Source organism: Anabaena sp. CCY 0017, assembly GCF_963920885.1.
In the GTDB taxonomy this organism is placed as follows: Bacteria; Cyanobacteriota; Cyanobacteriia; order Cyanobacteriales; family Nostocaceae; genus Nodularia.
Genome location: NZ_CAWUDG010000005.1, coordinates 115,344 through 173,014, shown reverse-complemented (window position 1 = coordinate 173,014; position 57,671 = coordinate 115,344). Strand labels below are relative to the sequence as shown.

Here is a 57,671-nt window from a genome sequence, read left to right as displayed (position 1 = left end):
CGCCACAAATTACTGCAACTAGAAACTCATTTGCATCAAAGAGTTATAGGACAACATGAAGCCGTAGCCGCAGTATCCGCCGCTATTCGTCGCGCCCGTGCGGGAATGAAAGATCCCGGTCGTCCCATTGGTTCATTCTTGTTTATGGGACCCACAGGGGTAGGTAAAACCGAATTAGCCCGTGCATTAGCGCAGTTTCTCTTTGATTCTGATGATGCTTTGATCCGTTTGGATATGTCCGAGTATATGGAAAAACACTCGGTTTCTCGTTTAGTGGGTGCGCCTCCGGGATATGTGGGTTATGAAGAAGGGGGTCAACTTTCCCAAGCTGTGCGCCGTCACCCCTATTCGGTGGTGCTATTCGATGAGGTGGAAAAGGCACACCCAGATGTGTTTAATATTTTATTGCAGGTGTTGGATGATGGTAGAATTACTGACTCACAGGGCAGAGCCGTAGACTTCCGTAACACCGTCATAGTCATGACTAGCAACATCGGCAGCGAATATATATTAGACGTTTCTGGCGATGATACCAAGTACGATATGATGCAGACCAGGGTAACAGATTCCCTGCGATCGCACTTCCGCCCCGAATTTCTCAACCGGGTAGATGATATCATTATCTTCCATGCCCTCAGCCGTACCGAGATGCGCCACATCATCCGCATCCAACTGAAGCGGGTAGAAAAACTGCTGCGAGACCAAAAAATCTCCTTTGAAATCTCCGCCGCCGCCTGTGATTACTTAGTAGAATCTGGCTATGATCCAGTTTACGGCGCACGTCCGCTAAAACGGGCAATTCAGCGAGAAGTAGAAAACCCTCTGGCTACCAAGTTATTAGAAAATACATTTATCCCTGGAGACACGATTTTCATCGAAAAAGAAGACCAGGGTTTAACGTTCAGTAAAACCATGCCGGTGAAAGTCACCATCTCACCATCCACCGTCAAACTTTTAGAGTAAAAACGCTCGTAGTGGGGGCTTTAGCCCTCCCTATCAGAAACTTACTTAACGTCATCATATTTATTGGTATCGTCTTCAGGAAATTTCTTGATTTCCAGCAACACGTTCGCCAAAGTTTTTCATCTAGCCATTGATGACTTTATTTGGTATAATTTACTTTATCAGGATATAAATACTGAATAAATCAAATAATATCGGCAATTCCCACAGAATTTATTAAGGCATCATAGCCGTGTTGAATAATTTCATATTGGGTTTTCATCATTGCTATCCTCCGCTTGTATTACTTCTGCTAGCCATTGCAAGGGGATTTTTAATTTTTAGGTTAATTAATTGAGAATTCCTTGTGGCTTTTTTGAAGAATCTATCATCCGAATAGACTACAGACTAGGAAAAACCAATCATTAAATTTAATTAGATTAATAATTAACTTATGACGAGCCTTGATTTTACTGTAGCTATACCTACTTATAACGGAGAAAAGCGTTTATCTCAAGTCCTTGAACGATTGCGAATACAAACAGATATAGAACAAATCAACTGGGAAATTCTAATTGTTGATAATAATAGCACAGATAGTACAGCAAAGCTAATTGAACAATACCAACAAAACTGGCAACACCCATTTTCATTAAGGTATGTATTTGAAGCCCAACAAGGATTAGCTTTTGCTAGAAATAAAGCAATAGCAGAGGCAAAAGGTGAATTAGTAGGTTTTGTTGATGATGATAACTTACTTGCATCAAACTGGTTAATTTCAGCATATAAATTTGGACGAGAACATAAAAAAGCCGGTGCTTACGCCAGTCAAATTCATGGCTTATTTGAAGTGGAACCTCCAGAAGAAATAAAACCAATTCTTTTTTACCTTGCAATTAATGAAAGAGGCTCACAACCTCTAATGTATGAACCTCAAAAAAAGGGATTTCCCCCTGGTGCAGGTTTAGTAGTTCGTCGTCAAGCATGGCAAGATAATGTCCCCGAAAAACTTTTCTTTAGTGGCAGAATTGGTTCATCAATGCTAGGTAGTGAAGATGCGGAAGCTTTATGTTATATCCACAAAGCTGGTTGGGAAATTTGGTATAATCCGGGAATGCAAATGGAACATTTGATCTCAGCATCACGATTAGAAAGAAATTACTTAATTTCTCTGATGCAATCCATTGGTTTACCTCGTTATTATTTCCGAATGTTGCTATTACCAATTTGGCAAAGACCTTTGGCATTAGTTGCTTATTTTATTAATGATCTGCGTAAGTTTGTATTATATTATATTCGTTACCATAATTTGTTAACTAGTGATATTATTACCGCTTGCGAAATGGCACGACTGAAAGCAACTATTCTCAGTCCTTTTTATTTAGGAAATTTAAGAATTAAAAGATTTTTTCAAATGTTATAAATAAATTAATAATTAAAACTATGGCGTTAATTTCTGTGATTATACCCGTATACAATGGCGAAAAAACCATCAAAGAAACTATAGAATCTGTTTTAAAACAAACATATATTAACTTAGAAGTTATCGTTATTAATTCTGATTCAACTGATTCAACTCTAGAAATAATTTCTAATATACAAGACGAACGCATCAAAACATTTACCTACTCTCAAGCAAATGGATCGGTCAATCGTAATCGAGGTTTTTCTCATGCTTGTGGAGAATTTATCAGCTTTTTAGATGCAGATGATCTGTGGACAAATGATAAGTTAGAATTACAGATGAAGATGCTAAATAAATATCCACAAACTGCTGTAGCTTATAGCTGGACAGATTACATTGATTATGATAGCAAATTTTTAAAACCAGGTAAACGTGTCAAAATCATAGGAGATGCCTATACTGAGCTTTTACTAACTAACTTTTTAGAAAATGGTTCTAATCCTTTAATTCGTAGAAAGGCTTTAGAGACAATTGGTGGTTTTGATGAATCACTTGCAGCTGCCCAAGATTGGGATATGTGGTTACGTTTGGCGGCTAGTTATGAATTTGTAGTAGTGCCAAAAGCTCAAATACTATATCGTATGTCCGTCAATTCCATGTCAGTAAATGTATTGAGACAAGAAGCTGCATCATTAGAAGTAATAGAACGTGGTTTTTCTCACCATAAAGCTGAATCTGTACAGCATTTTAAAAAAGACAGCCTTTCTCTTCTCTACAAATATTTAACCTTTAAATCTCTGGAAGTACCTCCAGAAAAATTGTCTCGTTGGACATCTGCCCGATTTTTTTGGAATTTCATTAAATATGATACATCTGTACTAACCCAAAGGAGACTCGTGTTGATAGCAGTATTGAAAATTGCCTTCCCTAAGTTATGCTATTACCTCAGTCAGTTTTGGAAAGGCAAAAGTTATAGTCCCAATAAAATTTGATGTAGGGTAATCCGAATCATTTTTTGGGGCAAACAATCCTGAAAATGTAGGCAATTAGATGAGTTAAACCTATAAAATCTAACTGATAGGATATTTCCAGTTTTTCTTTGTAGCTGGAATTCAAGATGGAGCTTGTGAATTCATCATTATTGCAGCAACTTATAACAAAAATCACGAATCATGTTAGAACAAGGCACTATCAGTATTCATACTGAGAATATTTTCCCGATCATCAAGAAGTCTCTGTACTCAGACCATCAAATATTCCTCCGGGAACTGGTATCTAACGCTGTAGATGCCATCCAAAAGCTGAATATGGTATCCCGCGCCGGAGAATTTGCGGGAGACATCGGTGAACCAGAAATCCAACTGGCTATCGACAAAGATAAAAAAACCCTTTCCATTAGCGATAACGGCATTGGGATGACAGCAGAGGAAGTGAAGAAATATATCAATCAGGTAGCTTTCTCTAGTGCTGAAGAATTTATTCACAAGTATGAAGGCAAATCAGACCAACCGATTATCGGTCACTTTGGTTTGGGTTTCTACTCCTCCTTCATGGTGGCGCAAAACGTAGAAATTGATACTCTCTCATACAAAGAAGGGGCGCAAGCTGTTCACTGGACTTGTGATGGTTCTCCTGCGTTCACCTTAGAAGAATCACCCCGCACAACTCGCGGTACTACTATTACTCTGACTCTCCAAGGAGAAGAAGAGGAATTTTTAGAAGATGCACGAATTAAGAATCTTGTCAAGACTTATTGCGACTTCATGCCAGTGCCAATTAAATTGGACGGTGAAGTATTAAATAGGCAAAAAGCACCCTGGCGGGAGTCTGCTAATAATCTGAGTGAAGAAGATTATTTAGAGTTTTACCGCTATTTGTACCCATTTCAGGAAGAACCATTGTTATGGGTACATTTAAATACTGATTACCCCTTTATCATCAACGGGATTTTGTATTTTCCCAAAATGCGCCCCGATGTGGATGTGACTAAAGGGCAAATTAAACTATTTTGCAATCAAGTTTTTGTCAGCGACAACTGTGAAGAGATTGTCCCACAATTCCTCATGCCGATGCGGGGTGTAATTGATAGCACTGATATTCCCTTGAACGTGTCTCGCAGTGCATTGCAAGGCGATCGCACTGTGCGGAAAATCGGCGATTATATAGCTAAGAAAGTAGGCGATCGCCTTAAAGAACTATACCGCGACAACCGGGAACAATATATCAGTGCTTGGAAAGACCTCAGCACATTTGTGAAATTTGGTGTACTCAACGATGAGAAATTCAAAAAACAAATCCAAGATATTATCGTCTTCCGCACCACAGCCAATCTAGGTCAAAAAGCCGAAACCCCAGCCGTAGAGGTACAGTCATCAGAAAGCGATGTCTGGCAAGATGTCGCCTCAAACTCATCGAGTCTTCCATACACAACCCTGAAAGAATACTTAGAACGCAACAAAGAACGCAACGAAAATCGAGTATTCTACAGCACCGATGAAGCCACCCAAGCCACCTACATAGGACTACACAAAAACCAAGGCTTGGAAGTCCTGTTTATGGACTCCTTCATCGATACCCACTTTATCAACTTCCTCGAACGGGAATACCCCGATGTCAAATTTACGCGCGTAGATTCAGACCTAGATAACACCCTCCTAGAACAAGACAAAACCGGGGAAATAGTTGACCCCACAACCAACAAAACCAAAAGTGAGGTAATCAAAGAATTATTTGAGAAATCTCTCAACAAACCCAAACTCAACATCCGTACCGAAGCCTTGAAATCAGACGATCCCCAAGGTACACCACCAGCGATGGTACTATTACCAGAAATTATGCGTCGCCTGCGGGAAATGAACGCCATGATGCAGCAGCAGAATGCCGACTTCCCCGAAGAACACATATTATTGGTAAATACGGCTCATCCCCTGATTCAAAACCTAGCCAACCTCAACCAAGGTAGTATTATTCAGGAAGACGGACAGACATCTACAAATCCATTGGTGAACATGATTTGTCAACACGTTTATGATTTAGCCCTGATGTCTCAAAAAGGATTTGACGCTGAAGGCATGAAATCCTTCGTCGAACGCTCCAATAATGTGCTGACTAAGCTGACAGAACAAGCCAGCAAGTAAAAATAGCCAAATCTGCTTTTGACCTCACTCAGCCTTTGACTTGCGCGAAATTCCCCCCTCTCCTTACCAAGGAGAGGGGTTGGGGGTGAGGTTCTGTATTTTATTATTGAAAATTAAATATCCGTTATTTGGAACCCCTGGATGCGGACTAAAATGGAAAGGTTGTATTGAAATAAAAAATTGGAGATAGTTATTATGTCTCGTCGCTGCGAACTAACTGGTAAAAAAGCAAATAACGCCTTCGCCGTTTCTCACTCTCACCGTCGTACCAAACGCCTTCAACACGCCAACCTGCAAAACAAGCGTGTTTGGTGGGCTGCTGGAAATCGCTGGGTCAGAATGAAACTTTCCACCAAAGCCATCAAATCTCTAGAAACCAAAGGGTTAGAAGCAATGGCTAAAGAAGCTGGAATTAATCTGAATCATTACTAAGCTTTTAACTTGTCGTGGACTGACACAGCTAAAACAGTGCATTAGACGTAGGTTGGGTTAAGCGCAGCACAACCCAACGCTGCCAATGGTGTTGGGTTTGGTTACGTCAACCCAACCTACAATCTAAGATTTAAAACAAGGTATCGACTACCAGATTTATTTTTTCAGTATTTACCATACATACCTCCCCATGAGGGGGGGTTTTTTAATTGCTTCATATTAATTTATCTTTACTTGATATATTTTTTTATCCAAGTGGGTAGTATAAGATTACTCCCCTAACCATATCTGTATACTTGACTTCTGTTGCAAAACCTTTTTACCGGATGTGAGTGAAATTACATAATTCTGAAGTTAATAACTCATGAATTAAATATCTGAGTAAAATCAGTATTTTCCTTCAAATGTCAAAAATTTATCAATGCTATAACTTAAAAAAGCCTTTATAAAACCTTGATGATCCATTAATTGAGGAGTTAGTCAAATATACCAACAAATTCTCCATGAAACTTCCCAAAATGCCTGCAAATTCATTATTTAGGCATAATTTACCACTAAAAAACAAATTAACCGTAAACATCGCTTGACAGGAAAGCAGCCATGTCTAGAAAACGCCGTCTAGTCAAGATAATAAATATAAATTTCCACCGAATTAGCAGTAATTTTATCTCTGCAATTAAAAAGAAACTTGTTTGGCTACTGCGAACTTTGTTTGTCACCAAAAGACGACCAAGTTCTGCAAATGCTGGTTTTGTGTTGCCTACAGTGGCAATGGTATCAATAGTGGTTGTTCTCATGACCACTGCAATTATGTATCGGTCATTTGACCGCGCTCAAAATGCCAGTAATGTTCGTGTGAATGAAGCGGCTTTGAGTGCTGCAACTCCCGCAATTGATAGAGGTCGGGCAAAATTAAATAAGCTCTTTCAAGACAGACGCTTACCACGGGCTACACCAACTGATCAAGCCTTATACGATGTTTTGACAGGAGTAAGTACTTTACCCGAATATACTTTTGGTGACGAAATACCACTAAAACTGACATATACAAATAATGATGGTGTCGCAGATGAATTAGAAACCGCCTGGAGATTTCCTGTTGATACCGATAATAACGGCAAATTTGATAGTTTCACCCTGTATGGGGTTTATTTTAAAACTCCTCCAGTCAGTAGTGGTAATAAATATAGCCGTGCCAGAACTCCTTTAGAAGCCAGAACCCCACCAATGGTACAGGGTACTGTGGATTCTGATTGTGGTGCTAACACCAGTGCTGTTTTAGTAGGTAATACGGGTTGGGTTAAGCAAAACAATGAGTTAAAGAAATCGTTTTTTGTTTATACAGCCACAGTTCCCATTACATCTGACCCAACTACAGATAATACTATTCCTGCTGCTGATAGAGGTAACTACGAGCCGTACAAAGGTAATAAAAGTTTTGCGGCGGTAGAGTATCAACAAGACCGATTACAAATACCACCAAATAACTACGCCGTTGTTTATGAAGATGATATAGCACTGACTCCTGGTCCCCCTTTTAATTTAAATGGGGCAATTTTTACTAATAGCAACTTCCTGACTTCTAACGAAAATGGTGGTCCCATAAGATTGCATCAAGTTAGTAGTAAGGATTCTTGTTTTTACGAAGCTAAAAATGCCAAAATCACAGTTGGTGGTAATTTAGCAGTTGGTGGATTTACGTCTGCAAGCCATTCAAATGGGAAACCTAGAATTGATTTATTCAATGGTAAGACTGGTAACGTTGGTAATAAAACCTGGGAACCGTCAGTTACTAATAGTCCCAGAGACACAGCTTATAATAATCTAGCCTATGAAAATCGAATTCAAAGGTTAGTAGCTGCTCAAACTGACCCTGCTGTAGATCCAAATAGTGATCCATCTGAAGTTAAAGACGGTATTGAGAAGAGAGAAATAGATTTAAACATCACTTTTACACCAACAGAACGTGAGAACGCTCGTCGGCAACAACTGACAATTTATTTTAAGCGGCGCACTCGTCGTGTACCTTACACCGAAGTGACCTTTACTAATGCTATTAATGGGAATGACCCATCTCCTAGCCCACTTATTGAAGGTACTGGTGACACATTACGTCCTAATAATAGGTGGATTTATCCCACTGGTACAAATGGCAAAGATGGTGCTAATTTCACTGGACTAACACTCAAGATAGCTAGTGCGTCTCTAGAACCAAAGGCTTCAGACCCGAAAGAAGTAAAAGAACAAGGTGGGAAAGAAGCAGAATTAGGTGACAGAGTTCTAGTAGGTAACAACTTACCTGAACTTTGGTGGGATAACGATAACGGGCGATTTGTTGGGTCAGGTGTTGAAGATACTCAAGACATTGATGGCGTTACATGGGACTTACCAGCTGATGCTGAAACCCGCACCCGACGTTCTTTTGTACAAACATTGGCTGATGTTGGTTCTACAGAAAGAGATGGACAATGGGAATTGGATGCAGCTAAAGTCCCAGCCGACCCCACAGAACCTGTTGGTGGCTTGCGAGTAGTTACTGGTGCAGGGATTTATTTAAATACGGGCGGCACTCCTAGTAGTTTCGTTGACACTATCAAACTCATTTGGCCGGATACAAGGCCAATGCCTCAAGCAGGGCTACCACCAGAACTTAAAAATTCAGATGGTACTCCAAAAGTAGATGTAAACGGGAACCCGATTAAGACTATTCGACCATATTGGATGTATTCAGGTATGGTTACAGATCCTAACAAAGACCCCTCATTAATCACATATAAATGGCGTGAAATTGAAGATAACCCCAGCACAGTCCCAGATGAAGCTAACACTCCATATCTGCAAATGCGGGCTACGGCAGTTTATCACTACAAATCTGCTGGATACAATGCCAGAAATCCCAGACCTATAGCTTGTGTAAGTAGTTTTTATGTTCCGACTAATAAATATACGGCTAAAAACCGGCCGGGACTACCTTGGAAAACTGATCCAATAGATCCAGTTAATCCAGAGCCAAATGGTCTATCCAACAACGGTATAGTCTATGCTTCCCCTACAAAAACAGTCAGCGATTATTCGGCAATACTGACTTACCAATCTGAATTAAGATATCCTGACAGTAGACGTTTCATAGATGATGGACTGCTAAAACGAGCATTAGCCAAAACAGCAGCAAATCGTACCTTATCAGAGCAATCTGCTATTGATGCTCAAGTTTGCGCCCTGCAAATTTTAGATAGTAGTATTACCCCCACAAATGCTGTTATCCCTCACGGCGCAATCAGAGAAATAACCTACTTAGATCCCAGAGAAGTTAAGCAAAACAGTATTTCTGGAACTTCTCAAACCTATGATATGCCCATTAGGGATAGACAGCCCTTAGAAATTCGAGCTACAGTCTTAGACTTAGACCAACTCCGCACAACACCCATCGCTGACCAATATTTATTACCCAATAGCGGTCTTATCTATGCAACTCGTGATGATGCTTTGCCAGATGATAGTGCAAATACCATAAACAAAAGTGCTGTAAACGAGTACCCACTTGAGTCTAACCGTAGTCCTGTAGACTATAGACTTGACGCTACTCGTCGTCCTAACGCCATTATGCTAGAAAAAGGTGAGAAACTTGGACGCACAGACACTTACCGAGATGTAGAGAAAGGATTCATTCTAGCTACCAATTTGCCTACATATATTAAAGGCGACTTTAATGTACATACCAAAGAAGAATTCACGCAAACACTAACAGATACTTGGAGTAATTTCTACACTCGCAGCACACTCGATCCCAACTTTGCCTGTCGTAAAAACGACCCCAGATTACCCAATTGTAATACTGGTGATGACTGGCGACCTGCTACTGTGTTAGCCGATGCTGTCACCCTCATTTCTGATAATTTTCAAGAGGGATTCCGTGATCAGGGCGATTACGATTGGAGTGATCAAGCATTCATTCCGTCAGACCCAATAATACAGAACAATTTTTCACGATTAAATAGCTTTGTAACACAAGCTAAATGGCCTGATAACACGGGTAAACCTAGTTACTTTAGCTCTTACCTCAATAACTTTGTTACACCTATTGCTTTAAGGACAATACCCGGTGCATATTTAACAGAAGCTTGTGTGATACCTGTGGGAGAAACTGAAGCCTATTGCAACACACCTGGTAACTGGAGAATTCAAGTAGCAAACTCTTGTAATGACGTAGGAAACAGGAATAACCTTCCTTACTTGCATGGAAATATTATCGATGAACTTGCAAATATAAGCCCTACAGTCAGCAATAAAATAAAAACTGGGTTCTTATTCCAAGAAACCGAGGAATTGAGGCAGAAAGATAGAGCGACTGGAAATGGTAACTGTTTCGCTGGAAACAATGTTGTTCGGAGACTGGCTTTTGTACGTGATAAAGATACCAATAAATTAGTTACACCTCTTCAGGTATTCGCTGTTGATGAGGGTGATAGAGTCAGAAGATTTAATTTCGGGTCAGACAGATCACTTGGGAACGACACTCAGTTGATGCGACCACCGAACGGTATTTCATCGATGCCTTGGTTAAAGTCAACTATAACTAGTGGCAATGTTACAGCGCTTACACCTGTATTACAACTCAGACAACCCTTTGCTACGCCTTCTGATCCAGATAACACTACTACTGTCTCATCAAACCGCGACAGAAACTGGTTACAACCTGCCAAGGACACTACTTTTAACTTAATTGTTGCCGCAGGAGATAGCCCAGCCCGTTCCAACGGCAATGCTTCTGAAGATAACGGTGGTCTGCATAACTTTGTTCGGTTTATGCAACACTGGCATCCCAGTGATCCACGATTTAAAGCTAGGATTAGCGGGGCTTTCATGCAGGTTAAAAAGAGTGCCTATGCTACAGGTCCATTTACTACAGCTTTCACCGATGGGGCTAATAATCAACTCAGATATGCGATAGAAATTAATAATGGTAGAGGTACTGGTTATCTACCTCCGGTCAGACAGTGGGGTTATGATGTAGCACTGCTATCTCAAGCGCCTGACTTATTTGCCCAAAAGCTGGTACTCACACCAAATGATTTACCAGATGAATACTTCCGCGAAGTTGGTCGAGATGACAGATGGGTAGCAACGTTACTGTGTGCTAAAACAGCGACTGGTGATAATGCCCTCCCAGATAACCAACGGCAATGCAATTAGGAAACTGAGAAACTGGTGATAAGTCATGATTAAACGCAAACCACAGCCAAAAACTTTATCTTCCAGTGATTCTGGTTTTACGATTATTGAGTCACTCATAGGCATAGTTGTAGTTGCCATTTTAATGGCAGCTATATCTCCCGTCCTTGTGATGTCAACAGCTATCCGTGTCCAATCTCGACGGGTAGAAAAAGCAACCCAAGCTGCAAATACCTTCATTGATGGTGTCAGAACCGGCTCAATTCCCCCACCTACAGCCAACCAAATTCCACTAGACCCAGCAACCGCAGAAGATCCTAGAGACCTGGCACAAAATTTAATTAGTTCTGTAAACATGGAAGCACCTAGCACTGCAACAGATCCAGATTTATATCTTTTTACAAAGGATGGCAATATTTGCCACCTGAATCCTGAAAGTGAAGAAATTGATCAGCCAGATTGTACCTCAGAAAGCCCATTTGATGAGTTTTACATTCAAGCACGTCAAATTATAGTCAGGGAAAGTCAAGCCAGTGACGGTTATCGTCTAGCAGTGCGGGTTTATCGAGGAGATGTTGATTTTGATAAACCTCTCCTAGCTAATATTCAAGAAGACGTTGCAGGCAATACAAGCACAAAAACGGCATCAGTTGTGACTGAAGGACTGGGTAACAAGCAAGCGCCAGCAGTCGAAAGAACGGCTGATATTGCCAGTATTGGTACTTCATTTGAGGCTTTATGTCAGCGTTTTGGTATAGCACCTGACAACGATGGAAATGGGCAAAGCTGTAATTAGCTAAACATCATTCCAAGTCAAATAAAAAAACTGTTTGTAGTAAGGGTTTTATCCCTTCTGAATATGAAAGGACTAAAGTCCTTACTACGAACTTCTCTTTGGAAGAACTGACAATGTTTAAGTGGTGCATCTTCTAGTAAAAGGACAACACTATGATGGCGAAAACACTCAAATTTATACTTAGGAGCCAAATCAAAAGCTCCAAAATTATTCAAAAGCCTGGTGGTTTTACTCTCATTGAATTGTTAGTAGCTTTGTTGATTGCGTTTTTAATCCTCACACCATTACTAGGTTTCATGGTGAGTGTGCTGAGTACAGACCGACAGGAGCAAGCTAAAGCAAATTCTGAGCAAGAAATCCAAACGGCTCTTAATTATATTTCCCGTGATGTACAGCAGGCCGTGTATATCTATGATGCTGACGGTATTGAAGCTATAAAATCCGAATTGCGTTATCCAAGTGATACAACAAAGTCGCCTGTACTGGTTTTTTGGAAACGTGAATTAGAGAGTGATGTAATACCAGCAGCCGATGGTACAACAGATGATACTTTTGTTTACTCGTTAGTTGCCTACTATTTAATCAAAGAAAATAGTAATACTTGGTCAAATGCTGCTCGCATCGCTAGATGGCAAATTAAAGATGGTGTAAGAGCTGCCAATGGTACTTATATTACTCCTCCCAGTGCAGGTTTTGCTCCCTTTACAGAGTACTTTGACGAGGCTGATAGTTTAAAAATAGGGATGGAAAAATGGAAAAAATCTGGAACTTATGATACTTCTGCTACAGTGCTGATTGACTATGTTGATCAAAGCACTGAAGATCCACGACCAGCAGCAAATTGTCCAACACCTGCAACTACATGGTCAACAATAACACCAGCAAATAACAGGACAGGATTTTATGTATGTGTAGATAGTTTCAATACGACCGCACAAGTATTTATCCGAGGTAATGCACTAGCTCGGATTGAAAACGATGGCAACAGAATCAAATATAATGCTAATAATCAAACTTATTTCCCCACAACAAGCGTAAGAGTTGAAGGCAGGGGATTCTTGTTTAGGTAAATTTGTCAATAGGAGGAGCAAGCAATGGTTGCTGATTACATTATAGAAAAGCTGAATGTAAACTTTAAACAGCTTCGTGTCAGAAATGCAAAAAGCAAGCTACGAGGTGCAACCTCTGGAGACAATCAGCAAAATGCTGGTTTTACTATGCTAGAAGTAATTGTAGTAGCAGTAATCATAGGAATTCTAGCAGCTATAGCGGCTCCCGGATGGCTAGGTTTTGTCAACCGTCAGCGACTAAATAAAGCTAATGATGCTGTTTTAGGCGCACTACAGCAAGCACATCGACAAGCTATCAGAACAAAACGTGATTACAGCGTTAGTTTCCGCACTGATGGTGATACTCCCCAATTTGCAATTTATCAAGGTAAACCACCAATCACACCAAGTAACTGGCGCAACTTAGGTGAGGATGTGGGAATCAAACCGGGAGAAGTATTGCTGAGTAATATAGTATCTGATGCCGCTCCAAAAACAATCACCTTTGATTACATGGGAACTCTACCACTAAATACTGACTTTGGTACACCACCAGATGGTTCAACAGAAGCACCTGGATTAAAAATTGTGGTTGCCGTACCTTCTAATTCTAATATGAAGCGCTGCGTGATTGTGAAAACTCTTTTAGGCTCAATGATCACAGAGAAAGACACTAAATGTAATTAAATTTATCGATTCGTGCTGAAAAAGAGCAGATTAAAACCCGTATAAACACGCTATATAAAACAGAGTCTACATAGGATAATTGAAACATCAAGAGCAGCTTATTAGTTGATAGATACAACTAATAAGCTGCTCAAAAAATTGTCCTAAACTATGCCTAATTATATTTTATATATTAGTAAATTAGGGCAAAAAAACTTATTGAAATTAAACCGATAAGCTATGCCTGATAAAATTGACTTTACCGTTGCTATACCAACCTGCAACGGTGAAAATCGTTTGCCTGAACTAATAGAAAGGTTGCGAAATCAAATTAACACCGAAAGTTTATCTTGGGAAATTATTGTTGTAGATAATAATAGCACAGATAACACGGCTCAAGTTATTCAAGCTTATCAAAAAGATTGGACGTGTCCCTATCCTTTAAAATACTGCTTTGAACCAAAACAGGGAGCAGCCTATGCACGAAAACGGGCAGTTACTGAAGCTAAAGGTAGATTTATAGGCTTTCTAGATGATGATAATTACCCGACATCCACATGGATATCAGCTGCTTATACTTTTGGTGAACAACATCCCCAAGCAGGGGCTTATGGTAGCCAAATTCATCCTGACTGGGAAGTAGAACCACCAGAAAATTTTGCCAGAATTGCCCCATTTTTAGCAATTACAGAACGAGGAAATTTACCTCTGCTATATGAACCTAGCAAAAGATTACTTCCTCCTTCTGCGGGGCTAGTTGTGCGTCGTCAAGCTTGGCTCGAAAGTGTCCCTGATCAACCTATTTTAACTGGTCGAGTAGCAGGTAATATGCTCACTAGCGAAGATTTAGAGATGTTGTCTTATATCCAAAAATTTGGGTGGGAAGTTTGGTATAACCCCGAAATGGAAATTTACCATAAAATACCTAGTTTTCGCTTAACTAAAGAATATTTAATCCCATTTTTACGCGGTATTGGATTTAGCCGTTATGTGACACGAATGGTAAATATTAAACCATTTTATCAACCTATCGTTACTTTAGCTTATATGGGCAATGATTTGAGAAAAATCATTTTACATTTTATTAAATACCGAAATGAATTAACTAATGATTTAGTTGCTAAGTGTGAAATGCAATATTTTATTAGTAGTTTTTTTAGCCCGTTATATCTTTGGAAAAATGGTTACTTAAAAAGTAAATAATCAAATAAATCGCGATTACAGTCTAAATTTCAAAACTCAGAAAAAATATAGCTTTTCTTGGTTGAAGAGGCACTTAAACCTCAACCCCAACCCCCTAGCTGCAAGCGAGGAGGGTAATATGGTGTGCCTTATCTGATGAGGAAACGCTATATTAATTTGCTAAAAACACATTTAATCACATCAAGTTAAATGCAAATTAAATTAAATAATTTCCACCAAAATAACCAAAAATATCCTATAAAGATTTCTCCACGGGTAAATTTATCATCGTTGTTTAAGGCAAAGTTTATCTTAAATAATCACGATACCAGTGGATTCACTCTTTTAGAAGTTTTAGTGGTTATTTTCACAATTGGTATCTTATCAGCGATCGCAGCTCCTAGCTGGTTAGGATTTCTCAATCGACAGAAGGTGAATACTGCACAAAGTCAGGCATTATCACTATTACGTAATGCCCAAAGCAATGCCAAACGAGAAAAACTTAATTGGCAAGTTTGTTTTTGGGATGATGGTAATCAAGTACTAGCTGCTACACAGATTGCACCGTCAAACAACCAATGTCAAGCCACAAATGGACAACCCTTGATTCAAGGTGACTCCACAGCAATTAAATTTACTTCCACTTTCGCTCAAGTTCCTTCTGGTTCTGGGAAGTATCGGGTACAGTTCAAGTATGATGGTTCTGTCAATGGACAATTGGGGAGAATTACCTTTACACCTCGAAATACTAACGTTTCCAAAAGGTGCGTCTTTGTTTCAACCTTAATCGGCGCAATGAGGTCTGAGAAGGATAATGGATGTGGGTCATAGTTGTGAAATCTGACCATAATCGTCAGCGCAGGCAACAGCAGATGAGTTGAGAATTCCAGCTTCGCAAAAAACATCTCTACAAGAGTTAGAGGCTTCCAAATAATAAAATCCCCAATATGTATTTGTAGGGTGGGTTAGGACGGTAGTCCGTAACCCACCATTATCCTTCAATTTAAGGTGGGTTAGCGCAGCGTAACCCGCCCTACAATTTTTAGGTAATTTATTTATTGGTGTTCTCTTAACCGAAAACGCATATTTGAATTCGGTCAGGATTCTGAATGATATGTAGTAGTCTAGTGATATTTCGCTCACTAAAATAGAACTACTCGTGCTGAAATCATCAAATATTGCTAAACAGCACTTAATTATTTTTACTCGTTACCCAGAAGCAGGGAAGACGAAAACCCGACTCATACCCGCTTTGGGTACTGTGGGCGCTGCCAATTTACAACGGCAGATGACAGAACATACAATACTTCAGGTTCAAGAACTGCAAAAAAACACTGCTGTATCTTGGGAAGTGCGGTTTGCCGGTGGTAACTCGCAACTCATGGAAGATTGGCTAGGTGCTAATTTAGTATACCATCCTCAAGGTGAAGGCGATTTAGGGGCGCGAATGGCGCGATCGCTTGCTCATGCCTTTGAATCTGGTGCAGAACAAGTCATAATCATTGGCATAGATTGTCCTGGAATCAATTCTCACATTCTTTCCCAAGCCTTTGCACAGCTACACACTTGTGATCTTACACTTGGCCCAGCCATTGATGGCGGTTATTACTTAATTGGTTTGTGTCGCCTGATCCCTGAATTATTCGTTAATATCGATTGGGGAACATCTCATGTGTTACAACAAACTGTGAATATTGCTGAAAAGCTCAAAATATCACTCGCCTACTTGTCACCTTTAGCCGATGTGGATCTTCCAGAGGATTTACCTGTTTGGGAACAGATGATCAAGCAATAGCAAATGCTACTATAGTGTAATTTACAACAAATTTGTATAGATTTTATACAAAAATATACCTGCCTGATACTGTTCCATAACAGGTAAGTTCATCGAATAAGTTTCATCCAAAAGTTATGGGAACAATATTCAAGTAACTTTAAGTAGGATAATCACTCTGACATACCACAAATTTGAAAAACTATGACTAATCGTGTTGCTTCTGGGAACGCTGCCTTAACACTGAAGGTAGTGGGGATAATTTTAGTTTTGTCCTTTTTACTAGACTTTTTAATTCTACTGTTACCTTTCCAACCGACTGATCGCTCATGGCAAATCAACCTAGCCACAGCATTAGTTGACAGAGGCATTGTGCCTCTAGTTGGGATAGGAATGCTATTTGTCGGTTATTGGATTGATAGTGTTGGTGATGGCGATGGGCAAAGCCCCGCCTACGGCGATCGCCCCAAACCTATAGATATTAGATTTCCCGTCTTGATTCTCTCCAGTATCTTAGGGTTGATTTTCTTGCTAATTTTTCCCTTGCACTTGAATAACGTCCGACAAGCTAGCGCTCAAAACGTCGAGCAAATTCGCCAAGAAGCCTCACAGGCCGAAACTCAACTGCAAAGTCAGTTATCCCAATTCCAAGCCCAAATCAATAACGAGCAAGGAAAGGCTCAACTGGAACAGCTGCGAAATCAAGCCAGAAATCAGTTTACCGAACTGCTGAAAAATGAGCAAACCTACCAACAAGCACTAAATAACCCTCAACTTCCCGCCGCGCAAAAAGAATTACTCAAAAAGTTTAAAGAAAATCCCGCAGAACTAGATACCTTTATCGCCCAGCAAACAGACCCCCAAGCACTCGCAACTCAAAGAATAACCCAAATTCGCCAACGTAAAGAAGAAGCAGAAAAACAAGCTAGAGACAATGCTTGGAAGTCTGGAATCCGCATTGGTATTAGTAGTTTGCTGTTATCCATCGGTTATATGATCATTGGCTGGACAGGTTTACGAAGTATGGGTGCTTTACAAGGTGGTAAACGTAAAGTAGCTGCACGTTAATTCACTCTGAATCAACATCTCTGACCAACAATGTAGAGACGTTCCATGTAACGTCTCTACTGAGCAATTAACAAATTCCTTTAAAAATTGAGAAATGTTTTCAATTTATATTCTGACATATAACGAAGAGCTAGATATTGCGGCTTGTATTGAGTCGGCAATGCTATCGGATGACATTATTGTTGTAGACTCATGCAGTAGCGATCGCACTCTAGAAATAGCCAGTCGTTATCCTGTTCGCACCGTCCAACACGCCTTTGAAAGCCACGGTAAACAACGTACCTGGATGCTAGAATCTATCCCTCCCAAATATGAGTGGGTATACATTCTCGAAGCCGATGAACGCTTGACACCAGAACTATTTGCCGAATGCGTACAAGCCACCAAAAACCCCGACTATATAGGCTACTACGTCGCTGAACGTGTGATGTTCATGAATCATTGGATTCGTTACAGCACCCAATATCCCCGCTATCAAATGCGTCTGTTCCGCCACGGTCAAGTCTGGTTTACAGATTATGGTCATACAGAACGGGAAGTATGTAACGGTGCTACCAGCTTCATTAAAGAAACATATCCGCACTACACTTCTGGCAAGGGTTTAAGCCGTTGGATTGACAAACATAACCGTTATTCTACTGATGAAGCCAAAGAGACTTTGTATCAGATTGAACAAGGTAAAATCAACTGGCAGGATTTATTTCTGGGTAAGACGGAAATTGAACGACGACGGGCTTTAAAAGATTTATCGTTACGTTTACCCGCCAGACCACTTCTGCGCTTTCTATATATGTATTTTATCTTAAGGGGTTGCCTAGACGGACGCGCCGGCATGGCTTGGTGTACATTGCAGGCATTTTACGAATATCTCATTTTGCTCAAAGTTTGGGAAATGAAAAATATGCCTACCCCCAGTTTAGAAATAGGCTTATCTGACGTTAAAGAGAATCCAGCCGCAGCCATTGAGACTATTTCACAAACAGCCCAGAAGTTTGATGCTAGTTAAAATTCTCAGAAAAATTATTTACAACTTCACAACCTGATCAGCATCCTCCTTTAGGTGTAATTTAATAGTTTAAAAATTATCAGCAGCTTTCAATCGAGCGCGGTAAGATGAGTAATATGTGAGGAACTTGCAACAAACGTTTACAAGTCTGACAAAGAAAAGTAACATTCTCAAAGTCAAATCAGCCATGATCTTGGTTGGTAAGTGTCTATATGCAACCCTCTAGAAAAATTCTGTTTTTCTAGAAATAACTGTATATTTTCATAGCATTAGCTCAGATGCTTACAATCTTGGGCAGTTGCTTTAAGTATTGAATACAACAAGCAATGTCTGCGTAATTTGACAAATATACTGGTATGAATACTAATAACAAAAGTTCCAGTAACCTCAAACAGGAGAATAGGGACTTGGGAATTAATCACCTAAAACAGGATTTAAAAAATGACCTGATTGCTGGTTTGTTGGTAGTAATACCCTTAGCAACAACTATTTGGCTAACCATTACTATCGCTAATTGGGTAATCAACTTTCTCACCCAAATTCCCAAACAACTCAATCCCTTTGATGGTCTCCAACCTATACTAGTAAATATACTGAATTTAGCCGTGGGACTGGCCGTGCCACTGTTAAGCATTCTTTTAATCGGGTTGATGGCGCGCAATATTGCAGGGCGTTGGTTATTAGATTTTGGTGAGCGAGTATTGCAGGCAATTCCTTTAGCTGGACAGGTATACAAAACCCTAAAACAGCTTTTAGCCACCCTACTCAAAGATTCCAACGACAAATTTCGCCGGGTGATTTTAGTAGAGTATCCCAGAAAAGGAATATGGGCGATCGCCTTCGTGACCGGTACGATGAGTAACGAAATTCAAGCTCATCTGCCCCGTCCGATGCTCAGTGTTTTCATTCCTAGTACCCCAAACCCCACCACAGGATGGTATGCCATCGTTCCAGAGGATGAGGTCGTAAACCTCTCTATGCCCATAGAAGATGCCTTTAAAGTATTAGTTTCTGGCGGTATCATCGCTCAGAGTACACCTCTACCTCCTCTAGTTTTGTCCCCAGACCGAAATTTAGAAACATCACCCTTAGAAAGCAAGCTGCCAATTATCCCCTTGGAGGAAACTTAAAATCAATCCGGCAAAGTCGCCAGTAAATAGATAGTATGATTATCTGACTTTGCCACAAGGCTCCATTATTCACCTCCAATCATTAGTGCTGAGGCACTCACTTCCATGCAAGAACGAAAACCCCAACAAATTGCTCGTGAATTGGCACTATTAAGTTTGAGCCAGTTGCCAATTAACCCGAAAAAATTGACAGAAGAACATCTGCCTAAATTAGTCCTAGCTACAGTTCGCACTCTCAGATCAGAAGTGCAAGACACTCTAGACAACGCCACTGGAGAACTACAACGCAGTAACGAGCGCCTCTTAACTAGTCAAACTCGTGCTTCAGACCTGAATACGGCCAGAAACCTCCTCAAAGAGGCTATAGACTACACCCAAACAGCCATCAATCAACTTGGAGCCGCAGTAGAGTTCCCAGAGTTGATTCAACTAGCAAATCAAGACAAGGAAGTGGGCAGATATGCCATCCAACTGGTGAAATTAGTCAACGAACATCGAGTTAGCATCGATGAAGAAATTTCCTCTGCCTTAGTAGATTGGCAAGTGACTCGCCTAGCTCAAATAGACCGAGATATTTTGCGAATTGCTGTGGGAGAAATGAGGTTTTTCAATTTACCAGACAGAGTAGCTATTAACGAAGCAGTGGAACTAGCTAAACGTTACAGTGGAGATGAAGGACATCGGTTTATTAATGGCGTTCTGCGCCGAGTTACAGAACAAAAAGCAGTCGTTTAGGATTTCGCATCCTGATTTTCTGATGGTTGTGAGCAGAAGCCAGTTTTTGAGGTGTTTTCCCCCTCTGAAGCAAACTGGCTTTGAGAGGTGAGGTCAAACCCCAGTCAAGAGCTACGGATTCAATTAAACTTTTAACTTATAACTAATAACTCAAACTCACAACTAATACCTATAGCTGCAATGGTTTTTAATTGGTTCCGCCGTAAATATAACGATTCCTCTGATACTCCACCTGAAGAAACTCCTCCAGCACCAGAAACCCAACCAGAGCCAGCCGTAACTCCAACCCCCACAGCAGACACTACGCCAGATTCAACGGCAGATTTATTGGCTTTTGCTAAATCTGCCTATAAGAATATCCAGCAAAAACAACAAACTCCAGAAGTAGAAACTGCTGCTGATGCAGTGGAAGTGGCAGCACCACCAGAAACACCCGAAGCGGTAGAAACTGCTGCTGATGCAGTGAAAGTGGAAACACCATCAGAAACACCCGAAGCGGTAGAAACCGTTGCTGATGCAGTGAAAGTGGAAACACCATCAGAAACACCCGAAGCGGTAGAAACCGTTGCTGCTACGGAAATAGAAACCGAGCCATCTCCGGTAAGTGAAGTCACCCCCACAGCACCAGCAGAGGCAGTTGAGCAGCCAGAGACTACACCTACTGAAGCAGCGCCGAGTAATTTATCATTTTTAGAACGGGCGGCGGCAGAAAGGCAAGCCAAGCAAGAACGGCTAATAGCCAATGCGATTGAAGTCCCAGAACCGGAAGTATTACCACCAGTAGCGACTACAACCGAAACAGCCGAAGACATTGATGGATTAGCTTTTGATGAAGGTTTTGTTTGGTCAGCAGAAGTATTAGCAGCTCAAGGTAGACGACCAGAAGATGTTTCGATTGAGGAAATTACTTGGCTGAAAAAGCTTCGCCAAGGCTTAGGTAAAACCCGTCGTAATATCCTCAACCAACTGAAGGCAATTGTAGGACAGGGACCACTAAATCAAGCGGCTGTGGCAGAAATAGAAGCTGCACTCCTGCAAGCTGATGTGGGTGTAGATGCGACGGATTACATTATTAGTGCGCTTCAGAAAAAACTGTTAGCAGAAGTTACCCCGCCAGAAGAGGCGATCGCCTACCTGAAACAAATCCTGCGGGAGATGTTAGATGCACCACTGCAAAAAGCCGACAGTTCTAGCTTTACCCCAGAAAAAGAAACTTTAAATATTTGGTTAATTACTGGAGTTAACGGTGCTGGTAAAACCACTACTATCGGTAAAATCTCCCACCTCGCCCAAAAATCTGGTTATAAATGCTTAATTGGGGCAGCAGATACCTTCCGGGCTGCGGCTGTGGAACAGGTTAAGGTTTGGGGTCAAAGAAGCGGTGTAGAAGTTATTGCCAATCCGGGAAAGAATACAGATCCTGCCGCCGTAGTCTTTGATGCGATCGCAGCTGCCCAAGCACGAGAAACTGAATTACTCTTAGTAGATACAGCCGGGCGACTGCAAAATAAGAAAAACTTAATGGACGAACTGGCTAAAATTCGCCGGATTATTGACAAAAAAGCCCCTAATGCCAAAATAGAATCCCTATTGGTTTTAGATGCCACTCTCGGTCAAAATGGACTGCGCCAAGCTGAAGTTTTCGCCCAAGCCGCCCAACTCAGTGGGGTAGTTTTAACCAAACTGGATGGTACAGCTAAGGGAGGTGTAGCCTTAGCCGTTGTACAGCAGCTAGGTTTGCCCATTCGCTTTATTGGTGCTGGCGAAGGCATCGAAGATTTGCGTCCCTTTTCCAGCTACGAGTTTATCGAAGCTTTATTGAGTGGCTAACGCCGTCGCAAGGGGGAGTGAAGAGGCAGGGGAGCAGGGAGCAAGGGGGAGCGAAGAGGCGCAGGGGTGCAGGGTGCAGGGAGCAAGGGGGAGTTAGAAATTAGTTTAAACTTCCTGACTTAAAAACCGTTCCTCATCTCCCCTGCACCCTCCCCCCTTCCCCTCTGCCTCTTCTGTAACTTGCATGACGTAGCCATATTTCCCTTATATAGCAAAGTGCTGTTAGTACTTTGCTATACTTTGCACTTATTCTGCTTAACCCCTGCACCCAAGGTAAACAGATACGAAAACTTCACACTTCCAGGAGGAAATTAGAAACCTACACAAAATTATTTTGTTGACAAGGGATTTTTTTGGGTCTAAAGATGTATGATTTGCTAATTAACTTCTGGAAAAATTAAAGGCTTTATAGCTTATGGCAGAATTTGCTGATTTTTACCTAGTAATTTTTGACTAAAAATACATCAATATTTAGCCATAAATGCAATAAGCAAATATAATACTTACTTTCAGCTATGTCTTACGTCTTTTTACTCTTGCTAAAGTAATAAATCTTGTCCGAATATAATTTAGCAATTCTCAAGCAAATTACTTTATTTATAAGTAATCTAAAAGTCTATCTATATCAAGTGCAATAATACCTTTACCTGTGTCTCAACCGCCCTCCCAACCCACTAATAGTAATAGTAGTGCTGCGACAGATGTCACGCCAGTCGTGGCACTCAAGGAACTCGTGGCCAGGCTAAACCGAGAACAGAACAAAATCCAAGATTTACTCAGTTCTTTAGGATTTGCCCTGAGAAGCTTCAATAATTTGAACCAATTTTTGGAGCTGATCCCGCTAATGGCAACCAGAGTCACAGATGCAGATGGTAGTGCTTTGTTTCTGCATAAACCTAACGGTCAAATTAGGTTAGAGCAGCTACACTGGCAAGATAGCCGTCAGCGTAAGAACATCCGCAAAGCCCTAGAAACCGCTAGTAGTCAAATCACGCTGCTGTCTAATGCAGCCCCTTTAGCCACAGCTACAGGAATTCTGGATGATCAAATGCATCGCTACTTGGGGCCAGACGTGCAAATATTTGGCACAGCGATTTTGGTGAAGCATACAGAACGGGGGTGGCTTTATGTCCTCAGCCGTGACCCAGAATATAGCTGGACAGAAACTAGACAAAAGTTAGTCAGACTGGTAGCAGACCAAACGGCTGTAGCCATTGAAAACGATGAATTAGCCGTAGAACTGCGAAAAAAAGAACGTTTAGACCAAGAACTAGAAATTGGTGCAGAAATTCAACGGCGACTTTTACCTCGACAATGCCCGTTTATTCCTGGCGCAACTCTAGCTGCACGCTGTAAACCGGCTAATCGTGTCGGTGGAGATTACTATGATTTTATCCCCACCAATAGCAATCAGGTGCAGCTAAATAGTAAAAATGCTCAGGAAAGCGGGCGTTGGGGTTTAGTGATTGGCGATGTTATGGGTAAAGGTGTTCCCGCCGGACTAATTATGACGATGATGCGGGGAATGCTGCGCGGTGAAGTATTGCATGGTAATTCTCCCTGTGTAATTCTGCAAAATTTGAATCGCGTTATGTATGCGGATTTAGAAAATTCCCATCGCTTTGTCACGCTATTCTACTCAGAATACAATCCCTTTAATCGAGTTTTATCTTATAGTAATGCGGCACACAATCCTCCCTTATGGTGGCACGCCTCCACAAAAACTATTACCCGCTTGGATACTTTAGGAATGCTGATTGGGTTAGATGCCAATAGCCAATACGAAAATGCCCAGGCACAGTTAGAACCTGGGGATACAGTAATCTATTATACAGATGGTTTGACTGATGCGGCGGCTGCTAGTGGCGATCGCTTCGACGAAGAAAACTTTGTTGCTGCCTTTCATGCCGCTTGCAGGTATTACAGTAATCCACAGGAGATCGTAGATTATCTGTTTGACCAAGTTTTGCAATTTATCGGCACTGAGAAACAAAACACCGATGATATGACCTTAGTTGTCCTCAAAATTCAATAGCTACCAATAAGGGACTGACAATTAAAAAAATATTCCATTGCTGAGGTAGGCAGGGGTGCAGGATGCAGGGGGATAAAGAACAAATATGGTCTGATGAAATGGGGCAATTTATTTTCTGGAAACCCCTAAACAACGGTTAGTAGTTCATGCAAAAACGCAGAAAAATTAGCCGTTGAGATATCGGTAATTACGAATTACGTTCGCGCAGCGTTTCCGCAGGAAATATTACGAATTACGAATTACACCGCCATCATTTCCGGTTCTGTTTTAGACAGAGTACCAAAAAAGTCATAGCGGTCTAGGGCTTCCAAGATTCCCCAAGCATAATTTCCTTCGGCAAAGTAAATTTGTGGATAGTCACGCAACTTTTCTAGTTCAGCACTGTAATTACCCACAACCACACCGAGGGTATTTCCAGATAGCATTGATTCATCATTTCCAGATGCACCGGCTACTAAGAATCGTTTAATTGGTAATCCCCACTTCAAAGCACAATAACGAATAGCATCACCTTTAGAAGCCCGGATAGGTAATAAATCAAGATACATATTATGGCTATAAATTCCTTTAACGTGGAGTCTACGCCGTCGCAGATGCCGCATGATTTCCTTAAAGCTTAAGGATTTGTTTTCATCAATAAAGTAGCTGTGTTTAAACTTACCTTGAGATTCTGGCGGTTGCAGCTCGACTCCGGGTAATTCTGCCATTGCTTGCAGTACAGCGTCAGCGTTCCAACGGTAGCTAATGTGTCTTTGCCAGTTGCTATCCGGCACTACCTGCGGGCCATAATAAATTTCACTACCAGCTGAGACAATTAGCAAGTCAGGTCTGGGAAAATGCCATTCTTCCAACATCTCCAAAGAACTGTTGAGGTTGCGCCCAGTAGCAATTCCCACTCCAGTTGAGTGACCTTCGTTACGCAGTCGCTCAATCAGTTTGTGTAAGGCTTCCTGGTCGCCTAATAAGGTATTATCGATTTCGCAAACTAAAAAACGATCTGCGGTTGGTAAGCGGTTTTGATCGGGAATATTCCAATCAGGTAAGTCAGTTGCGAAGGCTTTTGCTAGGGGACTCAGCACAGACTTAACTCTTCGTTGTGGTAACTGCTCTACCTGTTCGAGATAACGTTCTACATGGCTAGACCAAGAGAAATTGGCTCGAACTCGATCTAAGCCATTTTTAGACCAAGTTTCCCATTGTTTCCGGTCTGTAAGTGCTGTTCGCAGACCATCTTGAATTTGTTGAATATCTAGAGGGTCAATCAACATCCCATTTTCGCAAGCCTCCAGAATATCTCGCGGACCACCATCTGAGGTAGCGATAATTGGCACACCGCAGGCTGTAGCTTCAATTAAGGTGAGGCCAAATGGCTCAGTTAATGCCGGATTGATAAAAACGCCCCGGTTTTTGCCTAACAATCGATACAGGTCAGCCACCTCATCGGAACGGTGGTGTTTGGGATAGGCGACGTATCCGTAAAGGTCATAGCGGTCGATTAACTGGAAAATTTCTGTAAGTACGTGGCGTGGCCCTGATTCCATCGTGGTGATGTCATCTCGATTGCCTAAAATTAGGACTAAATTGGCTAAATGACGCAACTCTCGATCTTCACCATAAGCTTTAACCAAAGATGCGACATTTTTCCGAATTGCTGGCCGAGAAAGCGCCATAATCATGGGCTTTTCGGGATTATTGAGAAATCTTTTTAAATCCTCATAAATTGGTGGTTCCTGCCAATTTTCTGACACTGGGTAAAACTCTTTGAGTGCTACTCCAGGAGGAATTACAACCATTCTATTTGGTTGATAGTGGTCGTAAATACCATACTGCTGCGTCACCTCTTGATGGGTACTGGCGATGACTAATGCTGCACTGGCCAGGGTCGCTTCCTCTGCTTCAATTCTGGTACTAATGTGATATGTGCTTTCAATGGTTTCCTTTTTTGTCCCATGCTCTAAAAGCCGTTGTTGTTTCACTCGTCCGAGGGAGTGTCCAGTATGTACAAGTGGTACACCTAACCAACCAGCAACCCGACAACCCACATATCCAGCATCGGCGTAATGGCTATGAATGACATGGGGTAATTTTCCCACTTGGCGCAGGTGCTTGAGTAATTCATCGGCAAAATTATCTAAATGCGGCCAGAGAACTTCTTTGCGGAGATAGCGACGTGGCCCACAGTTAACACGAATAATTTGGGCTTTATCACTCAGAATTTCTATCGGTTGAGCATAATCAGAGCTAACTTTTGGATCATTAACTAAACGAGTTACCAGGTCTACGCGTTCTACTTTTGGGTTTGCTGCTAAGGCTTGAGCCAGTTCTAGAGCATATTTAATTTGTCCACCCGTGTCAGCATCTCGTCCTAATTCTAAATTTTTACCACGAATTAAACCGTGAACACTGACTAGTAGAATATACAATCCTGGGCTATTTGACATTTTGCATTCCTCAATTTTACTGTATTACAGCCCGGAACAGCTTCTCATACATATAGCTGTTAACCGCTACAGATTTAGTAAAAAAAATTATGCTGATGTTTAAATATTATAAAACAGATGTGTCAATTTATCACAATTTTGTCGCATAAATAACTGCAATGTATCAAAAGTCCGAAGTAATATCACCATCTATAGTGTCTCAAGAGTTACATTAATTTTGGTTAAATCTGTGCAGCAAGTGATGATTAATTCAGGAATAATCACTAAAAATTTATTAAGTTTGAGTAATACTTAATTCTCTTCCTCTAGGCACTAATTTTAATTGAGCTACTTTTATGTATCTCATCAAAAATTAAAATACACTAGATTTACTCATGAATATTACTTAATACTTTGAAGAGTAAAGTTGAGGTAACTTTCAGTATTTATAGTGAACAAGCCTAAACTGGATATATGTCATGATTTCATGACAAAGTTGCCTAAGTTTTAAGTAAGTGGGTGCTAAAATTTTCCGCTATATAACAAAATGTAAAATACTCAAAACCCTTGCGTTCGCGGAGCGTGACCGCTTCGGTCTTATGCTTCACTCCGCTACGCTTCGTTCGCAATGACATACCTGGAAATTTTCCCGACTACTTACTTACCTAAATAATTAATGTTCAGGACGAATACAGGGCGGTGATGGACAAAGCCCCCCTTTCCCAGAGCGATCGCAAGTATCAATATGATTGAAATTGTTGATTATTAATATAAAAAAACGCAACATACACCATATAGACATTGAGATGTCAAATCATGATGGCTACATGGGCGTTATCTCATATTTTCAGATGATTTATTGACGCTGCTGAGGCAGTATACTATAGTCTCACCTTGGCTATGGCCGTCAGTAGGCCGGTATTTTCAGTAATTTTTACACCCATTGTCCAAAAAGTCACCAAGAAACCTTAATTACAGGTTTTTTGTCGGCACTGATTCTGATATTAATAAACTAAACAACTGGTAATACTTTCCAGGTTTCCCCACGTGGCGGGACATCGCAGAAAGTAGGCAACATTTTAAATATAAACTTATGGCGCTGATAGTTCAAAAATACGGTGGTACATCTGTTGGTTCGGTAGAACGTATTCAAGCTGTTGCACAGCGTGTTTACAAGACTGTGAAGGCGGGAAACTCTGTAGTCGTAGTGGTTTCGGCGATGGGTAAAACCACCGATGGACTGGTGAAAATAGCTCAGGAAATTTCTCAAAATCCCAACCGCCGGGAAATGGATATGTTGCTTTCTACTGGTGAGCAAGTAACCATTGCTTTAGTCAGTATGGCATTGCAAGAAATCGGACAACAAGCAATTTCCATGACTGGCGCTCAAGTGGGAATTGTTACCGAGGCTGAACATACTCGCGCCCGGATTTTGCATATTGAAACTGAACGCCTTAGTTATCACTTAGCTCAAGATAAAGTGGTTGTAGTTGCTGGATTTCAAGGGATATCTAGCCTGAGAAATATGGAAATTACGACTTTGGGGCGTGGGGGTTCTGATACTTCCGCCGTGGCGATCGCAGCTGCAATTGGGGCTAATTTTTGTGAAATTTATACAGATGTCCCAGGGATATTAACTACAGATCCCCGCTTGGTGGCTGAAGCCCAGTTAATGGATGAAATTACCTGTAATGAAATGCTGGAATTAGCCAGCCTGGGGGCGAAAGTATTACATCCCCGTGCTGTGGAAATTGCCCGTAACTATGGTGTTCCCCTAGTAGTGAAATCTAGTTGGTGTGATGATCCTGGGACTTGGGTAATATCACCGAAACCCCAAGGGCGATCGCTTGTTAACTTAGAAATTGCCCGTCCTGTAGATAATGTCGAATTTGACACCGACCAAGCAAAAGTCGCATTGTTACGCGTACCGGACAAGCCAGGGGTAGCTGCGCGGTTATTTGGGGAAATATCCCGGCAAAATGTCGATGTAGATTTAATTATTCAGTCCATACATGAAGGTAATAGTAATGACATCGCCTTTACTGTCACAGCGCCAATATTAAAACGGGCTGAAGCTGTAGCAGCTGCGATCGCCCCAGCTTTGAGAAATCAATCTCACCCCAACTCAGACGAAGCTGAGGTGATGGTAGAACAGAATATTGCCAAAGTCAGCATCGCGGGTGCTGGAATGATTGGTCGTCCTGGGGTAGCGGCGAAAATGTTCGCCACCTTAGCGGAAGCACAAGTAAATATTCAAATGATTTCTACCAGTGAAGTCAAAGTTAGCTGTGTTGTAGATGCGACAGAATGCGATCGCGCCGTAGCTGCATTACGTCAAGCCTTTGAGATTGAAGCAGACAACGGGACAAAGGGACAAAAACAAATTTCCCAGTCCCCAGTAGGGGCGGGTTTACAGATATCATTCAATATCAACGAGGATATTACTAAACCCGCCCCTACCCCTCCCCCTGTGCGTGGTGTCGCCTTAGATATGAACCAAGCCCGTCTCGCAATTCGTCAAGTCCCAGATCGGCCGGGAATGGCGGCGAAATTGTTTGGACTATTAGCACAGCACAATGTCAGTGTGGACATGATTATTCAATCACAGCGCTGTCGTATTGTTGACGGTGTTCCCAGGCGAGATATTGCTTTTACAGTTTCGCGGATAGATGGGGAAAGTACACAGAAAATGTTAACCCAAGTAGCGGGAGAATTAGGATGGGGTGAAGTTGTGTTAGATAATGCGATCGCTAAGGTCAGTATTGTTGGGGCTGGGATGGTCGGACAACCCGGTATTGCAGCTAAAATGTTTGAGGCTTTAGCAAAACACCAAATCAATATTCAAATGATTGCTACCTCAGAAATCAAAATTAGCTGTGTCGTAGCACAAGAAGAAGGTGTAAAAGCTTTGCAAGTCATTCATACCGCCTTTGGGTTAGCTGGTAGCGAAAAATTTGTCATCCCAGCTTAACTGGTCATTGGTCATGGGGGAATGGCACAATTTTTCCCCCGGTTCCCCACCTCTTCAGTGATTCAGATTACAATTCTTTTAACGAAGATAGGTAATAAAATATTATAAGTGGAATCACTGAGGAATTTATGAATGGTCAAATTTTGGACGCACGTTATCAAATCCTCAAAGTTCTGAATGTAGAGGAGGTGGTACAAACCTATTTAGTTGAAGATGCTACTCTTCCGGGTAGTCAATTGGTAGTCAAGCAGCTACACCCTCCTAGTGATCATCCCCCAGATTTAACAATTCTACGAGAGTTATTTGCAGATGAGGCAAAAAAGTTACAGCAGCTAAGTCAGGAACACGACCAAATCCAAAATTTAGTGACTTATTTTGAAGATAATGCCGAATTTTATCTAGTTCAAGAATACATTATTGGTCATGATTTAATTGCAGAAATTTGTCAGGGAGAACCTCTACCAGAAGCAAAGGTAATTAGTTTTTTATCAGAAATATTAGAAATTTTGGTATTTGTACATGGTCGTGGAGTCATTCACCAGGACATTAAACCAGCAAATATCATTCGTAGAGAGTCAGATCAGAAGTTAGTTTTGGTTGACTTTGGTGGTGTTCAGGAAGTTGTCACTACGATTGTGGGTAATCTTGAATATGTACCAGTGGAACAATTGCGTGGTGAACCCCAGTATAACAGTGATATATATGCTTTAGGAATAGTTGCGATCGCCGCACTGATTGGTTTACCAGCCAATGAAATCTCTCGGTTACAAACTCATAAGAATTTGATGACTGGGGAAATTATTTGGCGCAACAAAAATATAAAAATCAGTCAGGAATTAGCAAAAATTATTGAGAAAATGGTACGCTTTGACTATCGAAAGCGCTATCAATCTGTAAGTGAAGTTTTAAACGATATACAGCAGTTGAAAAGTCATAAATATACTCAGCGCAAACAGCATCAGCAAAAAGTTTGGTTAATTCTAGCCGGTATAGCTGGTTTTATTGGAATTGTCACAGCTACATGGTTTTTTCAATCAATGAAAACTGTAGTTACTGAAATGAATTTTGAGCAATTATATCAAGAGGGAGTAAGAAAATATCAAGCCGGAGAATATCAAGCCGCAGTTGAGAATTTTACGGAAGTAATCGCACTGGATTCACAAAATGATCGTGCTTATAATAAACGAGGTGATGCTTTTTATCAGTTAGGTGATTATCAGCAAGCAAAGGCAGATAGTAGTAAAGCAATTGAATTAAATCCTCAAAATGCCAATGCTTATTATGATAGAGGATTTTCGTTATATGAATTAGGCAAATACAAAGAAGCAATTGCTGATTATACCAAAGCTATTGAATTAAATCCTGGTAATGCCTATGCTTATTATGGGCGGGGTTTAGCCTTGGTAAAGATACAGGAAAATAAAGAGGCTAATGCAGATTTTAGCACAGCTATCAGACTGCAACCTGATTATATTGATGCTTATTTAGAACGGGGTATTCTCCGCCGTCGGCTGAAAATTTACGAAACAGCAATTGAAGATTTTGATGCTATAATTAAGATTAATCCTGATGATGCTAGACCTTATTATCAAAAAGGTTTAATCGCTGCTAGTAATAATCAAAAATATGCCGCCATTAGTGAATATACAGAAGCAATTAATCGCAATCCTAATTACACAGTAGCCTATCTCCGACGAGGGGATATACAGAGTGAATTGGGTTACAAATTAGAAGCTAATGAAGATTATAATACAGTTTTAAAATTAAATCCTCAATGGGGTGCTGGTTATAATCATCGAGGTATTCACCGCTTTTCCTTCGGAGATTACAAAGGCGCAATTGAAGATCATACTAAAGCCATTGAACTCAATTCTCAGGATGCGGCGGCTTTTAATAACCGTGGGAATGCTAATTCTCAAATCTGGTATCTGCAAGCTGCTAATGAAGATTACACTCAGGCAATTGAGATTAATCCTAAGTATGGTTTAGCTTATTATAACAGGGCAGTGAATCGCGCGAAACAGAAAAACAAAAAAGGTGCGATCGCGGATTTTCGACAAGCTATAAGACTCTTCCGAGAAAGTGGAGAAAGAAATAGTCTGAAAGATGCACAAAGCGAACTTAATTTATTACTAAATAGGTGAATATAAGAACCCCACCCCCAACCCCCTCCCCGCAAGCGAGGAGGGGGCTTTAAATTTGCAAATATTTTTAACCTCACCCCGGCTTTAACTTGCGTGAAACTCTCCCCTCTCCTTAATAAGGAGAGGGGTTGGGGGTGAGGTTCTATATTTGATTAAAAGCGTAATTTTATATGAATTAGTGATTTTTGTAACTTTATGGGGAATACTAAAATTAATATTCTTTGTCAAATGAAGGCAAATTTTCACGAATGGACTGGAAAACAATACTTAAAGCCCAACAGACAGATTTTATCGCCAGACTTGAATCAGGTGATTTACTACATTGTGACAAAGAAGGAAAGCATAGTGAGTTAACTGTCATCTCCGGTGAGAGGTTAAAGCAATTACGGAAATTTTGCTGGGATATGGCTGAAAAATATAGACGAACTTCTTCAATTCCTATTCGTGATGTCTTCGTCAACAACATGAAGGGAAAGCTGGGTGAGGAAGTTGTCAAAACCCGGTTAGCTGACTTTGTAACTGAGGTTGACTATGAAAAACGCATTGGTGGAGATGGAAAAGTTGATTTCACCTTAACCTCTGATTCATCTGTTGGTATTCAGGTTAAAGCTCGTCATGGCAAATTTGATCAAATTCAATGGTTTATTAGCCAAGAAGAAATTGAAAAAAATGCCGTTCTGGTTTGTATTTTAATTCAAGAGGAAGTGAGTGAAGCACAGCCTCAATATAATCTTATTTTGGCGGGTTTTTTACCAACTGATATGATTACTGTGACTGGTGATAAACCTTCAGTAAGAATAAATGAATTGCTTTATGCTGGCGGTTTACATGGCTATTTAGATAGTTTAACAGCTTCGGAAGCTGATCAATATATCAAGTTGGCTGAGGAATGCTTTAATAAAGGAGATTATGAAAGTGCGATCGCTTATTGTAATCAAGCGTTAGAACTAAAAGCTAACAATGCTAAAGCTTATAATGCACGGGGTGCTTGTCGTTCTCACCTAGGAGATGAGCAGGGTGCAATTGATGACTATACCCAAGCTATCAACATTGCTCCCAATTATGCTACAGCTTACTGCAATCGGGGTGCTTGTCGTTCTCACCTAGGAAATAAGCAGGGTGCAATTGATGACTATACCCAAGCTATCAACATTAACCCCAATTTTACTTATGCTTACTACAACCGGGGGGTATCTTGCTCTGCATTGGGAAATAAGCAGGGTGCAATTGATGACTATACCCAAGCTATCAACATTGACCCCAATTTTGCTTATGCTTACTGCAACCGGGGGTATACTCGCTATGAATTAGGAGATAAGCAGGGTGCAATTGATGATTATACCCAAGCTATCAACATTGACCCTAACTTTGCCAATGCTTATAACAACCGGGGGTATACTCGCTCTGCATTAGGAGATAAGCAGGGTGCAATTGATGATTATACCCAAGCTATCAACATTGACCCTAATGATAATGCTTACTACGGACGGGCGATGGCTCGCTCTGCATTAGGAGATAAGCAGGGCGCAATTGATGATTATACCCAAGCGGGTACTTGAAGAGAATCTCTGATGAGCGTAATAAGTAGTCGTGCAAAATAAATTTCATATTTAGGAGAGGGAACTCTTAACTCTTAACAGGTAAGGAGTACAGAGATTTTTGTTTTCAATAGCTATGTGCAATTAATTTTGCTGGGGTACTTATTAGCATTACTTTTTAAACAGCTTATTCTAAATCAGGTTCTACACCCAAAGCCCGCAATTGTTCTATCAACCGTTCTTTTTGCCGCCTTTCCTCTTCTGTACGTTCCCTTTCCGCTTCCGTCGGAGTCAAAACCCAATTACCTGTACTATCATACCAACGCAACCAAGGCTGCTGAATATTATTATAACTTCCTTCCCAAACACCCAAACCTAACTCTATTTCTGGAATCCAAAAACGGGAATCAGATAAAATAACTTCCGCATAACGACCGCCATCTAATTTAAACATTTTAAATTCATATTTATAACGGTCAAAAATAGCATAATAAGGAATCCTTAAAATCTTTTCATAAACTTCCCATTTTGTCGGCGGTTTTGCCACATCTCGCAAACCCTCACCTAACTCTTCCTTCTCAGTTCCAGGTGAGAGTAATTCTACAATAATAAACGGACTGATTCCCTCTTGCCAAACCACATAACTCAGCCGTAAATCACCATTTTTATAAAGCGGCGAAACATCCACAGCCACAAACCAATCTGGTCTTTTATACCATGTCGGATGATGGGGGTGATAATAAAGATTCATATCACTAGCCGTAAATATCTTGTCGCTAGGATAACTAGGCGAGTTAAAACTTTCGTCTAACAAACGCGTTTGTAATAAATGAAAATGATCAGGCAAACCAGGTCCCTCTGGATCTTCACTCACGAGATCATACATTGTGGGTAAAACTTCTTCGGGAGAAAGGGGCGGATCAGTTTGATACATTAGAAAACAGTCCTGTCGAAGTCCTCTCTCTATTATGACTTTCTCCGCGTCCTTGGCGGCTTGGCGGTTCGATAAAATTCTTCTACACTGTTGCGAAACCCTAATTAATTGATACACTTGTTCTTCATTAGCCATCAGCCCAGTTAAACAGCGCCTATGGTACACGTTAAGCGCGTGGAACTTACCAACTTCAAATCCTTCGGTGGTACTACCTCAGTCCCTCTCCTACCGGGGTTTACTGTCATTTCTGGGCCGAATGGTTCCGGTAAGTCTAATATTCTCGATGCTTTGCTGTTTTGTTTGGGACTTTCTAGTTCTAAGGGTATGCGGGCGGATAGATTACCGGATTTGGTTAATAATAATCAAACTTCTAGGGGACGGGCTTCGATTGAGGCTAGCGTGACGGTGACTTTTGATTTGTCGGGGGAGGATGTGTCACGCAGAGGCGTAGAGGCGCAAAGAGAAGAGGAGGAGGATGTGTCACGCAGAGGCGCAGAGGCGCAGAGTGAGGAGGGGGAGGAAATTCCCCACTCCCCACTCCCCCGGTTACTGAGCGAAGTCGAAGTAACTCCCCACTCCCCTCTTGAATGGAGTGTAACTCGGCGGTTGCGGGTGACTCATCACGGGAGTTATACGTCGAATTATTATATGAATGGTGTGGCTTGTACTCTGACGGAGTTACATGAGGAGTTGAATAATCTCCGCATTTATCCAGAGGGGTATAATGTTGTGCTGCAAGGGGATGTTACTAGCATTATCTCGATGAATGCTAAGGAACGTCGGGAAATTATTGATGAGTTGGCTGGGGTTTCGGCTTACGATCGCAAGATTATTCAAGCTAAGAAAACTCTGGATGAGGTGAAGGATAAGGAAGATAGTTGTCGGATTATTGAGACGGAATTAACTACTCAGCGCGATCGCCTGTCTCAGGATCGGGCGAAGGCGGAAAAGTATCAAAAACTACGCACGGAATTTTTAGCTAAACAGTCTTGGGAGGCGGTTCTTTCTTGGCGATCGCTTCAAGCACAACAAGAAAAGTTAATTGGCGAAATTCAAGCAGGCGATCGCACTTCTACTGAACTCAATTCTCAACTCACAGCCCTCAATTCCCAAATCTCTCAGAAATCCACTGAATTGGAAGAACTCAATGCCCGTGTCAAGGCTTTGGGTGAAGAGGAACTTTTGGCGGTACAATCAACTCTGGCGACTCAAGAGGCGGAACGCAAACAACTCCAACGCCGACAAACTGAGTTAACTACGGCTATTCAGGAAACTGTGAAGCGTCTGGCGCAAACTCAGCAGGAAGTTAAACAATATCAGCATTCTTTAACGGAATTTGCCCAAACTCAGGTTGTCGAACAGCAATCTATTCTCTCCTGTCAGCAACAACGGGATCAAGCCCAAGAGGTTTTAGATGCTTCTCGCGCCGCAGCAGCAGAAATCGCCACCGCTTCGGAAGCTTGGGTACAACAACAAACGGCTTTCAATCGTCAAATTGAAGCTTTACTGCAAACTCTGGAACCCCAGCGCACTGAACAAGCCCAACTCAGGGAACGCCATCATCAGTTACAGCAGTTAATTACCGAACAAACTCAGTTAATTGCAACTTTAGAACCAGAATTAGCCGCAAAGCAAACTGAATGTAATCGGGTGGAAACGGAGTTTAACGCTTCTAGTGAACCCATCCAAAATTTAGCCGAAAATCTCTCAGCGACAGAACAAGAATTACAAATCCAACAGGAAACCCAAAAGCGACTTCTCCAAGAACAACGGGAAAAACAACGCCAGTTGGATAAAATCGAAGCCCAAGCCCAAGCCCAACAGGAAGTACAAGGAACCCAAGCAAGTAAAGTTATATTACAATCGGGATTGCCGGGGCTTTGCGGTTTAGTTGTCCAGTTAGGTAAGGTGGATTCTCGCTATCAGTTAGCTTTGGAAATCGCGGCTGGTGGGCGTTTGGGGCATATTGTCGTGGAAGATGACAGTGTAGCCGCAGCCGGCATTGAATTACTGAAACAGAAACGCGCTGGTAGGGCGACTTTTTTACCTTTAACTAAGATTCGAGCTAGTAAATTTACTCAAGATGCTACCTTGCGTTATGCGAATGGTTTTGTTGACTATGCGGTGAATTTAGTGGAGTGCGATCGCCGTTATCAAGATGTTTTTAGCTATGTGTTCGGTAACACCGTAGTATTTACAAATATCCAACAGGCGCGTCCAAATATCGGACTGTATCGCATTGTCACCTTAGATGGGGAATTGTTAGAAACAAGCGGCGCGATGACTGGGGGTAGTAGCAATCAGCGTTCATCGTTGCGATTTGGTCAGGGAGAATCGGCGGAATCTGAAGAGGCGATCGCTTTAAAGAGTCGCTTGGCAGATATTGAGCGGATTATTGAACGTTGTACCGAGGCGATCGCTTCTTTATCCGCCAGAACCAAAGAACATACCCAAGCCCTCACAGAAGCCAGACAGGCGCGGCGAGAACAGCAGTTACAGTTGTCACAACTGCAAAAGGATATTCAGGGTTTAACAGCGCAATTGTCAGGGACGCGATCGCAACTTACCCAAAACAACGAAAAAATCACAGTCGCCCAATCCCGGTTATCAGTTTTGGATCGGGAATTACCAGGACAAGAAAGTGAATTGCAACAATTGCGACAGGCTTTATCCGAGTTAGAAGACTCTCAAACCCCTAGTGAATGGCAAGAAATCCAAGTCACCATTAAAAGCCAAGAGCAACAATTGCAACAACGAGAGGGGCAATTAAGGGATGCCCAGCAAAGATTAAAAAATTTAGAAATTCAGCAACTGCGATCGCAAGAGAAAATCCAAGAAGCTGAAGCTAAGATTAACCAATATCATGAACAGCAAACCAGCCAACAAAATCAACTCAACACCCTCCAAAATCAACATTCTGAACTCAACACTCAAATCAGCGAAATCCAGGCAAATCTGAGTCAAATGGAGCAGAATCTTGGGGCAGAAAAGCAAAAACGCGACGCAACAGAACAGGAAGTGCGATCGCAACTTCTCAAACAACAACAACTGCAATGGGAAATCCAAAAACTCCAAGAAACCCAAACAAAGCGGCGAGAAGATTTGACAGCCTTGCAAAACCAACTGCGAGAAACTGGCGCAGAATTACCCAATCCTCTGCCAGAAGTACCCGATAAAGTCGATTTAGAGGAATTGCAAAAAGAACTGCGAAGCCTAGCCAAACGCTTACAGGCTATGGAACCCGTGAATATGTTAGCTTTGGAAGAATACGAACGCACCAACAACCGTCTTCAGGAACTAACGGAAAAATTGCAAACCCTAGAAGGGGAACGCACCGAATTACTTTTACGCATTGAAAACTTTACCACCTTGCGTCAAAGAGCATTTCAAGAAGCTTTCGATGCAGTTAACGAAAACTTTCAAGCTATTTTTGCCATTCTTTCCGACGGTGACGGCTATTTACAATTAGAAAATCCTGAAGATATCTTTAACAGTGGACTAAATTTAGTCGCCCACCCCAAAGGTAAACCAGTCCAGCGTTTAGCTTCCATGTCCGGCGGTGAAAAATCACTCACAGCCTTGAGTTTTATCTTCGCCCTCCAACGTTACCGTCCCTCGCCATTTTATGCCTTTGACGAAGTAGATATGTTTTTAGATGGGGCAAACGTCGAACGATTAGCTAGAATGATTAAACAAGAAGCCCAACAAGCACAATTTATAGTTGTGAGTTTGCGTCGTCCGATGATAGAATCAGCCGAGCGCACCATTGGCGTTACTCAAGCCAGAGGAGCTTATACTCAAGTTTTGGGTATTAAATTAAAATCATCCCATACATCTGCTTGAGTTTTTGTTAATAATAGTGTATAGATAAACCGGATTCGAGATCAGGACTCGGTATAGAATGACCTCTGAACAGATAATTAGGCGTTCCGACATATTAAACACCCAGGTGATTACGCGCGACAACGGCAAACGGCTCGGTGTCGTCAATCAGCTTTGGGTTGATATCGATCAAAGAGAGGTTGTGGCAATTGGTCTGCGAGACAGCCTGATCTCTATTTCGAGTTTGCCACGCTATATGTACCTCAGCACCGTCAACCAAATTGGCGATGTTATTTTAGTTGACAACGAAGATGCCATAGAAGACATCGAAGTTGAAACCTTAAGTAACCTGATTAACTGGGAAGTTATTACAGAAACAGGCGAAGTATTAGGCAGAGTGCGGGGTTTCAAGTTCAATGGCGAAACTGGTAAAATTCTCTCCATAGTCATTGCTTCTTTAGGATTACCCCAAATTCCCGACCAATTTCTCAGCACCTACGAATTTTCGGTAGATGAAGTCGTCAGCACAGGCCCTAGCCGCTTGATTGTCTTTGAAGGAGCCGAAGAACGAGTTAATCAGTTAACAGTGGGTGTACTAGAGCGCTTAGGCATAGGTAAAGCACCGTGGGAGCGAGAAGCCGAAGAAGAATACGGCTATACTCCGCGCACAGTGTCACCAGCGAATCAGCTACCCAGTGGAGTCCCATTACAACCACCCAGAACCAGAGTTCGCGCGCCTGAACCTGTAGTTGAGGAAGAATGGACAGAAGACTATGTGGAAGAAGAAATTCCCCAGCGTCAAGTCATGCGGGCGCGACAGTACGAACCCATTCAATACGAAGACGACGAGGAAGATAACTGGAGTGAAGCCAGTGGTAAGGATAGATATCAAGAACCACCAGCCAGATATGAACCCCAACCACCGACTTATAGCAAACCTTACGCCGACGACTACGACGACTACGACGATGTAGAAGGCGACGCTTGGGAAGATGCACCAAAACCAGTGAATATTCCCAAAAAAGTCAAAGAAAGACAGCCAGAATACGAAGAAGAAGGCGGATATTAGGATAATTCGTAATTCGTAATATTTCCTTCGGAAACGCTACGCGAACGTAGTTCGTAATTAAACCCTCTTCCTATAATTCATGTGGAAGGGGGTTTGAAATTAAAGGCGTTTTAGTCTCACGCATTAGCGAAGCGTTCGCGTAGCGTGCTGTAAGCTCTAGTACGAAGTACGTTAGGCGCAAAGGCGCAAAGAATTAAGATTTAAAGAAATGTAATTCTGGTGCATAACACAATTTCGATTATTATCCCCACCTTCAACGAAGCGGCAAATATTGAGAATGCGATCGCCTCTACTCAACCCAGTACAAATGTAGAATTAATTGTGGTAGATGGTGGCTCACAAGATGACACTGTAAACATCGCCAAATCATTAGGTGTCAAAGTTATCTCATCTCCCCCTGGTCGGGCGGTGCAAATGAACGCCGGTGCTATGGCTGCAACTGGCGACATTCTGCTGTTTCTTCATGCCGATACTCTCCTACCTGCTGGCTTTGATAACATGGTTCGCAGCGCTCTACAACAGCCTAAAACAGTAGCTGGTGCGTTCACCTTGCAAATTGATGCCGACTATTGGGCTTTGCGATGGGTAGAAAAAGGAGTAAACTGGCGATCGCACTTTTATCAAATGCCCTACGGTGATCAAGCAATATTTTTAACAACAGAAATATTCCAAAAAATTGGCAAGTTTCCAGATTTGCCCATCATGGAAGACTTTGAACTCATCAGGCGTTTAAAACGTACTGGTAAAATTGCTATTATTCCAGTACCCGTTATCACCTCAGCCCGGAGATGGCTAAAAAAAGGAGTATTTTATACTACCCTGCTAAATCAAATCATAATTACTGCCTATTTCCTGGGAATTTCCCCAGAACGCATTCGCAGCTGGTATCGTCAGGAAAAGCTGGAGAAATTTTAAACTGTTTTTCAAATCAGCCTCGTATATTAAAAGCAGGTAGCTATGAAAAACGCAGGTAAATTGCATGGTTCAAAAACCCAAACCCCGAACAAATCGTACACTCAAATTATTAATAATTAGTTTTCTGATTATTACCCTAATTTTCCTATCCCAATACATCAACATTCCAGTAGTTTTAAATAATTCCATTCTATGGGTGCAAAGTCTGGGTGTATTCGGACCCATTGCTTACATTTTTATTTATAATTTAGCCACAATACTATTTATTCCCGGTTCTCTCTTAACCCTCAAAGGAGGTTGCTTGTTTGGCTTGTTTTGGGGTTCTGTATATGTGTTAACTGCCGCAATTATCGGAGCAATTTTAGCTTTTATCATCGGACGTTATTTATCCCGTGATTGGGTTTCTCGACAAATTAATAAACATCCTAAATTTCAAGCCATAGATTTAGCAGTAGCTACAGAGGGATGGAAAATAGTCTTACTGACGCGGTTATGTCCCATCTTTCCATTTAATTTATTAAATTATGCTTTTGGAGTCACACAAGTTTCGCTCAAAGACTATATATTAGGTTCCTTTGGCATTATTCCCGGTACAGTTATGTACGTTTATATGGGTTCCTTAGCAGGTGATTTAGCCATGCTGAACGCAGCTAATCAGCCAACTAATCCCGAAGTGCAAATCTGGCAATGGGTAATGCAAATAGTTGGGTTAATTGCTACTATTACTATAACTATATATGTGACAAAAATTGCTCAAAAAGCTCTCAGAGAAAGTATGGTAACAGAAAAAATTACCAAAGATGAGACTAATAATTAATCATAAATATCTCTCAGTCCCACATCACGCAAGGCTAAGGCCGTTACACTGAATGTTTGAGTAATCCAAGTAGCAATAGCTGGTGATAAATGTGCATCAACCCAGATAATCATGCAACTAAAACCGGATGATTGAGTTTTCGTGAAGCATATAAAAGTGCTGCTTTGAGATCATCAGGCTCAAGATCCGGTAAATCCTCTATAATTTCTTCAACAGTTAAACCAGATGCAAACAAATCTAATACATCTGTTACCCTAATTCTCATATACAGTTTAACTTTCTTATTCCCACATTCCCTTAAACTAAAAGCAGCAAACTTGTTCAAACAGGCAGAGGAAAGTAGATTTTGACTGAAACGAATAATTTAAACTTTACCACCCAAAATGTCACGCGTAGCGAATTGCGGGACTTAGTGCGAAATCAGCTACAAATTCTCCTAGAATCGGGGAACTTGCAGGAAGCAAAATCTATTCTCCGGCCTGTGCAACCTGCGGACATTGCTGAGGCTATTGAAGGCTTACCAGAAGCAATGCACGCTTTGGTTTTTCGCTTGCTTCCTAAAACTGAGGCTATCGAGGTTTATGAATATCTCGACTACAGTGTTCAAGAACATTTAATTGAAGAACTTAAAAGTCAAGATGTCCGTGACATTGTAGATAAAATGTCTCCAGATGACCGCGCTAGGTTATTTGATGAGTTACCAGCCAAAGTTGTTAATCGTTTGTTAGAACAACTGAGTCCCACAGAACGCCAAGCTACAGCTCAACTTTTGGGTTATGAAGCGGATACGGCTGGGCGCATCATGACCCCAGAGTTAATTTATCTCAAAGAAAATTTTACAGTAACTCAAGCCATAGAGCGAATTCGTAGCCTCGCTAATGTCAGTGAGATAATTTACTATCTTTACGTCACTGATACCGCTAGGTGTTTGACAGGAATTGTCTCTTTACGCGAGTTGGTGGTGTCTCAGCCTGAACAAACAATGGGCGAAATTATGACCCGTGAAGTGGTGTTTGTCCACACAGATACAGACCAAGAAGAAGTCGCTCGATTAATTCAAAGATATGATTTTTTAGCTGTTCCTGTGGTGGATAAAGAACAGCGTTTAGTAGGTATTGTTACTGTTGATGATGTGATTGATATTCTGCAACGGGAGACCACCGAGGATATATACGCTTTGGGTGGTGGTGTGCAGTCTGATGGTGATAACTATTTTCAGATGAGTTTACTGCAAGTTGCCCGCAAGCGGGTGGTGTGGTTGTTTGTCTTACTGATTACTAATACAGTAACTGGGACAATTATTAAATCTCAAGAAGATATCTTACAACAAGTGGTAATCCTGACGGCGTTTATACCTTTACTTACAGGTACTGGTGGTAATGTGGGCGCTCAGTCTTCTACAGTGGTAATTCGGGGGATGAGTACCGATGAAATCAGATCCTTGAAGATATGGCAGATAATTGGTAGAGAGGCGATCGCTGGCGCGTTTTTGGGACTAATGTTAGGTACAATCGCCACAATCTGGGCTTATTTCCTCCAAGGTCGCCCAGAGGTAGCATTCATTGTCGGTATCAGTCTGGTAGCTATTTCGATTATTGCTTCTGTTGCAGGTTCAGCACTGCCATTTTTATTCCGCGCCTTCCGCTTAGACCCAGCCTTGATGTCAGCACCGTTTATTACTACAGCCGTTGATGTTCTGGGTGTTTTAATTTACTTTAATTTGGCACGAGTGATTTTAAGGCTATAAATTGTGAACGCCCCCAGAGGGAAAGTCAAAAATGACAAATCTGCAATCCCGACGCTAAATTTTTTACAATTCGGAAGCTGTCTCTGGTGCAACAATTTCTCCAGTCCCTAGTTCTAAGATCATATCCTGATCAGTAATTAATTCATTCAGTTCCTTAACTTGTAAGTTCATCTTCTCACAAGAATTTCTGAGTTCACGGGCAAAACTGTTGATATCATCGCCATAGCCACATTGATAAGCAGCAATTTCTATTCCCTGCTTGGCATTTGCTCTAGCACAATCTACTAATTCTGTGCCAATCAATGGTTTAGGGGCTGTCATAAGTCGTAGTGGTTATTTGTTATTTCTCGTTAGCTAGACTAGCATTTATTTACTATTAATGCATCCATCTAATGGAATACTAATCTAAATTAGACATCTGGTCAAAAAGAATGTAGAGACGTTACAGGAAAAGTCTCTACAAGGGTTTGTAACTCTATTGGTAATTGTGAAAATTGCAGATCCTGGCATTTTCAAGATCCTAGAATTTTTATATTAGCCATTGACTATTGATCCACCATTGGGATGTAATACTTGACCAGTCATATAAGAGGCATCATCGGAAGCTAAAAATACATAACTGGGTGCAACTTCTTCTGGTTGTCCGGCTCGTTGCATTGGAACTTGTTTGCCGAAGGTTGCAACTTGATCGGCGGGAAAGGTGGAAGGAATTAATGGTGTCCAAATCGGTCCAGGTGCGACAGCATTAACCCGAATCTCTCTGTCAACTAAATTTTGGGATAAGGAACGAGTAAAGGCGACTATTGCACCTTTTGTAGAGGAGTAATCAAGTAATTTGGCATTGCCTTTATAAGCTGTAACTGATGTACTATTAATGATGGCACTACCTGCTTTTAAGTGTTTCATCGCTGCTTTAGTCAGGTAAAACATCGAGAAAATATTAGTGCTGAAAGTACGCTCTAGTTGCTCTTTACTAATGTCCTCAATGTTTTCTTGCGGATGTTGTTCAGCAGCGTTATTGATCAGAATATCTAGTTTACCAAATTCATCCACAGTTTGCTCAACAGCTTGCTGACAAAAGGTTTCATCGGTAATATCGCCTGCGATCGCTACCACACGCCGCCCAAGATTTTCTACCAAATGTTTGGTTTCTTTGGCATCGTCATGTTCCTTTAAGTAAACGATCGCCACATCTGCACCTTCTTTGGCAAAGGCGATCGCTACAGCCCGACCAATTCCACTATCTCCCCCTGTAATTAATGCTACTTTATCATGTAATTTGCCACTACCTTGATACTGGGGGTCATCAGCTTTAGGCTTGGGCTGCATTTCTGATTCTTTACCGGGTGGTTTTTGTTCCTGTGGTGGTTGTAAAATTTCTTCTGGCATCGGATAATTTTCCTGTAAATTAATGAATGAAAAAACGATTAACAAAATTCTAAAAGTAAACCCTGGATCGATGATTCAATCCAAGGTTTTATTTATGCTTTAACTCCCAACTTACAATTTGTAAGTTCAGGGATTTTTACCCCGGATGTAAGCCAAACGCACTAATTGAGGGCAATTGTACGCGACCGACATTTTTAACCTCACACCTGACACACGCTCTTAATCTGACCACTGAAAACAAGTACACAACTCTCTTGGAATGTCAGGATTGCTCCTGTTCATCTGCTTTTAAGTTAACTACGAAATTGGGTAAATTTATCATTCTTAAGATGGAAAGACAAATTAGTTTTTCTCAACCTTAAGACGTAAAATCAGGTATTATTAAGCAATGATTTAAATGTTAATTTCACTGAATTATGGCAAATCAAACATTGGGAATAGAACCAAAACTATATAACTACTTACTCTCTGTATCTTTACGGGAACCAGAAATTCTGTCTCAACTGCGGGAAGAAACAGCACAGCATCCAATGGCGATGATGCAGATTGCACCGGAACAGGGGCAGTTTATGGCTCTACTGGTGCAATTAATGGGAGCCAAAAAAACTTTAGAAGTAGGGGTATTTACGGGTTATAGTTCCTTGGTGGTGTCTTTGGCATTACCTCCAGAAGGTCGGGTAGTTGCCTGTGATGTGAGTGACGAATTTACTGTGATCGCACGTCGTTATTGGCAAAAAGCCGGAGTAGCAGATAAAATTGACTTACATATAGCCCCAGCAATGGAGACATTAGATCAGTTACTAGCAGCCGGTGAAGCAGAAACCTTTGATTTCGCCTTCATTGATGCTGACAAAAGCAATTATGATGGTTATTATGAGCGATCGCTGCAATTAGTCCGTCCGGGGGGATTAATCTTGATTGATAATGTTCTTTGGTCAGGTAAAGTTGCAGATAGCGCAGTTCAAGACAATCGCACCACAAAGATTCGCGCCCTGAATGAGAAATTGCATCAAGACAAGCGAATTAACCTGAGTTTAGTTCCTATCGCTGATGGCTTAACCCTAGCGCACAAGAAATAATTACCGTATAGGCAATTTATAATAATTGAAAATTCCGGCAAAATCGCACAACATACAAATCATGAAATCCAAGTATGCCATCAATCTCCACAAAGGACTAACATTCTTTTTTATCCTGGGACTGATGTTTGTTTACCAAAACTACACTCTTGGGGCTTGGGTATATTTAGCACTTCACGGTACTTATGGCTTTCTGTGGCTACTAAAAGACCGCATCTTCCCAGACCCACAATGGGAGCAATCCGTTTCTATTCCACAGGGCATTTTTGTTTTTGTGATTGTGAACCTATACTGGATAGCACCTTTTATTCTGATTAGTAGTGGCACAGTCCCACCATTACCATTAGTAGCACTAGCCATTTCTATGAATATCTTTGGTGTTTTTCTACATTTTGCCAGCGATGCCCAGAAGTACTATACTCTTAAATATCAAAAAGGGCTAATAACAGAAGGATTTTTTGCCCGTTGTCGCAACACCAATTATCTGGGAGAAATATTAATTTATAGTGCCTTCGCAATGTTGACTCAACACTGGCTCCCATTCTTGATTCTCGGAAGTTTTATCAGCATGGTATTTATTCCCAATATGCTCAAAAAAGACACATCTTTATCTCGCTATCCTGATTTTGAAGACTACAAAAAACGTTCTGGGATGTTGTTCCCAAATCTGTCTTTCATGTCAGTTTCTCAGCCAGAAGGAAAGACCATTGTTTAGATGATTACTTCATAGAACTACGAATTACGAACTACGAATTACGAACTACGAACTACGAATTAATTGATATTGTTTCCACTTCTCTTGCTGACGCACTCTTTTTTCTTCAGTCAGGTTATCAAAACAGTGAGGACAAGAAATACCTTCTTCATATTTAGGAGAAGTCTTATCTGTCGCCGATATGGGATGTCCACAACAAAAGCACAACTCATGACTACCTGACTCTAGCCCATGACGAACTGCTACCCGTTCATCAAAGACAAAACATTCACCTTCCCACAAACTCTCTTCTGTTGGCACTGATTCCAAATACTTCAGAATCCCGCCTTTAAGGTGATAAACCTCTGCAAAGCCTTGAGACAACATAAAAGATGAGGCTTTTTCACAGCGAATCCCGCCAGTACAAAACAACGCGACTTTTTTGTGTTGATTAGGATTGAGGTTATTACTCACATATTCTGGAAACTCTCGGAATGATTTAGTTTGAGGATTTTGTGCCTTTTTGAAAGTCCCAATATTCACCTCATAATCATTACGGGTGTCAATCACAATAACTTCAGGATCAGAAATCAAATCATTCCATTGTTCGGGACTGACATAAGTACCCACCTGCTGATTTGGGTCAACTTCCGGCAAACCCATAGTCACAATTTCTGGTTTTAGCCGCACCTTCATTCGTTCAAAGGGCTGTGTTTCAGTGTATGACTCTTTATGTTCTAGGTCTGCTAAACGGGGGTCAGAACGCAAAAACGTTAAAACAGAGTCAACCCCTTGACGTGAACCAGCAATCGTGCCGTTAATACCTTCTGCTGCTAATAAAATTGTCCCCTTAACACCTGCTGATTGGCAATACGAAAGCAGCGTTTCTTGTTTTTCCGCAAAATCGGGCAGTTTAACAAATTTATACAGCGCTGCCACCACCTGAATATTTTCTTGCTTCATTTGTTGAGCAATGATATAGTCTTTAACTAAATTAGCAAATGCTTTTTCTATTTTATGGGGGTTTAGCTCAGTTGGTAGAGCGCCTGCTTTGCAAGCAGGATGTCAGCAGTTCGAGTCTGGTGACACACTCCTACACTGTACTGTACTCAGTCAGTGTAGGCTTCTCACCAAATCCAGCTATTGCTTCGGATACTCGATGAGCTTTAAGAACGGAATGCCCAGCCGCTCTATTCTTGATATTTCTAGCCGCATTATGGTCACGGTCAAGACTACACCTACAGTGGGGGCAATCATGCCAGCGTTCATGCAGCTTTTTAGGGACTTTTACACCACAATTAGAGCAATCTTGACTTGTGCCAGACGCTTTAACCGGGATAACCAACAAACCAGCATTCTCGGCTTTGTTTGTCAGAATCGACAGAAAGCTTGACCATCCAGCATCAAGTACAGACTTTGCCAATCGGGTACGTGCTAGCCCTTTAACATTCAAATCTTCAACAGCGACAACATCATATTTTTTCAATAAGTCGTTCGCAGTTTTGAAATGAAAATCTTTGCGTTTATCAGCAACTTTTTTATGTTGCCTACCCAACTGTTTTACTGATTTTAATCTTCGGTTGCTTCCTTTCTTGCGGCGGGAAACACGTTTTTGAATAACTCTTAAACGTTTTTGAGATTTGCGGTAATGTTGTGGGATTGCAACGGTTTCACGCTCAGAAGTTGTCAAAAACTCCTTTAAACCAACATCAATACCAGTAATTGAATCAGGGTTGAAATCAGGTTTAATCGCTGGAACTGTCGCATCTTCCAAACTGAGAGTTAAATAATAACCATCAGCTTTTTTGGTGACAGACGTGGTTTTTATTTTAAATCCGTCTGGAATAGGACGATGAAGAATAACTTTAACCTTCCCAAACATTGGCAGATTAATTAGATTACCTTGCAAACATCCATCCTTCATTTGAGGATAAGTAAAAGTTTTATAGCGACTACGAGATTTAAATCTCGGCTTACCGCTACGTTTACCATTACTATCACCTTTTGAAAAGCGGTCAAAAGTCACCTTAACCCTTTTAACAATATCCTGTAGAACCTGCGAATAAATTTCACCGTACCAAGGATGAGTTTTTTTGAGATTTGGTAGCTTTTTCTTTTGACTATAATAATCTGGGTTGTCTCGTAATTCTGGAAGATGAAAAACAAGAGGACAGGCGTTTATTAGACACCGATTCTGCTCATACCAGTTGAATCTATCAGCCAGCAAGTAGTTATATTGAGCGCAAAGCATAGACAGCCATCTGTCTATTTCAATTTCCTGTTGTTTGCTTGGGCGTAGTTTGTACTGATAGGCTGTTCGCATTTGTTTATCACCACCTTTGTTAATCAGAAATCAACAAAACCCAGAAAATTAATATTTTGCTCATCTCTTTCATGTTTCCCTTCCGCGCTGTCGCATAGGTCGGGAAACTTTCGTCGCCTCGCTCGCAATTCATCCCACCCTAAGAGTGAAAAGTGGGTGTTCTTGCTGTTTAAGCTAATCTCCACTATTCACCACGTTGAAATACTACAGACAGATTATTAGCTGGCATTTGGTAAGTTTCTTTCAAATTCAGCTTGTGGGTACTAGCTACTTCTATCACATCTTCTAAATTACGCACACCCCACTCAGGATTTCGCTCCTTTAAAGATTGGTCAAAAGCCGCATTACTCAATGCAGTATGTTCGCCATTTTGTTTAAACGGTCCATATAAATATAGTATTCCACCAGGAGGCAAAATTCGACCAGCACCAGCCATTAATCCCAAACAAGCTGACCAAGGTGAAATATGAATCATATTAATATTAACTATAGCTACAATGGGTGAGTCAGGTAATGTACCTTTCTCTACTGCCCAAATTGGCGCACTAGCATCAAGTTCCAACGGTGGATAAAGATTATCTGAAGGACATTCTTCAGCCCAAGCCGTCACACTAGCGCGTAATAAAGGATTTTGTTCAGTAGGTAGCCATCGCCGAGGGCTAAGACGGGGCGCAAAAAATACAGCGTGTTCACCCGTACCACTAGCCACTTCCAAAATAGTGCCACTTCCAGGTAAAACTTGTAAAAGCACCTCTAAAATAGGTTCACGATTGCGTTGAGTTGCTGGCGCGTACTGTCGCGCATCCTGCGGTATCTTCATATCCAAACTTTTCCGTCCTTTGCGCCTCTGCGTGATACTAATCCATATTTTCAACTGGAGAGTCATTTGCCTAAATCAATCAACTCTACCCAACCACCCCTGAAATTTATTCGCCAAAGCTTTAACCCATTTATACTGCAAATTATGCGGTGGTTATTGCTGATTGTGCTACGTTTTCGCACTAGACCGTGGCTACCAGCCGGTATTGTCCACATTGAAGCTAAAAATGTTGAGACCTTAGCCAAGCTTTATCAACAATTTGAAGCTGGCAAAATACGCTTTTTGATTGCCTTTCGTCATCCAGAGGTAGAAGATCCTCTGTGTATGCTATTTCTACTGTCCTACATTTTGCCCAAAGTTGCACGCCAGCAAGGTATTAAACTGCAACAACCCCCTCACAGCTACTTTCTTTATGATCGCGGGATGACTATATGGGCGGGAGATTGGCTAGGGCGGTTGTTCTCTAAAGTGGGCGGTGTTCCCATTCGTCGTGGTAGGAGATTAGATAGACAAGCTATTCAAACAGCAAGAGAGTTATTTTGTAATGGTGAAATGGCGATCGCGATCGCACCAGAAGGAGGCAATAATGGTCATAGTGACGTTGTTAGCCCCTTAGAACCAGGTGTGGCGCAATTAGGGTTCTGGTGTGTAGAAGACTTGCAAAAAGCCAACCGTTCTGAAACTGTGGTAATTGTACCTGTTGGCATTCAGTATCGCTATGTGGAACCGCCTTGGTCACAACTGCATGGGCTATTAACTAAATTAGAAGCTGATAGTGGTTTGGAACCGGTGGAGCAATCTGCAACTGATAAACAGCAAGAATTGTACTATCAACGCATTTGTCGCTTGGGTGAATATTTGATTACTGAAATGGAAGAGTTTTATCGCCGTTTCTATCATCAAGATATCCCTAAAACCATATCTATTGACGAATCTGCAAGTCCCAATGAGGTTCTAATTGCTAGATTGCATCGTTTAATGGATAAAGCTTTAAACGTTGCTGAAGCATATTTTGGAGTCCCAGCCCAAGGAAATTTTATTGATCGTTGTCGTCGTTTAGAAGAAGCTGGTTGGAATTATATTTACCGGGAAGATATAGCAGATATTAATGCTTTACCACCGTTTAAACGGGGGTTAGCAGATTGGGTTGCTTCTGAAGCGGATTTGAAGATGCAACACATGAGAATAGTGGAAAGTTTTGTGGCTGTGACTGCTAATTATATCCAGGAGAAACCCACGGCGGAAAGGTTTGCAGAAACAACGTTATTAATGTTTGATCTGCTGTCTCGCATCCAGGAATCTACTCTTCCCGGAAGACCTCGTTTAGGTTTGAGAAAGGCGATGATTACTGTCGGTGAACCGATTTCTGTGACTGAACGCTGGGAAAAAACTCAAGGAAATCGCTCTGCAACTCGTCAAGCTGTGAGTACATTGACAAAAGACTTACAAACTGCTATGGAATCCATAATTAAGGATAATTAGCAAAAACCGGGTTTTTGGATAAAAACCCAGTTGTTCTACTTAATCTTCTAAATCCATATCTGAATCATCATCGTCATGATCATAGGGAATATCATCAAGCTCAATCATCTCTGAGATTTCTTCTACTTGACTCAAACGCTGAGATTCTTGATGTTCACGCTCGATGAGGCGACCATTTGATTTTAGCCATTCTAGCAAAACAAATTCATTACTAGTACGAATTACAGTGGCTCGTTGATTACGAGGTTCTTCACTCAAAGGGCCGTTAGGCATATAAAAATCTCACTTTTAATGGAAAAAACTAGACTGGCTGAAATTAAATTATAGTAGACAACTTAACCTTGCTTTACTTGTCCCAATTACTTGGTGTTTATTCGTTACATTGGCTACAACTATAGTAGAATTTACTTTTACTTGTGTAACAAAATATAGTATCTAATCATGGTACACTAAGAAGAATTAACCGTACTCGAATTATTTTAACAACTCTCTAAGTATAAATCAGGGTTACAAAAAAATCCTGTTATCCCTATAATTTATATTTTTTAGGTAGAAAATGTTATTTTATATGATCCTCGGCGATTTATAAGTTACTGTCTGTGGGCGAATTAATCAGGGATAAGAGCGATCGCTACCTTATAGAGGAAAATTTAGTGAGAATCCACGAGTTTTTCTCCGTAATTCCATTTAAACTAGTGATAATTTGAATAAACAAGGTTAGTAATAATGCCTGAACGTAAAGCCAATTTATTAATTCCTGCTGTTGGTGCGACTGTACTCGTGGCGGGAAGTATAGCGGCCTATATATATTTTAAAGGGCCGTCTGGAGATAGCTCAGACGCTCTAGGTAGTGCTAAATTAGTCCCTTCTACAGCACTGATGGCAACTTATATTACCACTGACCCAGAAGCCTGGGCAAAGTTGGAAGAGTTTGGCACTCCAGAAGCGCAAAAGCTCCTAGCCAAAGGGGTAGCCGATTTTAAACAAGATTTTTTTAGTGAAAGTAATATTTCATACGAACAAGATTTAAAGCCTTGGGTTGGTGGTGTGATGGTGGCTGTACTACCGCCCAATCCTACTAAACTGACACAATCGAATCAGCCTGATGCTGTAACCAAGGCACAGCCAGAATCTAACATCTTGATGGTCGTTGGCATCAAAGATAAAATTAATGCCTTGAATTTTGCTAATAAATTAAAGTCAAAAGAAGGGATAAAAGTTCAGGAATCTGATTACAAAGGGGAAAAAATTACAGCAGTTACAGAAAATGGCAGACTGACATATAGTGCTGTTTTAAATAATAATCATGTAGTCTTAGCTCCAGAAAAGCAAGTTGTAGAAAAGGCTATTGAAACTTTCAAAGGACAGCCATCTTTCGCCAGTCAAGAAGGTGCAAAGACGATTCTCACTGCTAACGCAGATGTGAAAAATATCCTCGCCCAAGTTTACATCCCAGACTATGCGGTAATGGTGCAGCAATTGATAGCTGACAGCCCCCAGGCTACCCAATTACCACCACAAACTCTCAAGCAGTTGCAACAAGTAAAATCTATTGTGGCGCGTGTGGGAGTTGATGATCAGGGAGTGCGGATGAGAGCGATCGCGAATTTAGATCCACAATTGAACAAATTTGAATACCAAGCCAGTCCAGCAAAAATAGTCGGTCAATTACCCCTGGATACCTTTGCTTTGGTTACTGGTAATGGTATCAACCGGAGTTGGTCAGGCATAGTAGCACAATCTCAAGATTATCCAGCATTAAACCAAATATTACAACAGGTGCGGGGGCAACTGAAGTTTGTGAATATTGACCTAGATAAAGACGTTTTTGGATGGATGGATCGAGAATTTGCCTTTGGTGCTATGCCATCGAATCAAGGTGTATTGGCGAATTTTGGTTTTGGTGGTGCATTAGTATTAGAAACGAGCGATCGCCAAACTGCAACAGCCACTTTTAACAAACTAGATAACCTCGCCAAAACTCAACAAATCAACGTCGCGAACCGAAAAATCGACGGTAAAGATGTCACTGAATGGCAAATACCCGGACAAGGGGCCTTACTATCTCATGGTTGGCTAAATCAGGATACCGTATTTTTGGCAGTTGGTGGTTCCGTAGCTGAAGCGATCGCCACGAATAATAGTCCCAAACTCGATAGTAGCGACACCTTCAAAGCTGTAACTGGTTCACTGGAAAAACCCAATGCTGGTTACTTCTATATAGATGCAGAAAAAACTGCATCCCTAATCAATCGTTTTGTGACACAAGGACAACCGCTACCAACTGAGGCTAACACAGTCCTGAGTGCAATTCATGGTTTTGGTGTCACCGTCACCAGTCCCGATAAATCTACCGGTCAATTGGAGATGTTGTTGGCTTTGAAACCAAAAACTGCTAAATAGGGGATCTGGGGAGAACAAAACTCCCCCATCTCTACGACCACAGCTAGACTAGCCTGCGATAATAATGTCATAAGTAAAAAATGCTCTTCAACGCAAACTCAAAAATTTATGACTGCTGCTACCACAACAACTCCTGGTTTAGCCTCCCGTTTGGTCAATGGTATCCTGGGTATCAAACCGTTAGCCAATCTAGCCAAGCACCAAGCTAGACAAATGATGATTAAACGCGCTGAAAAAATTGGCGTTCCTTGGACACAAGAAGTCAAAACATTACAGGCGCGTGATTGGACAGCAGAATTAGCTCAAGTTCAGAATCCTCAGCTTTCCTACCCAGACTATTACCTTAATTCATTTCATGCTTACGAAACCGGCAATCTCAGCTGGCAAGCTGCATTTGAAGTCAAGCCTGCGGCTCATGCCGTTCATGCTAAACTTTTTCAGGATGCAGCAGCTCAAGGTGATGCAAAACTACGTCAAAGTTATCACGATATTCTCACAGCTTCCCTTAGACATACTCCGCAAAATATCCTAGATGTGGGATGTAGTGTAGGACTCAGTACCTTTGCGCTGCAAGAAATCTATCCTCAGTCTCAGATTACAGGTTTAGACTTATCGCCTTACTTCTTAGCTGTTGCTCATTATCGCACCCAACAAGATCAAGCTCAAATTAATTGGCTTCATGCCGCAGCTGAAGCTACGGGATTACCAGATGCTTCCTTTGATTTAGTATCTATTTTCTTAATGTGCCATGAACTGCCCCAATCAGCAACCAGAGAGATTTTTGCCGAAATGCGGCGAGTGCTGCGTCCAGGTGGTCATTTGGCAATTATGGACATGAATCCCAGATCAGAAATATACAAGAAAATGCCGCCCTACATTTTGACTCTGCTCAAAAGTACTGAACCTTATTTAGATCAATATTTTGCTTTGGACATTGAGCAAACCTTAGTTGAGGCTGGTTTCCAAGTTCCCACTATTACCAATAATACCCCTCGCCACCGCACTATAATTTCTCAAGTCAGTAACTGATTCCTTGCTTGATATTCTCCCCTCTCCTTGCCAAGGAGAGGGGCTGGGGGTGAGGTTCTTTATAGCAGTAAAATCAAGCTAAACCCTAAACACGCGCTAAAACAGGCTCAGATTTTGCTGCATTGACAGAATTTGCATCTGATTCTGTGCAGTAAATTTCACAGGAGTTATTAGGACTTTCAATCAGTTTAATTTTGTAAAGTGTACCACCCAATTCCTGAATAGGCGATCGCAATAAATTACTGATATAAAGTGCGATATTCTCAGCAGTGGGGACAACATCGGCAAAGAAAGGAATATCTTTGTTTAAAAAAGTGTGATCAAATGCTTCTAGCACATAATCTTCCACAGCTTGATTTAAAGCCCCTAAATCGACAATCATCCCAGTACGGGGATCAATTTGTCCTTTGACTGTAACTTCTAGATGGTAATTATGTCCGTGACCATGAGGACGGGCGCATTTACCATAAATTTGAGCATTTTCTTCGTTACTCAGTTGAGGATGAGCCAACCGATGGGCGGCGCTAAAGTGAGTACTAATGCTGAGGTAGGCTTCCATTCCGTCTCCTATATAATCTGCCCAAAGTTCAGGATGTTCAAATAACTGCACGCGCACTAACGGTAAATGCGGTACTAATCGCTGCCAAATCACCCGTGCAATATTTTCAGTGGTGGGTAAAGTTTCTTGAAATTCTGCCCACACATCATTGAGATAAGAAAAGTCTAGTTGGCTGGTAACTTCGTGCTTAATCACGTGTTTCACGTCAGACAAGTTGAGTACCATGCCATATTTATCCAATTCTCCAGCCAGGGAGATAAATAAAACATAGTTGTGTCCATGTCCGGGAAATCTAGAACAAGCACCAAATTTCTCAGTGTTCTCGGCTTCACTCAGTTCTGGTAAGAAATACCGATGACTAGCTGAAAACTGAGCGCGACGATTAACAATACATTGCATGAGTATTCTGTAAACAGAGCTTAAAATTTCTTAAACTTTCACTATATTCCAGCATAAACTATAATTCGTAATTCGTAATTCGTAATTCGTAGTTCGTAATTCATAATTAGGAAACATGGAATACAGCCCATACAGTTTAGTTGAGAAAATTGTGGTTGCCTAAATTTTGACTTTTAGGTTTAATTATTAACTCACTGATTCTTGGACTTCGTAGTACAATCTCGCAGCTATCCGGAATAATTCTTGTCCTGTATGCAAATAACGGTCATCGTAGCTCAGAGGAAAGTAAGCTAACTCTTCTACTCCATCTGCTACTTGACTGAGACTATGGTATAGATAAGCTGCGGCTCTGGCTAAACTAGGGGGATTTGGTAGAGAACGAAATGTAAGTTGGGCTTGCTTCAAGTCGTCTCGACAGGTATTTAAATATTCTTGAAATTCTTCTAATAATTCATCATCAAAAGGATCGGCGGCTAGTTGCTCAATTTGATCGTCTAGAGAATTAAGAATATGATCAAGCAGCTCATTCACTGGTTGATAAATTAGGCGCAGCCATTCCTCAACGTGTTCATCAGCATCTCGTCCAGTTTGTCTGGTTGTTTGATAACGTTTTTGAGCCGATGCTGCACGCTGTTGATAACTACTGTTATTTAATTTTTGGGACTCGTCTTGCAGTTTTCGGTCATAACTGAGACGATTTTGACTATCTCCTAAAACCTCATAGGCTGCATTGATGCGAATAATCTGCTCTTTATCTGCTGATTGCTGATTGCTGTCAGGGTGAAACAACTTTACCAAGCGGCGATAAGATTGTTTAATCTCCGCTTGGCTAGCATTGGCATTAACTTTGAGCGTTTCGTAGTGGTTAGAAACGTGTTTAAAATCGACCATTGATCTAATGTAACGTTAGCTGATACTAGCGGCTACTTTAGTTTCCAAGTCTTGGAACAAAGGTGTACTTAAATATCTTTCTCCAAAACTGGGCTGAATCATTACTATTAAGCGTCCCTCATTTTCTGGACGTTGGGCTACACGAATGGCTGCACATAAGGCTGCACCACTGGAAATACCAGATAGTAGCCCTTCTTCTCTGGCTAAACGCCGACCATAGGCGATCGCCTCATCATCGGTAACGGTAATGACTTCATCAATCAGTTCTACTTTCAGAACTTGAGGTATAAACCCCGCCCCAATTCCTTGGATTTTGTGGGGGCCTGGTCGTCCTCCTGATAGTACTGGGCTATTGGTTGGTTCAACTGCGATCGCTTGAAAACTCGGTTTACGGGCTTTGAGAATTTCCGCTACACCAGTAATAGTACCACCTGTACCCACACCCGCCACAACCATATCTACCTGTCCTTCTGTATCCTCCCAGATTTCCTCGGCTGTAGTTTCCCGATGCACCTTAGCATTGGCTGGATTGCGGAATTGCTGCAACATATAAGTATGTGGCGTAGTATCAACTATCTCCTGAGCGCGGCGAATTGCCCCCGTCATACCTTCAATTCCCGGTGTGAGTTCTAATTCTGCCCCATAAGCCCGCAACATCGCCCGACGTTCCCCACTCATCGTTTCTGGCATAGTTAAAATTAACCGATAACCCTTAGCTGCTGCGGCCATAGCTAAAGCAATACCTGTATTTCCCGATGTGGGTTCTACCAATACGGTTTTTCCCGGAGTAATTAACTTCTCTGCTTCTGCGGCGTTAATCATGCTTACCCCAATTCGGTCTTTAACTGATGCCGATGGGTTCATACTTTCAAGTTTCACCAGTATTTGAGCCACACATCCTTCCGCTTGGGGGATACGGTTCAGCTGTACTAGGGGTGTCCGACCAACAAGTTCTGTAATGTTACGTGCAATCTTCATAATTTTTCCTTATTTATTTAGTTATAGCAACCACCAGATGAGGACATTGTTGATTTCTGAAAGCCTTGATGTAGGGGCGGGTTTACATATATGTTCAATTACCAATAATAATTTTAATAAACCCTCCCCTGCTTGGTTTCGACTCAGCACTTTGCACTTTGCCATATCAGTCAACAATCAAAAATACTTGGGACTAAATGTAGTACATAATATCCAATTGCCGACGAGAATCTCTTTTTTCGCAAAGATCCTGAAGTGTATACTTTTGTAAAACTAAGTTTGCCGCCTGACAAGCTTCTTGCCAGATTTCTTTAATTACAGCCGTATCTATACTTTTAGGATTGGTATCTTCTTCACAAGTCCGCACATCTAACCCTTCCAAACATTCTAAAACATCGAAGACCGTAATTTTCCAAGGTTCGCGAGTCAAAAAATAGCCACCTTTAGAACCTCGTTGACTCTTGACTATACCTCCGCGCCGTAAGGTCGCCAGTAGTTGTTCTAAATAGCGGTCGGGTATGCTTTGTTGGGCGGCGATTTGGCGGATTTGCATCGGTTCGCCGCTTTGATAATGAGTCGCCATTTCGATTAAGGCGAGAATGGCATATTCAGATTTACATGATAGTTCCACAAGCAGCAATATGGGTAAGGGATCAAGAAAAAGTCTTAACTTTTTCTAGTATACTCCGGTTCTCCACTGGGGTTTGGTCTTTACTTTCATGAACAACAAAAAACCCCGCATGATGGCGGGGCGCAATAAAGTTTAAGTTTCAAATTTTTAGCTAATTTGCGAAACTCTAGAAGGTGAAGGTTGTTCTGAGAGTACCGATAAATGCATCGTCATTATCACTGCTTTGCCCAGGGTTTGTCACCCAGATTACACCAGGAG

General features: G+C 41.4%; 45 protein-coding genes and 1 tRNA gene (2 of these 46 cut by a window edge). 32 read left to right on the top strand and 14 right to left on the bottom strand.

Going from position 1 to position 57,671, the window contains the following annotated elements; genetic code table 11:
• The 18 genes from clpB to ACM0OW_RS08545 all read left to right on the top strand — a co-directional run.
• On the top strand, positions 1 to 963 hold the 3' end of the coding sequence (gene clpB, locus ACM0OW_RS08630) for an ATP-dependent chaperone ClpB (RefSeq protein ID WP_414549624.1). It extends 1,692 nt beyond the left edge of the window; the window shows 963 of its 2,655 coding nt (coding positions 1,693–2,655); the start codon falls outside the window, past its left edge; its stop codon occupies positions 961 to 963.
• A gap of 433 nt (positions 964 to 1,396) precedes the next feature.
• On the top strand, positions 1,397 to 2,365 hold the full coding sequence (hpsE, locus tag ACM0OW_RS08625; RefSeq protein ID WP_414549623.1) for a hormogonium polysaccharide biosynthesis glycosyltransferase HpsE: 969 nt from the start codon (positions 1,397 to 1,399) through the stop codon (positions 2,363 to 2,365).
• 20 nt (positions 2,366 to 2,385) lie between these two features.
• Entirely contained in the window at positions 2,386 to 3,339 is a 954-nt protein-coding gene (locus tag ACM0OW_RS08620) for a glycosyltransferase (RefSeq protein ID WP_414549622.1), read from the top strand.
• Positions 3,340 to 3,519: 180 nt separating this feature from the next.
• Positions 3,520 to 5,484 carry a molecular chaperone HtpG gene (htpG, locus tag ACM0OW_RS08615; RefSeq protein WP_414549621.1) on the top strand — a complete coding sequence of 655 codons (1,965 nt, stop codon included), beginning with the start codon at positions 3,520 to 3,522 and terminating at the stop codon, positions 5,482 to 5,484.
• 195 nt (positions 5,485 to 5,679) lie between these two features.
• A complete protein-coding gene (gene rpmB, locus ACM0OW_RS08610) occupies positions 5,680 to 5,916 on the top strand; it encodes a 50S ribosomal protein L28 (protein ID WP_414549620.1) in 237 nt (78 codons plus the stop codon).
• A 600-nt stretch (positions 5,917 to 6,516) separates the two neighbouring features.
• Positions 6,517 to 11,109, top strand: coding sequence for a hormogonium polysaccharide biosynthesis protein HpsA (hpsA, locus tag ACM0OW_RS08605; RefSeq protein WP_414549619.1), 4,593 nt, complete (start codon positions 6,517 to 6,519; stop codon positions 11,107 to 11,109).
• 25 nt (positions 11,110 to 11,134) lie between these two features.
• The gene (gene hpsB, locus ACM0OW_RS08600; RefSeq protein ID WP_414549618.1) at positions 11,135 to 11,884 is read left to right on the top strand and encodes a hormogonium polysaccharide secretion pseudopilin HpsB; all 750 of its coding nucleotides are present in this window, start codon (positions 11,135 to 11,137) and stop codon (positions 11,882 to 11,884) included.
• Positions 11,885 to 12,039: 155 nt separating this feature from the next.
• Positions 12,040 to 12,954, top strand: a complete 915-nt coding sequence (hpsC, locus tag ACM0OW_RS08595) for a hormogonium polysaccharide secretion pseudopilin HpsC (RefSeq protein ID WP_414549757.1) — start codon at positions 12,040 to 12,042, stop codon at positions 12,952 to 12,954.
• A gap of 24 nt (positions 12,955 to 12,978) precedes the next feature.
• A complete protein-coding gene (locus tag ACM0OW_RS08590; RefSeq protein ID WP_414549617.1) occupies positions 12,979 to 13,620 on the top strand; it encodes a Tfp pilus assembly protein FimT/FimU in 642 nt (213 codons plus the stop codon).
• A gap of 219 nt (positions 13,621 to 13,839) precedes the next feature.
• Complete coding sequence (gene hpsE, locus ACM0OW_RS08585; RefSeq protein WP_414549616.1) at positions 13,840 to 14,802, top strand: hormogonium polysaccharide biosynthesis glycosyltransferase HpsE; 963 nt, start codon at positions 13,840 to 13,842, stop codon at positions 14,800 to 14,802.
• Positions 14,803 to 14,991: 189 nt separating this feature from the next.
• Positions 14,992 to 15,612: a Tfp pilus assembly protein FimT/FimU gene (locus ACM0OW_RS08580; RefSeq protein WP_414549615.1), complete on the top strand. Its 621-nt coding sequence runs from the start codon at positions 14,992 to 14,994 to the stop codon at positions 15,610 to 15,612.
• Between the two features lie 328 nt (positions 15,613 to 15,940).
• On the top strand, positions 15,941 to 16,576 hold the full coding sequence (locus tag ACM0OW_RS08575) for a TIGR04282 family arsenosugar biosynthesis glycosyltransferase (protein WP_414549614.1): 636 nt from the start codon (positions 15,941 to 15,943) through the stop codon (positions 16,574 to 16,576).
• 183 nt (positions 16,577 to 16,759) lie between these two features.
• The gene (locus ACM0OW_RS08570) at positions 16,760 to 17,623 is read left to right on the top strand and encodes an HpsJ family protein (RefSeq protein ID WP_414549613.1); all 864 of its coding nucleotides are present in this window, start codon (positions 16,760 to 16,762) and stop codon (positions 17,621 to 17,623) included.
• A gap of 94 nt (positions 17,624 to 17,717) precedes the next feature.
• Positions 17,718 to 18,629 carry a glycosyltransferase family 2 protein gene (locus ACM0OW_RS08565; protein ID WP_414549612.1) on the top strand — a complete coding sequence of 304 codons (912 nt, stop codon included), beginning with the start codon at positions 17,718 to 17,720 and terminating at the stop codon, positions 18,627 to 18,629.
• 356 nt (positions 18,630 to 18,985) lie between these two features.
• Positions 18,986 to 19,759, top strand: coding sequence for a DUF502 domain-containing protein (locus tag ACM0OW_RS08560; RefSeq protein ID WP_414549611.1), 774 nt, complete (start codon positions 18,986 to 18,988; stop codon positions 19,757 to 19,759).
• A 105-nt stretch (positions 19,760 to 19,864) separates the two neighbouring features.
• Positions 19,865 to 20,494: a transcription antitermination factor NusB gene (nusB, locus tag ACM0OW_RS08555; protein WP_006195794.1), complete on the top strand. Its 630-nt coding sequence runs from the start codon at positions 19,865 to 19,867 to the stop codon at positions 20,492 to 20,494.
• Between the two features lie 180 nt (positions 20,495 to 20,674).
• On the top strand, positions 20,675 to 22,324 hold the full coding sequence (gene ftsY, locus ACM0OW_RS08550; RefSeq protein ID WP_414549610.1) for a signal recognition particle-docking protein FtsY: 1,650 nt from the start codon (positions 20,675 to 20,677) through the stop codon (positions 22,322 to 22,324).
• 649 nt (positions 22,325 to 22,973) lie between these two features.
• Complete coding sequence (locus tag ACM0OW_RS08545; RefSeq protein ID WP_414549609.1) at positions 22,974 to 24,359, top strand: PP2C family protein-serine/threonine phosphatase; 1,386 nt, start codon at positions 22,974 to 22,976, stop codon at positions 24,357 to 24,359.
• Between the two features lie 239 nt (positions 24,360 to 24,598).
• On the opposite strand, the gene ACM0OW_RS08540 is transcribed toward ACM0OW_RS08545, so the two are convergent.
• Positions 24,599 to 26,800, bottom strand: a complete 2,202-nt coding sequence (locus tag ACM0OW_RS08540) for an HAD-IIB family hydrolase (protein ID WP_414549608.1) — start codon at positions 26,798 to 26,800, stop codon at positions 24,599 to 24,601.
• 1,072 nt (positions 26,801 to 27,872) lie between these two features.
• Here ACM0OW_RS08540 and ACM0OW_RS08535 point away from each other — a divergent pair.
• The 3 genes from ACM0OW_RS08535 to ACM0OW_RS08525 all read left to right on the top strand — a co-directional run bounded on the left by ACM0OW_RS08535 (position 27,873) and on the right by ACM0OW_RS08525 (position 33,453).
• Positions 27,873 to 29,750: an aspartate kinase gene (locus ACM0OW_RS08535; protein ID WP_414549607.1), complete on the top strand. Its 1,878-nt coding sequence runs from the start codon at positions 27,873 to 27,875 to the stop codon at positions 29,748 to 29,750.
• A gap of 128 nt (positions 29,751 to 29,878) precedes the next feature.
• The gene (locus tag ACM0OW_RS08530) at positions 29,879 to 31,894 is read left to right on the top strand and encodes a tetratricopeptide repeat protein (RefSeq protein WP_414549606.1); all 2,016 of its coding nucleotides are present in this window, start codon (positions 29,879 to 29,881) and stop codon (positions 31,892 to 31,894) included.
• A 248-nt stretch (positions 31,895 to 32,142) separates the two neighbouring features.
• Positions 32,143 to 33,453: a tetratricopeptide repeat protein gene (locus ACM0OW_RS08525; RefSeq protein ID WP_414549605.1), complete on the top strand. Its 1,311-nt coding sequence runs from the start codon at positions 32,143 to 32,145 to the stop codon at positions 33,451 to 33,453.
• Positions 33,454 to 33,619: 166 nt separating this feature from the next.
• Here the strand turns inward: ACM0OW_RS08525 and ACM0OW_RS08520 are convergent, their stop codons facing one another.
• Positions 33,620 to 34,366, bottom strand: a complete 747-nt coding sequence (locus ACM0OW_RS08520; protein WP_414549604.1) for a Uma2 family endonuclease — start codon at positions 34,364 to 34,366, stop codon at positions 33,620 to 33,622.
• Positions 34,367 to 34,522: 156 nt separating this feature from the next.
• Here ACM0OW_RS08520 and smc point away from each other — a divergent pair, with 156 nt between their 5' ends.
• The 4 genes from smc to ACM0OW_RS08500 all read left to right on the top strand — a co-directional run bounded on the left by smc (position 34,523) and on the right by ACM0OW_RS08500 (position 40,989).
• Positions 34,523 to 38,209 (top strand): chromosome segregation protein SMC, encoded by a 3,687-nt coding sequence (gene smc, locus ACM0OW_RS08515; protein ID WP_414549603.1) that lies wholly within the window; start codon positions 34,523 to 34,525, stop codon positions 38,207 to 38,209.
• A 58-nt stretch (positions 38,210 to 38,267) separates the two neighbouring features.
• Positions 38,268 to 39,257, top strand: a complete 990-nt coding sequence (locus ACM0OW_RS08510) for a PRC-barrel domain-containing protein (RefSeq protein WP_414549602.1) — start codon at positions 38,268 to 38,270, stop codon at positions 39,255 to 39,257.
• A gap of 213 nt (positions 39,258 to 39,470) precedes the next feature.
• On the top strand, positions 39,471 to 40,172 hold the full coding sequence (locus ACM0OW_RS08505; RefSeq protein ID WP_414549756.1) for a TIGR04283 family arsenosugar biosynthesis glycosyltransferase: 702 nt from the start codon (positions 39,471 to 39,473) through the stop codon (positions 40,170 to 40,172).
• A gap of 64 nt (positions 40,173 to 40,236) precedes the next feature.
• On the top strand, positions 40,237 to 40,989 hold the full coding sequence (locus tag ACM0OW_RS08500; RefSeq protein WP_414549601.1) for a TVP38/TMEM64 family protein: 753 nt from the start codon (positions 40,237 to 40,239) through the stop codon (positions 40,987 to 40,989).
• Positions 40,990 to 41,098: 109 nt separating this feature from the next.
• On the opposite strand, the gene ACM0OW_RS08495 is transcribed toward ACM0OW_RS08500, so the two are convergent.
• Positions 41,099 to 41,314 carry a DUF433 domain-containing protein gene (locus ACM0OW_RS08495; protein ID WP_414549600.1) on the bottom strand — a complete coding sequence of 72 codons (216 nt, stop codon included), beginning with the start codon at positions 41,312 to 41,314 and terminating at the stop codon, positions 41,099 to 41,101.
• A gap of 21 nt (positions 41,315 to 41,335) precedes the next feature.
• Between ACM0OW_RS08495 and mgtE the strand changes: the two genes are divergently transcribed.
• Complete coding sequence (gene mgtE / locus ACM0OW_RS08490) at positions 41,336 to 42,736, top strand: magnesium transporter (RefSeq protein ID WP_414549599.1); 1,401 nt, start codon at positions 41,336 to 41,338, stop codon at positions 42,734 to 42,736.
• 63 nt (positions 42,737 to 42,799) lie between these two features.
• Here the strand turns inward: mgtE and ACM0OW_RS08485 are convergent, their stop codons facing one another.
• Both ACM0OW_RS08485 and ACM0OW_RS08480 read right to left on the bottom strand, forming a co-directional pair.
• The gene (locus tag ACM0OW_RS08485) at positions 42,800 to 43,057 is read right to left on the bottom strand and encodes a hypothetical protein (RefSeq protein WP_414549598.1); all 258 of its coding nucleotides are present in this window, start codon (positions 43,055 to 43,057) and stop codon (positions 42,800 to 42,802) included.
• A gap of 213 nt (positions 43,058 to 43,270) precedes the next feature.
• A complete protein-coding gene (locus ACM0OW_RS08480; RefSeq protein WP_414549597.1) occupies positions 43,271 to 44,125 on the bottom strand; it encodes an SDR family oxidoreductase in 855 nt (284 codons plus the stop codon).
• A gap of 416 nt (positions 44,126 to 44,541) precedes the next feature.
• On the opposite strand from ACM0OW_RS08480, the gene ACM0OW_RS08475 reads away from it, so the two are divergent.
• Positions 44,542 to 45,204: a class I SAM-dependent methyltransferase gene (locus ACM0OW_RS08475; RefSeq protein WP_414549596.1), complete on the top strand. Its 663-nt coding sequence runs from the start codon at positions 44,542 to 44,544 to the stop codon at positions 45,202 to 45,204.
• Between the two features lie 61 nt (positions 45,205 to 45,265).
• On the top strand, positions 45,266 to 45,919 hold the full coding sequence (locus tag ACM0OW_RS08470; RefSeq protein WP_414549595.1) for a DUF1295 domain-containing protein: 654 nt from the start codon (positions 45,266 to 45,268) through the stop codon (positions 45,917 to 45,919).
• Positions 45,920 to 45,964: 45 nt separating this feature from the next.
• Here the strand turns inward: ACM0OW_RS08470 and ACM0OW_RS08465 are convergent, their stop codons facing one another.
• Complete coding sequence (locus tag ACM0OW_RS08465) at positions 45,965 to 46,861, bottom strand: rhodanese-related sulfurtransferase (protein ID WP_414549594.1); 897 nt, start codon at positions 46,859 to 46,861, stop codon at positions 45,965 to 45,967.
• A gap of 57 nt (positions 46,862 to 46,918) precedes the next feature.
• On the opposite strand from ACM0OW_RS08465, the gene ACM0OW_RS08460 reads away from it, so the two are divergent.
• Positions 46,919 to 46,993: transfer RNA gene (locus ACM0OW_RS08460), tRNA-Ala, on the top strand.
• Here the strand turns inward: ACM0OW_RS08460 and ACM0OW_RS08455 are convergent.
• Together ACM0OW_RS08455 and ACM0OW_RS08450 are read right to left on the bottom strand one after the other, a co-directional pair.
• Complete coding sequence (locus tag ACM0OW_RS08455) at positions 46,992 to 48,221, bottom strand: RNA-guided endonuclease InsQ/TnpB family protein (protein WP_414549593.1); 1,230 nt, start codon at positions 48,219 to 48,221, stop codon at positions 46,992 to 46,994. The genes ACM0OW_RS08460 and ACM0OW_RS08455 overlap by 2 nt on opposite strands.
• A 184-nt stretch (positions 48,222 to 48,405) precedes the next feature.
• A complete protein-coding gene (locus ACM0OW_RS08450) occupies positions 48,406 to 49,041 on the bottom strand; it encodes a class I SAM-dependent methyltransferase (RefSeq protein WP_414549592.1) in 636 nt (211 codons plus the stop codon).
• A 66-nt stretch (positions 49,042 to 49,107) separates the two neighbouring features.
• Between ACM0OW_RS08450 and ACM0OW_RS08445 the strand changes: the two genes are divergently transcribed.
• A complete protein-coding gene (locus tag ACM0OW_RS08445) occupies positions 49,108 to 50,523 on the top strand; it encodes a 1-acyl-sn-glycerol-3-phosphate acyltransferase (protein WP_414549591.1) in 1,416 nt (471 codons plus the stop codon).
• 39 nt (positions 50,524 to 50,562) lie between these two features.
• Here ACM0OW_RS08445 and ACM0OW_RS08440 read toward each other — a convergent pair whose 3' ends face one another.
• Positions 50,563 to 50,796, bottom strand: coding sequence for a DUF3134 domain-containing protein (locus tag ACM0OW_RS08440; RefSeq protein WP_414549590.1), 234 nt, complete (start codon positions 50,794 to 50,796; stop codon positions 50,563 to 50,565).
• A 453-nt stretch (positions 50,797 to 51,249) separates the two neighbouring features.
• On the opposite strand from ACM0OW_RS08440, the gene ACM0OW_RS08435 reads away from it, so the two are divergent.
• Both ACM0OW_RS08435 and ACM0OW_RS08430 read left to right on the top strand, forming a co-directional pair.
• Complete coding sequence (locus ACM0OW_RS08435) at positions 51,250 to 52,926, top strand: DUF3352 domain-containing protein (protein WP_414549589.1); 1,677 nt, start codon at positions 51,250 to 51,252, stop codon at positions 52,924 to 52,926.
• Between the two features lie 108 nt (positions 52,927 to 53,034).
• On the top strand, positions 53,035 to 53,955 hold the full coding sequence (locus tag ACM0OW_RS08430; protein ID WP_414549588.1) for a class I SAM-dependent methyltransferase: 921 nt from the start codon (positions 53,035 to 53,037) through the stop codon (positions 53,953 to 53,955).
• 85 nt (positions 53,956 to 54,040) lie between these two features.
• On the opposite strand, the gene ACM0OW_RS08425 is transcribed toward ACM0OW_RS08430, so the two are convergent.
• The 5 genes from ACM0OW_RS08425 to ACM0OW_RS08405 form a co-directional block, all read right to left on the bottom strand.
• Complete coding sequence (locus ACM0OW_RS08425) at positions 54,041 to 54,913, bottom strand: 6-carboxytetrahydropterin synthase (RefSeq protein WP_414549587.1); 873 nt, start codon at positions 54,911 to 54,913, stop codon at positions 54,041 to 54,043.
• A gap of 186 nt (positions 54,914 to 55,099) precedes the next feature.
• Positions 55,100 to 55,804 carry a J domain-containing protein gene (locus ACM0OW_RS08420; RefSeq protein ID WP_414549586.1) on the bottom strand — a complete coding sequence of 235 codons (705 nt, stop codon included), beginning with the start codon at positions 55,802 to 55,804 and terminating at the stop codon, positions 55,100 to 55,102.
• A gap of 15 nt (positions 55,805 to 55,819) precedes the next feature.
• Positions 55,820 to 56,782, bottom strand: a complete 963-nt coding sequence (cysK, locus tag ACM0OW_RS08415; RefSeq protein WP_414549585.1) for a cysteine synthase A — start codon at positions 56,780 to 56,782, stop codon at positions 55,820 to 55,822.
• A 193-nt stretch (positions 56,783 to 56,975) separates the two neighbouring features.
• Positions 56,976 to 57,413 (bottom strand): RrF2 family transcriptional regulator, encoded by a 438-nt coding sequence (locus ACM0OW_RS08410; RefSeq protein WP_414549584.1) that lies wholly within the window; start codon positions 57,411 to 57,413, stop codon positions 56,976 to 56,978.
• A 166-nt stretch (positions 57,414 to 57,579) separates the two neighbouring features.
• Positions 57,580 to 57,671, bottom strand: the final stretch of a protein-coding gene (locus tag ACM0OW_RS08405) for an iron uptake porin (protein WP_414549583.1). 1,684 nt of this gene lie beyond the right edge of the window; the window shows 92 of its 1,776 coding nt (coding positions 1,685–1,776); its start codon lies off the right edge, out of view; the stop codon is at positions 57,580 to 57,582.

What these genes read in the sequence shown, in the direction of transcription:
- ACM0OW_RS08485 (WP_414549598.1), bottom strand. Translation starts at nt 43,057, where the DNA reads ATGACAGCCCCTAAACCATTGATTGGCACAGAATTAGTAGATTGTGCT.
- ACM0OW_RS08530 (WP_414549606.1), top strand. Translation starts at nt 29,879, where the DNA reads ATGAATGGTCAAATTTTGGACGCACGTTATCAAATCCTCAAAGTTCTG.
- ACM0OW_RS08510 (WP_414549602.1), top strand. Translation starts at nt 38,268, where the DNA reads ATGACCTCTGAACAGATAATTAGGCGTTCCGACATATTAAACACCCAG.
- ACM0OW_RS08570 (WP_414549613.1), top strand. Translation starts at nt 16,760, where the DNA reads ATGACTAATCGTGTTGCTTCTGGGAACGCTGCCTTAACACTGAAGGTA.
- ACM0OW_RS08420 (WP_414549586.1), bottom strand. Translation starts at nt 55,804, where the DNA reads ATGGTCGATTTTAAACACGTTTCTAACCACTACGAAACGCTCAAAGTT.
- ACM0OW_RS08480 (WP_414549597.1), bottom strand. Translation starts at nt 44,125, where the DNA reads ATGCCAGAAGAAATTTTACAACCACCACAGGAACAAAAACCACCCGGT.
- smc (WP_414549603.1), top strand. Translation starts at nt 34,523, where the DNA reads ATGGTACACGTTAAGCGCGTGGAACTTACCAACTTCAAATCCTTCGGT.
- hpsE (WP_414549623.1), top strand. Translation starts at nt 1,397, where the DNA reads ATGACGAGCCTTGATTTTACTGTAGCTATACCTACTTATAACGGAGAA.
- ACM0OW_RS08620 (WP_414549622.1), top strand. Translation starts at nt 2,386, where the DNA reads ATGGCGTTAATTTCTGTGATTATACCCGTATACAATGGCGAAAAAACC.
- htpG (WP_414549621.1), top strand. Translation starts at nt 3,520, where the DNA reads ATGTTAGAACAAGGCACTATCAGTATTCATACTGAGAATATTTTCCCG.
- ACM0OW_RS08465 (WP_414549594.1), bottom strand. Translation starts at nt 46,861, where the DNA reads ATGAAGCAAGAAAATATTCAGGTGGTGGCAGCGCTGTATAAATTTGTT.
- ACM0OW_RS08535 (WP_414549607.1), top strand. Translation starts at nt 27,873, where the DNA reads ATGGCGCTGATAGTTCAAAAATACGGTGGTACATCTGTTGGTTCGGTA.
- ACM0OW_RS08580 (WP_414549615.1), top strand. Translation starts at nt 14,992, where the DNA reads ATGCAAATTAAATTAAATAATTTCCACCAAAATAACCAAAAATATCCT.
- ACM0OW_RS08430 (WP_414549588.1), top strand. Translation starts at nt 53,035, where the DNA reads ATGACTGCTGCTACCACAACAACTCCTGGTTTAGCCTCCCGTTTGGTC.
- ACM0OW_RS08455 (WP_414549593.1), bottom strand. Translation starts at nt 48,221, where the DNA reads ATGCGAACAGCCTATCAGTACAAACTACGCCCAAGCAAACAACAGGAA.
- ACM0OW_RS08590 (WP_414549617.1), top strand. Translation starts at nt 12,979, where the DNA reads ATGGTTGCTGATTACATTATAGAAAAGCTGAATGTAAACTTTAAACAG.
- ACM0OW_RS08425 (WP_414549587.1), bottom strand. Translation starts at nt 54,913, where the DNA reads ATGCAATGTATTGTTAATCGTCGCGCTCAGTTTTCAGCTAGTCATCGG.
- ACM0OW_RS08475 (WP_414549596.1), top strand. Translation starts at nt 44,542, where the DNA reads ATGGCAAATCAAACATTGGGAATAGAACCAAAACTATATAACTACTTA.
- ACM0OW_RS08565 (WP_414549612.1), top strand. Translation starts at nt 17,718, where the DNA reads ATGTTTTCAATTTATATTCTGACATATAACGAAGAGCTAGATATTGCG.
- cysK (WP_414549585.1), bottom strand. Translation starts at nt 56,782, where the DNA reads ATGAAGATTGCACGTAACATTACAGAACTTGTTGGTCGGACACCCCTA.
- ACM0OW_RS08435 (WP_414549589.1), top strand. Translation starts at nt 51,250, where the DNA reads ATGCCTGAACGTAAAGCCAATTTATTAATTCCTGCTGTTGGTGCGACT.
- ftsY (WP_414549610.1), top strand. Translation starts at nt 20,675, where the DNA reads ATGGTTTTTAATTGGTTCCGCCGTAAATATAACGATTCCTCTGATACT.
- ACM0OW_RS08500 (WP_414549601.1), top strand. Translation starts at nt 40,237, where the DNA reads ATGGTTCAAAAACCCAAACCCCGAACAAATCGTACACTCAAATTATTA.
- hpsC (WP_414549757.1), top strand. Translation starts at nt 12,040, where the DNA reads ATGGCGAAAACACTCAAATTTATACTTAGGAGCCAAATCAAAAGCTCC.
- ACM0OW_RS08520 (WP_414549604.1), bottom strand. Translation starts at nt 34,366, where the DNA reads ATGTATCAAACTGATCCGCCCCTTTCTCCCGAAGAAGTTTTACCCACA.
- rpmB (WP_414549620.1), top strand. Translation starts at nt 5,680, where the DNA reads ATGTCTCGTCGCTGCGAACTAACTGGTAAAAAAGCAAATAACGCCTTC.
- ACM0OW_RS08450 (WP_414549592.1), bottom strand. Translation starts at nt 49,041, where the DNA reads ATGAAGATACCGCAGGATGCGCGACAGTACGCGCCAGCAACTCAACGC.
- ACM0OW_RS08540 (WP_414549608.1), bottom strand. Translation starts at nt 26,800, where the DNA reads ATGTCAAATAGCCCAGGATTGTATATTCTACTAGTCAGTGTTCACGGT.
- nusB (WP_006195794.1), top strand. Translation starts at nt 19,865, where the DNA reads ATGCAAGAACGAAAACCCCAACAAATTGCTCGTGAATTGGCACTATTA.
- ACM0OW_RS08470 (WP_414549595.1), top strand. Translation starts at nt 45,266, where the DNA reads ATGAAATCCAAGTATGCCATCAATCTCCACAAAGGACTAACATTCTTT.
- hpsB (WP_414549618.1), top strand. Translation starts at nt 11,135, where the DNA reads ATGATTAAACGCAAACCACAGCCAAAAACTTTATCTTCCAGTGATTCT.
- hpsE (WP_414549616.1), top strand. Translation starts at nt 13,840, where the DNA reads ATGCCTGATAAAATTGACTTTACCGTTGCTATACCAACCTGCAACGGT.
- hpsA (WP_414549619.1), top strand. Translation starts at nt 6,517, where the DNA reads ATGTCTAGAAAACGCCGTCTAGTCAAGATAATAAATATAAATTTCCAC.
- ACM0OW_RS08440 (WP_414549590.1), bottom strand. Translation starts at nt 50,796, where the DNA reads ATGCCTAACGGCCCTTTGAGTGAAGAACCTCGTAATCAACGAGCCACT.
- ACM0OW_RS08560 (WP_414549611.1), top strand. Translation starts at nt 18,986, where the DNA reads ATGAATACTAATAACAAAAGTTCCAGTAACCTCAAACAGGAGAATAGG.
- ACM0OW_RS08525 (WP_414549605.1), top strand. Translation starts at nt 32,143, where the DNA reads ATGGACTGGAAAACAATACTTAAAGCCCAACAGACAGATTTTATCGCC.